This window comes from Mycoplasma simbae ATCC 49888 (genome assembly GCF_000702705.1).
Lineage (GTDB): Bacteria > Bacillota_I > Bacilli_A > Mycoplasmatales > Metamycoplasmataceae > Mycoplasmopsis > Mycoplasmopsis simbae.
On the sequence record NZ_JNJG01000005.1, the window covers coordinates 115,344 to 157,578 of the forward strand.

The window sequence follows — 42,235 nt, forward strand, 5'->3', positions numbered from 1 at the left end:
TATCAGAAACCATAGATGTTGTTATAGTTGATCCTCCTCGATCAGGCATGAGTGAAGACTTTATTCAATCGGTAGTTAAGTTGAGTCCTCAAAAAATAGGGTACATTTCATGCAACGTGCACACAATGTGTAGAGATATAGATTATTTGCAAAATAATGGATACAAATTAAGATTTCTACAGCCTTGTGATATGTTTGCACAAACACACCATATTGAAGCAGTTGGTGTGCTTGAGAAAAATGTTTAGAAAAATCAACGCTCTAACGTTGATTTTTTACTTACTGTCTTTATTATCTAAAAAATAATCTAGTGTTTTACCAAGACCGCCCTTTTTATAACTAAAAGGACTGATGTGAGTTGCCAGCTTTTTGAATTCTCTGGTTGAGTTTTTCATTGCAATTACATGCTTTACCTTATTAACAGTTGAAGCATCATTCATCGTGTCACCAATGTGCAAACATTGGCTTGGATCTATGTTATCTAAAGAAGCGTATGTAAGTTCCGCTTGACCTTTTGATGAATCCTTATGTGTTACCTCTATAAATTCGCTGTAGTGTCTTGCTCCCACTATATTTAATTGATTGCCTGCTATGGCCTCTAATTCTTGTCTAAAACCGTTAAGTTTATGTTTGTTTGAGGTAAAAAATATAAATTTATATACTGGATAATCAATATTTAAAGCGGAAATTTTATTCAATTTAGCTCTTTTAAATCACAAAAATATTCTTAAAAAAAAGTTATTTGTGTATGTTTTATTTCTAAAATCAGAATTAATAATTGTACTTATTTTGTGTTTTTTTGCTAATTCTTGAATACTTTTTGCAGTGTCAAAACTAATAGGCGAAGAAAACACTTCTAGTCCGTTGTGTAAAATTTTTGAACCATTTCATGCAATCACATTTCCTGTTGACTTAAGCTGCTGCAAAACTTTTTGTGTTTTCGCGTTGATGCCCCTACCAGTAGACACAACAAATTTAATACCTTTTTGCTTTCATTTTTCAATAATTTCTAAGTTTTTTCTACTCAAAAGTTTTCTTTTGTAATCTAAACTTGTTCCATCTAGATCAATGAATACAATTTTTACATTCTGCAATTTCATACATTAATTATAAAAACTTTCACGAATACATGAAAGTTTTATTTATGCAAAATTAAATCATATTTTTGTGTGAAAATATCATCACCATTACTTACCACAAATTTTAACTCTAGATGTTTATTGTTTATAAATTTATAATCAAAATTGAACTTATTTATACTTGTTTGTAGATTGCTTGCAACATATTTGGTAGCTGCATAAACTATGTTTTTATCAAAATGGTAATCAACTCCGTCAAAACGAGCATATTTATAAAATTCTTCAACTGAAAGAGCGGGAAACACATTTTCAGAATCTATATTTTGCTTGATTTCAACAATTTTTTGGTCATTTTTCTTTGATGCCGAAACAACAGCGATAGGGATTGCGATGGCGGATACAACACCAATAGCCCCTAAACTAATTAGAATCTTTTTTCTCATCTATTACCTTTTTATATGTTTCAAAATAATTTATATCTTGTGTAGAACTCTTCAAGAACTTGTCCACTTCATCTTGATTCATTTGATATTTCAGTTCCTTGTTTTCAAAAAATGTATTGTTTATTTTCATTTTGACTTCACCGTCATAAGGATCTAAAATTCTATTAGCAACCTTTTGCATATGATTTATGCTAATATCAAAGATATCTTTTGCTGCGTTGCTATTTTTAAATTGATAGTTGTATATTGTGTTTAGATCACCTTTGAAGTTATATGGTACAAATAGCCCCTTTTTGGAATAATCTTCACCGTTAACTAATACATTAGTTTGAAAATCATATTCAATAGGCTCTTCGAAAATATACTCAGATTTTTCTATACCGTTGCTATATATTGAACTTTGAATCTGCTCCCTAATATTTGTTTTGTTATTTACGTTTGCAAGGTGTTTACCTGATATTTCAACGATGCCATGTTTTGATAATGATTGATTTTTTGTGAATGAATATTGATAATTCTTATTTAAGTAGTATGGATAGAATCCTTCAAGAGGAAACATAGCTTTTTGGAGTTTTCTCCTGTCGTCTTCCACATATATTTTTGCAGATGCTATCTTATTTTGATGCAAATAATTTAATTTATTAAATGTTATTTCAGTATTTAAATAGCGTTTGCTTACTGATAAAACATCGTTATGTAGTTCACCAAAGTCAAATTGATACTTATCGGGAATAGATATAATAGCTTTATCATCTGATGCTAGAAGAAAATATTTGCGATTTGTTGTTGCTATTTTTTTAACTTCTAAAACATCTTTTGTATAACTATCTTGAAAAATCACGGAATTAAGTTCTGAAAATTTCAATCCTAGGTCTTGTGATTTAATTACAATATTATAAATGTCAATAGAGTCTGTAGGCTTAGTGACGAATGAAGAAAGACTATAGTCTAGAAGTGAGTCTAATTTGTTACCTTTCAACCCTATTTCATAATTGCCTTTCGCAATTTTCAACACATTGTTATCTAAAACCTTGTTGTTTACCGTGATTACTGCATTATTTAGATTATAACTTAATCCGCCCCTATGTTTTGATCAATTTGGCGTTGTAATGGTAATTGCTAAAATAAACTGATCTTCATTAAAAATGCGTCTTAATTCTATTCGACCTCTAATTAGGTCTTGACCATGTTTTGCTCTCCGCATTGTTTCATGATCAAATAAATTTAATGTAAACTTGTTTAAACCTGGAGTTGGGTCGAGTTTTGAAACTCGTTTTGCAATCATTTGGTATGGCTCTAAAATTAACCTGTTAACCTGCTGAACAGGTTGAGGTTGGGCTGGGTTATTGATTAAGGTAAAAATACAAAAACTCCTCTATTGCTTTTTTGCGATTTTTATAATAAGTTGTTTTTGAAAAATGTTTGTCATACCAATCCTTTGTGTTTTTATTATTAAATTCATTTTCAATGATCATTGAACTTATTGGGGTTAACATTGCCATTGTTTGAGCAAAACGAGACCTATATTTTGGAATAATTTTTCCCTTGTATTGTTTAAAACCTAATTCGTTATTGGCTTTATCTAGTTGTGCTAGTGATTTAACAACGTTGTATCTTTGCTGGGCGCTGAATGAATTAGCGTTCTGGGCAATATTTATCATTGTCATTTTTTCTCCTTTCGTTTTTATATTCTCCAAAGGTTCACAATTTTCACCAAAAAGGAAAAAATTGTTATTTTTATTGAAAAAGTTCAACAAAAAAAGTGCCTGCGCACTTATTTGTAGTCTTTAATTTGTTTTCAATTTAGAGGTCAGTTTTTAGGAGACTTGCTTGTTTTTTTAATAACAACTATAGTTGACTTTTCGTCCAAAATGTTCGTGTATTCGATTGTTTGCACGTTATTTTTTTGATCAGGGAAAGATTTTAAAAATTCGTTTATTTCTTGTTGAAAACCTCTACCTTTTGGCAGGTATAAATAACCGCCAACCTTTAACAGATGGTGAGTTAATAAAAACATTGTTTTAACGTTTGCTACTGCTCTGGCAGTAATTACGTCAAAATATTCACGTAGTTCAGAAGTATCTTCAGAGCGCTTATTAACAATAGTTAATTTATCAAGATTAAGCTCTTGTTTTACGCTTTGTAAAAATTCGCATCTGCTGGCCATACCCTCAATAATAGTTAGATCAAAAGAGTAATTGTGAATGAGGTATGGAACTGAGGGAAAGCCCGCCCCAGCTCCTATATCGGCTATTTTTAGGTTAGTAAAATCTAATCCTATATTTTGAGCAACTTCCATTGCTTTAATAGAATCGTTTATACCTAAATTTCTTAATTCTTCAACGGTCTTGAAGCCTGTAATGTTTTTATTTTGATTATATTTGTAGATTAAGTCAATATATTTTTCTAAATTAGTGTTCATTATCTGAAATATCTTTAGCAATTTGATCGTATAAATCACTTACAGATGTACCAGTAATTGATGCTTGAATAACACCTGCTAGGAATGTATCTAAACTAATAACGTGTAATTTGTCGTATTTAGCTTCTAGTTCTGTATTATCGATTGAGTCAGTAACAATAACTTTATCAACATTTGGGTTGTTTTGGAAGATTTCAAATCCTTTAGTGAAGATACCATGAGTTGCAGCAATAACAATTTTTTTAGCACCGTGTGCTTTTAGAGTATCTACAGCTTTTAGGATTGTTCCACCTGTGTCAATAATATCATCAATAATTACTGTGTTTTCGCCCTCTACATTACCAATTAGACCCATAACTTCAGTTTGGTTTGTACCAATTCTACGTTTGTCAATAATGCTGATTTTAATTGAGTGGCTAATTAGTTCAGCTAATTTACGAGCTCTAATTGTTCCACCATGATCTGGCGAAACAACTGTGAAAGGTTCATTAAAGCTTTTAACTGCTTGTGCAATTGGGTAAGCTCCTCTTAAATCATCAATCGGAATGTTGAAAAATCCTTGAATTGCAGGATTGTGTAAATCAACAGCAATAATTTTTGTTGCTCCTGCAGTTTGAATTAAGTCTGCAACAAGTTTAGCTCCAATTGGTTGACGTCCACTGGCTTTACGGTCTTGACGAGCATAGCTATAGTAACTTAGAGCAATTGTAATTGAACGAGCACTTGCTCTTTTTAATGAGTCAATAAATAATAATAGATCCATCAAGTTATCGTTAACTGGTCTAGATGTTGAAGCAACAACATATACATCCTTGCTTCTTACTGTTTCGCCACTAACTAGCATTCTTTCGCCGTCAGCAAAAACGGTTTTTTCAATTGGTGAAACATGAATACCAAGTTTTTTAGCAATTTTTTCAGTTAAAGGTTGGCAATTTGGCATACCAAATAAAAGTGTGTTATTTAATTTCATTTGCTTTTCTCCTAAAAAATATATAACATCATAATTATAATATGCACGCATTGAATAACATTGATTTTATTACGCTTTTTGGCAAAATATTGAGTGTATTAGAGTTATTTTATAAATTGGAATCAAAATTTTAAAAAAAATTATCCTAATATTAAAATTGTATTATAATAGTATTGCAAATTTGATACTGGATTTGCACTTGGAGGGGTAGCGAAGCGGCCAAACGCGGGTGGCTGTAACCCACTTCCTCACGGTTCGGGGGTTCGAATCCCTCCCCCTCCACCATTATTGCCCCTTCGCCAAGCGGTAAGGCATTGGTTTTTGGTACCAACATGCGTTAGTTCGAATCTAACAGGGGCAGCCATATCACCGGAAGGTGATTTTTTATTTACTTTGTGATATGATATTGAGTATGAATACATACAAAACAATAAATACTAAAGCAAAAGAAGCGAACAAAATCATTTCTGGATCAATACTTAGTTTTGCTATCAATTTAATTTTGGCGATTCTAGGCGGTATAGCATTTTTACTGTTTACAAAAACTACAAATGGAACTTATAAGTTTGAGCCAATTTCATTTATGATTGCAACAGTATTGTCAATTATTTTGATTTTCACGGTGATGATGTGAGGGCCAAAAATGAAAGTTTGAGTCCTAGCGCCATTGACAACTGCATCAATGTTGTTGATTGGATACACAATTCTAGGTATAGTGTTTTTAACCTATGAAATTGACGGCAATATTTGAAAATTAATGACATTATTCTTTATTCCAACTGCAGGAATGTTAATTGCTGGAACATTGGCGTTTTTCAATAAAATTAATATTGGAAAAATTTCAACAGTAGCAATCTTTGGATCAATATTTTTATTCATTTTTGCTATTGTTTCTTGATTTGTCACAAGCAGAATTTTATTCACATTAATATCTACATTGGGTATTGCACTTGTATTTTTATACATGATGATTGATTGATATATTATTCTTAAATTTAACAAACATTTTAATACCTTGGAACCAGAATCTCAATCCAAATCAGAAGTTGCAAAATGATCACTATACTTTGGCTACAGGCTTTCATATGATTTTGTAATTGCTATTAGTTACTTAAATAATCTATTATCAAGATAAAATGGTTTAGGCCATTTTTTTATTGAATTTTATTGAAAAAAGTATAAAAAAATGGCGATCACGAGAGGATTCGAACCTCTGACAACAAGCTTAGAAGGCTTGTGCTCTATCCTGCTGAGCTACGCGACCACGTGAATATATTGTATAACTTTTTCGCACTTTTGATAATAAAAAAATAATTTTAAGCTGGATTTAAAAACCAAATACAAATATGAAAGCGTAAAATATTAAAATTTAGTAAAATTTGAATATTAATTTATTTATTAACGGAGGAAAAATGGAGAAATATACAGAACAAGAACAAGTTCGGCGTGATAAATTAAATGCGTATAATGAAAGCAATATTGAAGCATATAAAAAAGCTTATAACTTAGGTGAGTTAAGCTATAGTGATGATTTAGCGAAAGAATTTGCTAACTTTACTAAAGATGAATTACACGATAAAAAAATCATTAGAAATATTGCTGGTAGACTAATCGGAAGAAGAGGACCTTTTTTAGTAATTAAGGATTATCACGGAAATATTCAATCTTATTTCAATAAAAAAGAAAATTTAGAGTATGCAGATTTAGTCTCAACATTAGATTTAGGCGACATAGTTTGAATTAGCGGTGAAGTTATGAAGACCATGACTGATGCAGTTGTTGTGCGTGCTGATAAAATTCAACTTTTATCAAAATCACTTAAACCCTTACCTGAAAAATACCATGGTTTAGTAGATGCTGAGGAAAGATACAGAAAACGTTATGTTGATTTAATCGTTAACGAAGAAAGTAAAGAAAAATTCATTAAAAGAATTAAAATTACTCAATGAATTAAAGAATTTTTCAACAATTTAGGCTACCTAGATGTTGAAACACCTTTTTTACACGACTATATTTCAGGTGCTGCTGCTAAACCATTTGTCACACACCATAACTCACTAAATCAAGAATTTGTTCTTCGTATTGCTACAGAAATTCCTCTTAAAAAATTAGTTATTGGGGGATTTGATAGAGTTTATGAGCTAGGTCGTATCTTTAGAAATGAAGGTTATGACACAACTCACAACCCTGAATTTACAACAATTGAATTTTATGAAGCCTATTCAAATGTTGAGGGGATGATGAATCGTACAGAAGCTTTGTTTAAAGAATTATGTGCAAAATTAGGCAAAACAACCTTCATTAACAACGGTGTGGAAATTGATTTATCTAAACCGTTCAAGCGTGTTAATATGGTTGATGCAGTTAACGAAAAAACAGGTGCAGATTTTAGAAATATCTCACTTGAAGATGCAGTAGCTATTGCTAAAAAACATGGAGCCAAACTTCAAAAATTCTATACAGTTGGACACATTATTAACTCATTATATGAAGAATTAGTAGAAAGTGAACTGATTCAACCTACATTTGTTTATGGCCACCCAATTGAAGTTTCGCCTCTTTCAGCTAAAGGTGATGACCCTAGATTTACCGAGCGTGCAGAGTTATTTATCAACACAAAAGAATATGCCAACATGTACACAGAGCTTTCAGACCCAATTGATCAATTAGACAGATTTAAAAAACAAATTGAAGAGAAAAATGCTGGAAATGATGAAGCCAGCGACATTGATTGAGACTTTGTTGAAGCACTTGAGTACGGTATGCCACCAACAGGTGGTTGCGGAATTGGAATTGACCGTTTAGTTATGCTTTTAACAGAAACAAGTTCAATTCGTGATGTATTGTTATTCCCAACACTTAGAAGAGTAAAAAAATAATTTCAAAAACATCTATACGGCGTGTATAGATGTTTTTATATTTTGAAAATATTTGAAGTTTCTTCAATTTTGTTGATTAATGAGTTAGCTTTGTGAGCATCATTTTTTAGTCAACGGTGGTTAACATAGTAATCTTTAAGCATACTTAAACTTAAAGAAGAGAAAAGGACCGTAAATTTATTGCCAATAATTCTAGATGAGATGATATCTGACAAAATATCGAATAAAAATCATGAGTTCGCTTGTTCATTGCCTAATTCGTCAACAATCAAAACATCGACTTGTCTTAAAATTGTGACAATATCAGCATTTGAATTGCCGGGTAAGCCAAAACCTGATTTCATTTGCTTAAATAAAGCAGAAGTTTTTAGGTAAACAGTATTAATTTTTGCACGAGCAAATTCTAACGCACATGCTTGAGCTAATTTTGAATTGTGAATTGCTTTGTGACCGTAGGCATAAACGTTTTCAAATTGAACTTTGTTGCCAGCTTTCATGTTTCGTTTAGCTAAAATAACCCTTGATTCAACTTCTATTTGCCCTTGTGAAATTACTGGCAATTTATTGATATAAAGCGTTGCATCAACAGGTGTTATATCACTTAATCATAGATGATTTTGAATATTCATCATTCGTGTCATCTCGTTTTCAGTGCTTATTTTAATGAATTTTAATTCGTTGTTTTCATCACGCTCAATAGTTGTTAAATATGGGTAGCGATCTTGGTGTGTTCAGTTGTCTTTTCAATCCAAAAAATCAGGTAAATTATCGATTAATTCGTCTCAAGTTACCTGTAATTTTTTCAAAATTTTTTGTAATGGCTTAGATTTATCAACTATCCCCTTGACTAAAAGCTTTAATTCTTCTCTAGATTTAGCAATAACTTCGTCTAATTCTGCATCTTTTTTATTCATATTAATACGACCCATCCAATAATTTATCTTCACGATTTAAGCCAGCTAAATAAGTAGCTTTGTACAAGTCTTTACGTGAAACAACTACATCATTACGAGATCTTATAAGCTTATCAATATAGTTTTCAAGCGGTTCAAATAAGAAAATTTCTTTTTTAATTAAATCTCTAATGATTTGATTTACATAGTTGAAATTGATCTTACCATTTACTTCGTTAGCGTAAAACAAAATTAAATTAATACAAGGATCACTAAATCCTGCTAAACGTGAGTTTTTAATCAATTCAATAATGTTATTAGTAGGTATTTGACCTTGAATTTGACCAAAGAATTCTCTTGAATCGGTTTTAAGAATTGCTTCATAAATGTTTGGATATTCAAATGTGTTTAAGTCAATTTTTTCTTGCACTAAAACATTCAATTCTTGAGTATTTACGTTTAAATCTTCATCATGATTATTGTCATCTAGCAATGAAAAATCTTCACCAGTGTCAAAAACATCTTCATAACGAGCTGAACTATCATATAAATTAATAGCACGTGCTAATGAACGATTTTTTGGCCGCCCAACTAAACGCTCAAAGTTTTGCTTACCAACTATATTTAATAATTTGTTAGCTAAAATTAAATTCATTTTAAAGCCCTTGCCATCCAAAGGTTTTTCAACCACAAAAAAGGTTTTACGATTCATTTCATCAATATATGTTGAAAGTAAAGAAACAGCTTCCAGCATAATTCTCGCATCATTAAGCTCTTTAATTGACAGTTTTAACATATAAGTCATGCTGTCATAATCATGAAAAGCCATTTCTGAGCCTTCATTGATAGCTAAATCACGTAAATATTCATATAAAATGATGGCATTTGGGCCTAAAATAGGCGCGTAAAATTTACGCAAGTTTTTTAAATCTTCACCAGAAATAATGGTTGAATTTTCAACTGTGAAATATGGATAATTAATACTTTTAATCATCTTACGCACCTCCTAAAAATGTAGCTGTTTTTGCTTAGCTTAAATCATTTTAATTTAATTAATTTAGCAGGCTTAAAATTTTTTTATTTTGGTCAGTACTTTCGAAATTATCTCCATACATTTCCACAATTAGCTTTTTGCCAAAAAGTGATTTTATAGCCTTTTTTGTGTCGTTTTTTTTATCTAATTGCTTCAAAGTAGCTTTATCCACATTACGTTTTTGAAGATTTTTGACCCTAATTTCATCACTTGTGGACAAGCATAAAACGCCAGAAATCAAAGGTAAAAAATTAACATTTTTATTTACTAAAACAGGCATTTCAGCAAGCTTATATTCGTTGCTTTTTAAGTGCTCGTAAATTATTGGATAAATTAATTTTTCCAATTTCAATATATTCTCAGTATTTTGGGATAATCAAGCTAAAATTTTTGGTTTTGATACGCCATTTTCATCAATTAAAAATTCACCTATTTTTTGCTTAATAGGTTCATAAAAAAGTCCATTTTTTTCATAGTTTTGAGCTACAAAAACATCGGCAAAAAAGATTTGTTCTAGCTCAATGCCACAATTTTTTAAAAAAGTTGTCTTACCAACTCCAATTTTCCCAATGATTGCTATCATATTATGATTCCTTAAATTCACTTAATGCTAAGTTAGCACTCTTTATATATGCTCTAACTAAGCCTCCAGCCCCAAGTTTAATGCCGCCAAAATATCTGATGACAAAAATAGCATAGTTATTTGAGTTTGTTTTAATTAATAAGTCTCTAATTGGCCTTCCAGCTGTGCCGTGTGGTTCGCCGTTATCATCAAAACCAGCATTAATCACGCCATTATTAATAAATGTATATCCATAACAAATGTGAGTGGCTTTTTTATGGTCTTTTCAAAGTTGTTCATTTATTAATTTCACGTCCTCTTTAGAAGTGATTGGAACACACACACTGTAAAAACGTGATTTCTTGATTTCATATTCAACTAAATTCATGCTATGTAATTATTATATTAATATTGGCTTATTATCAAAAAAAGTATAAAAAAAATGGGGCGAATGAAGGGATTCGAACCCTCGAATGACGGGACCACAACCCGCTGTGTTAGACCGCTTCACCACAATCGCCATATTTTCACTAATATTATAAGGTAAAAAAAATATTTTCAAAACATTTTAATAATTTTGTTTATCACGTCATAATCTCACTGAATTTAACAACTAATTACTGAAAAAAGACTGATGATACACTGAAAAAGTAATCATTTTCCTTTTATTTTATCGATTTAATCTCCAATTTCAAGTGCACTGCCGAATTTTAACACTTTTCAGTCTTTTTTCAGTAATGGCTGAGTAAATTCTCTTTAAAATTCCTATATAAATACTTTTATATTAATATTTTTATGTATAATAGAGCATATTTATATACGAAAGGAAAAATATGTCTACAGGTATCTTAAAATTCTTCATTTCTGAAGAAAAAGGAAAAGATGTACAAAAACTTACACTTGAAAATGCTGCAACAGGTGAAAAAACAAGTTTTGAAACATTAAAAGAAATTTATTCAGCTTTACATGCTGCTGTGTCACAAAATGAAACAAGAATTTGAATTTTTGACAATGGTGTGGCAGTTGGAAGCTTATCATTAGAACAATTTAAACAAGTTTTAGAGCAAAGCGAAAAAGATGGTGTTAAGGATGAAGATGTTTTCAAACATTTAATTACAAATGAATTGTTAGATAAAAATCATGAAATAGCTTTCGTTGATCCAAGAAGAAAAAAAGTTTTAATTCTATTTCTAGTTGCTGCAAACTTATTGGCAATTGCTGTGACTTTAATTGTTTTAATCTTTACAAAACTAGTATAAATCGGAGGAACAATGACACAAAAATCAAAATTAAATAGATTTTATCTTTCAGAAACTTTTGACGAAAACAGAAACGTTTCATTTAACCTAAAAAGAGCTAATATCAAAGAGTTAAAAAACTTTAAAACATTTAGAGAAGGTGTTGAAGAATTCAATCGTGTAGCGGCTACACTTGAAGGCGATTCTAAAGTTTGATTCCACCAAAACGGTGCATTTAGAGGATCAGCTTCACCAGAGAAAACAATTACAATGCTTGAAAGAGTTGTTCAAGAAAACGTTAAAGATGAAGAAGCAATTGAATTCATTAACAGAGAAAAACTAGTTGATGTTTCACCAGCTAAAGCTAAAAAACAAGAAAAAGTTGAAGAAACAGAAGAAGTTGTTGAACAAGAACCTACAGTTGAAGTTGAAACAACACAAGAAGTAGTTGAAGAGCAACCAGCACTACAAAACACAGTAAATCTTGACGAAGAAGTGAAAAAATTAGTTGTTTATGTTCAAAACGGCGAGGAAAAATTAGCTCGTGAAGTTGTATTATCAGATGTTAAAGCACACTCAGAATATGAATTTGTAGCTACATCATTAAGATGAGAAGATGAGGCAGTTGTAGTTAAATACTTATTGCGTCACGATGGTAAAGAATCTGTTGAAGTAACAAAAGTTATTAAAGGATTTAAAGCTCAACCGCTACCAGCTAGAACAATTACTAAACACTTTGTTCAAAGAACAGAATGATCAAAATTAACATATTGATTGCTAGGTATTGTAAGTGTTGTAGCATTAATTTGCATCATTATCTTAGTACTACACGTATACGGATACTTTAGTTTATATTGATAATCAAGATAAATTGCAGTTTTATCTGCATTTTTCTTTAAAAGTTGTGTAAAAATACTCATTTTTGAGTATTGAGCAAAATTTAATATAATTATAAATATTATTTGGAGGGTTGTATGAAGACAATGTTAGATGTTGTATCAGAAATTGCCTCAGTTGAGTGCAAGAACGGTACATATGTAGAATTTAATTTACTTTTTGATAAGGTTGAAGAAGAACTAAGATCAAAATGATTTAATGAAGCAGAAGAAAAAGGTAAAGAATACGATGCAATTCGTGTTAATAAATTAGGAGAGTTATATCGTTTATTAACTGTAGATTCAAATTTTGTTAGAAACGCAAAAGGTCAATGATCAATTAGACCAGGGTTTGGAGAATAATAAAATTATGTTAGTGAATGCAAGAGAAATGGTGGCAAAAGCATACCAAAATAAATACGCAGTTCCTCACATAAATATTAATAATCTTGAGTGAACTAAATCAATTCTTGAGGTTGCCCAAGAACTAAATTCACCTATTATTTTAGGTGTGAGCGAAGGCGCTATCAAATATATGGGGGGCTACAATGTGGTCTCTAACTTAGTTAAATCTCTAGTTAAAGATTTACAAATTAGTGTTCCCGTTGCTTTGCACTTAGACCATGGTACTGAAGCAGGATGTTTAAAAGCTATTGAAACAGGTTTTAGTTCAATAATGTTTGATGGTTCATCATTCCCATTTGAGCAACATTACGCCACAACTAAAAAACTAGTTGAATTAGCGTCACAAAAAGGTATTAGTGTTGAAGCCGAAGTTGGTGCTATTGGTGGTGAAGAAGATGGTGTTTCAAGTGATGGTGAACTTGCAGATCCAGCCCAAGCAAAATTAATGGCTGAATTAGGTATTGACATGCTAGCTGCAGGTGTTGGCAATATCCACGGAAAATATCCGGCTGAGTGGAAATCATTGAATTTTGACAGACTTGAGTTATTATCACACTCATGCAAAATTGGTATGGTCTTACACGGTGGATCAGGTATCCCTAAAGATCAAACTCAAAAAGCAATTAGTTTAGGTATTGCTAAAATCAATGTTAATACTGAATTGCAACAAGTATTCCATAAAGCAACCAGAGAATTTATTTTAGCTGGCAAGGATTTAGAAGGTAAAAACTTTGACCCACGTAAATTATTAGCAAGTGGAGTTAAAGCAATTAAAGATATTGTTCGTGAAAAAATTTACGAATTTGGTTCAAATAATCAAGCATAACAAAACGCGAGTGTTGACTCGCGTTTTTTAAATGAATAAATTATTAATAATTAAGAATAAGTATGCCAAAACACATAAAAAACTAATACTGTCAAGGCGATCTAATAATCCACCGTGACCTTTTAGTAATTTTGAATAATCTTTAATTCCATTAATGCGTTTAATATATGAAAAGTATAAATCACCTACAACGGCAATAAACGGAGCGGTGAAAGAAAATAGGATTTTTAATGCGATATTATTAAATAAATCTAAGCTAAACACAAGTGTAAGAGCAATAGCACTTCCCATAATAATTGAACCTATAAAACCTTCCCATGTTTTTTTAGGCGAAATATTAGGGGTGAAAGGAGCGATGATTCATTTTTTACCAAAAGCTGAACCAAATACATAACCAAATGTATCAGCAAATGAAGCTACCAAAATAATAGTTAGTCAATATTTCCACATGCCTTGATACACAATGAAGCCATGGTATATTTTGGCGAAAATACACAAAATATAGATGCTTATGCAACATAATAAAATGCGTGCTAATCTATCAATTAAACGTGTAGCAGTTCTTGTGAATAATTCAATAATTCCAAAAGCAATTGCGATTGATTTTGATAAGACAATGATATAAGGATCGGAAGCTAGCAATAAAGCATATTTAGTAATTTGTCAGTCTGCGCCAAAATTTACTGTGTCTGCAAGATTTGGATTTGATACTTTGCCTGCTTTTGTTAACCAAGGAATTGTAATTTCTTCAACTGGGAAAATGGTTGCCAGGCAATACAATAATGCTAAGGTTATTGCTCAGTATCATCTTAATCTTTGAGCTTTAAAAAATTCGTAAAAAGAGATTATTGCTAATGCTCAAATAAAAATAAATGAAAAAATCCGCGAAATTTGACTTTCGTGTGAGTAAATTGATAGAGGAATTAAACTCCCAAGCATGATTATTGCAAAAATAACCGCTGGAATTATTCTTTTATACAATGTTTTTTTCATTTTTGCATTTTAATTATACTATCTAATACTCAATATAAGATTACATAATACTTTATACAGAAGAAAAATAATTTTTTCCAAATCGACAGTTTAAAAAATATTTCGCGTATTGAACTATAAAATGAGTATATTTGACAAAATATACATAATAATCTAATGATTTAATTGTTTTGAAATCAACAAAATTAATATAATATATTAAATTAAAAGAAAGGTTTCAGGTATGAATTTTAAAAGAATTTTAGTTAAGTTATCTGGCGAGGGGCTTGCCAACAAAAACAAAAAATTAGCAATCGATTATGTTTTAGTGGAAAACATTGCTCGTCAATTAAAGAAAATTGTGGAAAAAGGAATCCAAGTTAGCGTTGTTATAGGAGGTGGAAACTTTTGAAGAGGTGCTAGTGCCGAAAAAAATGGTATTCCAAGAAACAGAGCTGACTATATTGGGATGATAGCTACAATCATGAATGGTTTAGCATTGCAAAGTGGATTTGAAAAAGTCGGCTTAAAGGCTAGAGTACAGTCTTCATTAAACATTGATGAAAGAGTTGCGGGTTACTACATCAATGAAAAAACTATTAAATACCTTGAAAGAGGTGAGGTTGTAATTTTTGCAGGCGGAACTGGTCGTCCATTCTTCACAACTGATACAGCTGCTACTTTATACGCTTCAGAGATAGGCGCAGATGTGATTTTAATGGGTAAAAATGGAGTTAAAGGTATTTATGATTCAGATCCTAAAACTAACCCAAATGCGGTAAAATTTGACAAGATAACTTACGATGAAATACTTGAAAGAAAATTACAAGTCATGGACCTAACAGCCACAGCAATGGCTAGAGATAATAACATTGGCTTAATAGTGTTTGATATTCAAGAAGAAGACGCTATTTTAAGAGCTATCGAAGGAACAATTGAATTTACGGAGGTAACAAAATAATGGAATTAGACTTATATTTATTAGATTTTGATGAAGCGGCAACTAAATCAATTCATCACTACGGATTTGAATTATCAAAAATTTCAACTGGTAGAGCTAACCCTCAATTAATTAAAGGAATTAAAATTGACTATTACGGCACAGCTACTCCACTTGAAGAATTAGCAAATATCTCAGTGCCTGAGCCTGCACAATTATTGATTAAACCTTTTGATGTTTCATCAGTTAAAGATATTGCTAAAGCAATTATGGCGGCAAATTTAGGTGTAAACCCTGTTGACGAAGGTAACCAAGTAAGATTGACTTTCCCTGCTTTAACTTCTGAGCGTCGTAAAGAATTGGTTAAAAGTTTAGCTAAATACACTGAACAAGCTAAAGTTGGTGTTAGAAATGCTCGTCAAGATGTTCTTAAAGCTATCAAAAATGATGAAGAATTAAGCGAAGATGATCAAAAAAGATACCAAGATGCAGTTCAAAAAGCAGTAGATGCTAAAATTGAATTAGTCAACAAAATGACAGCTGAAAAAGAAAAAGAATTAACATCATTATAGTGTGCTTGCACACTTTTTTATATGAATAAAATTAAAATAAGTTTCTATATTTTGCTATCTTTTTCAGTGTTTTTCTTCCTTTCATCAATGTCTTTATTTATCGCACTGACGGTTTTGGGACATGTTTATAAGAGCCCGCAACCTACATTAGCCTATACGCTAATTGCGCTAATTTTTGTTTCTATTATTCTGTCAGTTCTGTTGCACTTTATCTGTATTCCGCTAGCATTACACTATTATAAAGATCGCTACATTAATCACAATGATCGCAATTTAACGCTATTCCACATTTTCTTTTTGATTATTGCTATTATTGTTGTTCCACGTTGAGAGCGCGAAGTTAAGGATAAAACAACATTGGAATTGCTGCGCTCACAAAATGAGCAAAATGAACAAAACCAGAACTAAAAAATCACGACGCAATCGTGATTTTTTGTTTAAATTAAAGTTTTAAATTTTCTAACTTTTAATGGTTCAAGTCCAAAAGATTCAATTTTGGTTAAAAAGTCTTTGTACTCGGGTAATTTAGTGAATTTTAAAAAGCTTTCTTCACTGCTTCAACGTTCAAAAATGCTAAAACGATCACCAAATCAATAGCCATCAATTGATAGGTTTAATTCTTGCTGTTTTGAAGTGTAAATTCATTCTTTAATGAACTCATTAAATTCGTCCTTGTTTTCTTTTTTAACCTTAATTTCTTTTAAAACTACACAGATCATTTTCCCCTCTCTTCTATTTTAATCTTGCAAAAAACATAAATTTATCTGCTGGTACTATGTTGTCAAACTTATTAAAATCATTGATTTTATCTAACTCAAAAGATTCTACATTTAATGCTTGAGCAACCTCTTTAATTTTTTGAGGCATACTGATTTGCAATGCTCACGAAACAGCATATATACCATTCAATAATCTATTTAAAATTAAGTTTAATTCTTCAAGATTATCGCTTAGTTTTCATGGCATGGTTTCATCAATATATTTGTTTAATTTTGAAGATAATTCAATAATTTTTCTATAACCTTTATCGATTTTGAATTTGTCCATCTCAGAACTAAACTCGTCAACAAAAGATTTAATTGCTTGCTCAATATCTTGATGAATTTGTTGATTTGATTCTACATATTTCGTGCCGCTTGTAAATGAATTTGAAATCATTTTTAAAGTTCTTGACACTAAGTTTCCGTAGTTGTTTACTAAATCAGCATTAATTACTTCTTTCAGTTTATCTTCACTAAAGTTACCGTCTTCACCGAAAATAAATTGCGAAGCAAAGTAATATTTAACCATTTCTGGATGGTAATTATCATATAAATATTCAATTTCTACAGCATTTCCTAAAGATTTAGACATTTTTCTGCCGTCTTTATCCCTTAATAAACCGTGACTATAAATGTTTGTAGGTAATTTTAACCCTAAAGCCTGTAAAAACATTGGCCAGTAAATAAAGTGGAATCTAGAAATTTCTTTGCCCAAAATATGCACAATTTCATCACCGTTTTGTCAGTATTTAATGTAATCTTGGCCTGGGTCATTGATATTGTATTTTAATGCCGTTACATAATTAAATAACGCATCTAATCATACGTATAAAGTGTGACGAGCATCTTCGTGAATTGGAATTGCTCAGTTTAGATTAGTTCTAGTTACAGACAAATCTTCTAGACCTTGAGCAACAAAGTTAGTTTGAATTTCGTTAATTGTTTTATCTGGTTGTAAAAATTCAGGGTGAGTGGCAACATATTCACTTCATCATTGTTGCATTGCTGAGATTTTGAAGAAATAGCTCTCTTCTGACATTTGCACTAGTTCATGTTTTGAACTTGGGTGAAAGTATTTGCCATCAATTTCTAACGCTTGAGCCTTAGTTAAAAATTCCTCATCTTCGATTGAGTATAAGCCTTCGTATTTGCCTTTGTAAATGAATCCTTTTTCAAGAAATCAGCTAAAAATTTCTTGAACAGCACTTTCGTGGTGCTCAGCTGTGGTGCGTGAAAAGTAATCCACTGGCACATCTCATTTTTGTCATGTTTGCTTGTAGGTTTCAACTAAATTGTCAACAAATTCTTTAGGTGCCATGTTTGCTTTGATAGCTTTATTTTGAATTTTTTGACCATGTTCATCACTACCAGTCAAAAACTTAACGTCATAACCCATTGCTTGTTTGTAATTAGCTATGGTTCTGGCCATAATTGTTGAGTATAAGTGTCCAATGTGTAAAGGGCCAGAAACATAGTAAATTGGGGTTGTTATATAAAATGTTTTTTTCATTTTACTCCTATATTTTTATTGGTTTGTATAACTCTTTTATTTGTGGTAGGTATTCATGATCAACTTTATTGTTAGCATCATGTAGATACAGATTTGGTAAAAAGTGCACTCCTCAACCAGCTTGATATCTTGCTTCAATCAGCACAAGTTTAGGTTTATCATCTACTCGTGGAATGATGAATTGTACACGCTTGGGTTCAAATTTATACTCGCGCATATATTCAAAACAATCAACGATTCTTTCAACCGGGATAACTAAAGATAAATATCCTTTTTGTTCAATAATTTTTGAACACCCCAGAATTAGTGTTTTTAAATCAAGCTCTATCTCATGTGTGGCAATCAACATTTCTTGTGAAACATTCTTGCTCACCTTCATATTTTCAGGCGGATAAAATGGAGGATTGACTACGATTGATTGATATTTTGGTAATAATGCTGCTGTATGGTCTTTATAAAAGTCTTTAAAATCTGCATGAATAACATTGATTTGATCTTGCTTATTATTCATTTCAACATTAAGCTTGGCTAATTCAGCAGCTTTGTGCTGAATTTCGATAGCATCGATTTTTAAATTTTTACTCCGCTCGCTAATAAAAATAGATAAAGCACCATTATTTGTACCAATTTCTAGCATTTTGGTAACTTTATTGTTCAAAAACACAAAATTTCCAAGCATTATTGTATCGACCGAATAATTGAACATGTCTTTGTCTTGATAAACGTATAAATTTGAGTCAAAACCTAGTGAATTTTTAACTAATTTTCTATTTTGCATGCGTTTTGTTTGGGCGAGTAGCTATATTTTTTTTGATATTTTTGTAATAGTCTTCATAGTTTTTAACTAAGCAAGCATCAACTTTACCGTTAATTGAGTCTGCGTTTAAAATAACAACCGCAACTTTATCACCTAAACGATATTTATTTTTGCTGTTTTTACCTATAAGTACAGTAGATTCAGCATTTGGCTCATATTCATCATCGCTTAGAGTTGACACGTGAACCAATGCATTGGTTTTGTTTTCAAATTCAACAAACATACCAAATTTTAAGATACTTACAATTTGGCAATTAAAACTTTGACCAATCTTATTCTTGAAATATTCCGCGTATAACAAATCATTGGTGTCACGTTCAACTTGCAATGCACTTTGCTCAGAGTCGCTGTTTTGCTTTGCAATTAAAGGCAAGATTTTGTTCATATGTTCAATCTTTGTTCTGTCATTATTGATTAAAACATCTCTAATAGCACGATGAACAATTAAGTCAGGATATCTACGAATTGGGCTGGTGAAGTGGCAATAAAATTTGCTTGCTAAACCAAAGTGACCAATATTATCAGGGCTATAAACCGCTTTAGACATAGTTCTTAAAAACATTACTTGTAAAAAGCTGTCAAAACGTTGTTTTTTAACTTTTTCAATTGTTTGTTGGAACGATTGTGGAGATAAGTTTAACGAATCAAGTTCAACTTTAATGTTCAATGTATTCATAACTTGCTTGAAGTTAAGTATTTTTTCTTCGCTAGGAACATCATGCACACGATATAGCAATGGAATTTTGTTTTTGGTTAAAATTTTTGCCACTTCTTCATTGGCTCTAACCATGAAATCTTCAATCATTCTTTCGCTCACACCACTTTTGTCAACAACAACGTCAGCAACGTTGTTGTTTTCGTCAAGAACAACTTTAGGTTCTTCAATTTCTAAATCAATATAACCTTCCGCATTTTTAACCTTGCGAATTTTTTGTGTAAGTTCGTAAGCAGCATTCAGCATTTTGTTTAACTCTTTGTCATCAAAGCGTTTTTTGTTGTCAATGAACTCATTTACTCTGGTGTAAGTTAATCTGTATTTAGAATTAATAATTCCTTCTACAAGCTTAGCCTCCACAGTTTTACCATATTGATCTATTTTCATAATGATGCTCATTGTAAATCTATCTTCATTAGGGTTCAATGAACAAATTCCGTTAGAAAGTTTTTCGGGTAGCATTGGAATAACTTGGTTAGCTAAATAGGTTGATGTACCTCTTTTTAAGGCTTCTTTGTCTATTTCGCTATTCTCTTGAACATAATAACTCACGTCTGCAATGTGAACTGCTAATTCGTAAAATTGATTATCGATTTTTTTGACGCTAATAGCATCATCAAAATCCTTTGTAGACTCACCATCAATGGTTACCACCAATTCATTTCTAAAGTCAACACGTTTTTTAAAGAACTTAGGATCAACTTTGTCAGGTATTAAATCAGCCTCTTGTTGAACATCCTTGCTAAATCCTTTTGGTAATTCTCTTTCTGAAAGCAGTGCTTTAACATAGCAAAGAGGGTCAGAAGTGCTTGAAACTTTCTCCACAATATCGATGTGTAACTGTTTGTTTTTTCACTCAGTGATTTCAGCCATTACTAAATCATCTAGTCTTGCGTCCACTTTAAAAGAATCAATTATGAATTGAATATTGGCAAAATCCTTTTTAATTGGTTTAAAAACGATGTTATCTTTGTCAAGTTCTAAAATTCCTGAGATTTTTGAATCATTTCTCTTCTCAATTTTGACAACCGAAGCAAATGTTTTAACTTCTTTTAGATCGTTGTATCTGTAAACCATTGCCTTAACATAATCACCTGAAAGAGCATTGTTGAAATTAGCTGAAGGCACAAAATAAGAAATTTTGTCACCGTTTTCATCGGTATTTTCTAAATCGATAAAGCCAAATTTTCCGTCTTTAGCATATTTTAAAACACCTTCAATTTCAAATAATTCTTCAATAATAATGTATGTTTTATCCCTTAAAAACATTAATTTGTTATTGTCTACCATCTTTTTAAGAGCAAAGGTTAGCTCTTTATTTTTGTTATAAGGAATTTGCATTCCTTTAGCGATAGAAACAAAATTACACTTAGGTTTTGCTTTTACATAGTTATAAATTTTTTCAAATGTTATCATGTATTAATTTACGAAGATTTTAATTAGTAGAGCCAAAAAGATCACCACGATACCGCTAGTGAACATTGACCACTTCATAAATTTCTTCACACCCCTTTCTTTGTTTGCTTTAAATAATTCTAAGTCTCCTGATCCAACTAGTGCTCCTGAAAACCCGTTTGAATCTGGAGACATCATTAGTGAAACAATGACAATAAAAATTGCTACTGTTACTAGCACGATAGAGATTATTAGACCTGTCATGTTGCCTCCTTTTTAATATAAATATTAAAAATATATTAAATTATATCTTAAGTGTAAAATTTTAATCTTAAATAATGATTTTGAGTTTGTTGTCAAATAAATCCATGTTTCAAAAATATCTATAAAATGAGTAAATAAGACAAAATATTGAAGAGTTCAATAATTTTAAATAATTTGTCAACAAGCAAATATATGTATAAATATTAATATTAGTATATAATAAAAAAACTATGAATATTGATATGAAAAAGAAAAAACCGATAATTATTTTTGTAGGTCCTAGTGGAGTTGGCAAGGGAACTATTGAGCAAATTTTGTTTAAAAATGAAGATTTAAAGCTTAAACTTTCAGTCTCAGCTACAACCAGATCTCCACGTAGCGGAGAAATTGACGGTCAGCATTACTTTTTCATCACTAAACAAGATTTTCAAGAACGTATTGATAGAAATGAATTGCTAGAATACAATTTTCATTTCGATAATTTCTATGGAACCTTAACCACAGAAATTGACAGGATTCACAATTCTGGCTATGTTCCTTTCCTTGAAATTGAAACAAAAGGTGCTAAAAAAATACTGCAAAATAAAGACGCAACCAGTAAATATAACATTATTACTGTCTTTATTTTGCCGCCTTCTTTTGAAGAGTTAAAATCAAGAATTATTGGACGCAACACTGAAACCGAGGAGTCTATAGCGAAAAGAATGCAAAAAGCAGAAGAAGAAATTGCTGAAAAAGATATTTTCAAATATCATGTTGTAAATGATGATGCTATAAGAGCTTCTGAAGAAATTAAGCAATTATTAATGAAAGAGTTGTATGAGTAGCTTTGGTGAATTAAGCGTTGTTGGTAATGTAAGAACGGAAAATCAAGACAAGGTTGGTCATTTTGCTAAATCTAGCACACGAATGATCATTTTGTGCGACGGCATGGGCGGCCATTTTGGTGGAGCTTATGCTTCAAAAATTACGGTAAACGTGTTTAATAATGAATTTTATTCATCGATGCCACTTGAGAAAAAAGATATAACTTCTTATGCTAATTGATTCAAAAAATGCATCGAGCAAGCTAGAAGCGAAATGAAAAAAATGGGCCAAAACGATGAAGCTAAATTAGACATGGGAACAACAGTAACAGCAGCTATCTTTGATAATGTTGATAACTTTCTATATATTTTCAATATTGGCGACTCAAGAACCTACGTTTTGACTGCTGCGGGTGATTTAAAGCAAATTACAATTGATCATAATTTATTGAACCGTTTGATTCGTGAAGACGGAATGAGTGAAGCAGAGGCTAAAAAGATTCGCTATAACAGTGCTTTAACATCTGCTCTTGGCCCTCAGAAAAAAACTAAAATAGAAATATTTGATTTAAGCCAGGAACTGCACAAAGTTCATGGTATTTTGTCTACTTCTGATGGAGTTCACAATTTTATTGACAAAGCCACAATTGAACAAATACTTAAAAAAGAAAGCAGTGAACAAAAAGCTGTCGAAAGCCTCGTAAGGCATGCTCTTGATAATAAATCCACAGACAATGCATCAGCAGTGTATGTAACGGTCAAAGACAATGCGGAATGGAGTAAGTAATGCCACCAAGAAAAGAAAGTAAAGTATACGAAAAATATAGAATTATCAGTAATATTGGCAAAGGCGGATTCAGCGATGTGTATAAAGTTGAATCACTTGCTGAGCCAGGTAAATTTTATGCCTTAAAATATTTTGTAATTAAGGGCGATACTGATAAAGAAAATACTATTAAACGTTTTCATCAAGAAATTAAGCTATATAAATCAATAAATTCGCAAAGAATTGCCAAATACGTTGATTCATATACCGATGAGGAAGAACAATTTTTAGTTATGGAATTTGTTGATGGTGAAAGTTTAAAAACGCAAATAAGCAAAAGTGGAAAACTTTTAGCACGTACTGCTGTTAATTATGCAATGCAAATTGCTGAAGGCATGGGTGAGCTTCATAATAACAAAATTATTCACCGTGATATTAAGAGCAACAACATTATGATTACTAAAGATCGCAATGTTAAAATTATTGATTTTGGCCTGGCTTTAGGCGAGGATAGTCAGCGATATACACAAGACCAAAAGGTGATAGGGTCAGTTTATTATATGGCTCCAGAATTGTGTGTAGCTTCAAATAAACCAACAATTAAATCTGATATTTACGCTCTAGGTATTTTGCTTTATGAAATGCTAACAGGCACATATCCATTTAAAGGTGCTTCAGCTGCTGAAACATTGCAAAAGCAAAAAAAAGCTGAATTACCTAACATTTTAAAAGTGATTGAAATACCGCAAAGTTTGGCCAATGTTATTTATAAAGCAACTAACAAAGATCCAAACAAAAGACACGCAAGCATGTGAGAATTGCGTGAAGACTTGCAAACTTCAACGCATCAAAGTCGCTATTATGAAAAACCTTATGATGCAAAAAGAGATAAACCAAAAAGAACACTGCAAGATGTAATTAACTCAAAAGTATTTTTATATTCTTCAATAATTACAATCACTTTACTGCTAATAATTGGGATAATTTTAGCAGTTGTATTGATATAAGGAGCTATGTGCAAGGAAAAATTTATTCATTAACGGGTGGTCGTTACCACATTAAAGATAAAGAAGGTAAAATGCATTTTGTGCCAGCCGCCGGAGTGTTTAGACACAAAAATATTGAACCGGTCGTGGGTGATAATGTTGAGATTGAAAATGATCAATATATTAGTGCAGTTTTACCGCGTAAAAATGTTTTTGTCAGACCAAAAGTTGCCAATATTGATGCAATTATTGTGGTGATGAGTGTGATTGAACCCTCGTTTCAACCTTATTTAGTTGACAAATATTTAGCTTTTATTGAAGCGAATAATATTGAGCCAATTTTGTTTATCACTAAGGTTGATTTAGCTTTAAGTGAGTGAAGACAAAAGTATTTAGCGATGGGTTATAACGTATTCAATATTGACTATAAAGACCCAGATTTAAAGCAAAAACTTGAGCCTTTCTTTAAGGGTAAAGTTGTTTCATTAATGGGTCAGTCAGGAGTTGGTAAAACCACATTCATAAATACAATTGCCGGCACAAATTTTGAAACACAAGCTATCTCAAAATTTGCTAACCGGGGAAAACACACCACTAGAGTTGTGCAAATCATTGAAACTCTAGGTGGCGAGCTTATTGACACACCTGGTTTTTCTAGTTTTGACATAAATTTAACACCTAGCCAACTAGCTCGCTCATTCAAGCAGTTCCAAGAGCTGGCACAAATGTGTAAATTTAAGTCGTGCTTACATTTGAATGAACCTGAAGGTTATTGCAATGTGAAGTTAAATGTGCAACAAGGCATTATTCCAGAATTTAGATATTTAAATTATTTAAAAATGATGAAAGAGGCTAAAAATGAATAAAAAAAATGTAACACCTTCTCTATTGAACGTTGAACAAGGTCAAAGATGAAAAATGGCTCAAACATTAATTGATAGTGGCATCAAATGAATCCATTATGACGTAATGGACGCTAAATTCGTGCCCAATAAAGCCATTGAATTAGACGAAATTAAATCAATCAAAGAGCAAACATCTTCACACTTTATGGATGCACATTTAATGGTTGAAAATCCACTTGATTATCTTGATGAATACAAAGATGTGGTTGATATCACCACAATACATTTTGAAGCGATTAAACCAGCAGAATTATTAAAATTTTTAAAAGCTAAACACCATGATTATAGAATTGGTTTGGCAATCAAGCCAAATACCACAGTGGATGAAATAGTTAAGTTTTTACCTTATGTTGCTCTTGTGTTAGTGATGTCAGTTGAACCTGGAGCTGGCGGTCAAAAATTTATTCCTAATGCTCTAGATAAAATTAGCCAGCTTAAAGATTTACGTAACAAACATCAATATCAATACTTAATTCAAGTTGACGGTGGAATTAATGACGAAACTGGGCCTTTATGCTTTAAGGCTGGTGCGGATGCGTGTGTTGCTGGAACATTTTTAGTTAAAGAACCAACTAAAGAACGTATTGAATCGATTTTGAAATAATTAATCTAGCAAAAGCTAGATTTTTTATTGACAAAATACACAAAAAGCAAACAAAATATACAAATTTATAATATACAAAAAATCAACACCCTTTTAAGATGTTAATTTTTTGTATAGGATTATGATTCAATTATTGATATTCTAAACCGCTATAAAATTCTACTTTAAAACCTGCTGATTCTAGTTGCGCTTTTAGTTCGCTAGCATTAGGATCTACGGCGACCTCACCGCTAAAACCATTACCATTGTTAGCGAACATAGCAAAAGTTCTTAAGTTTCTTATGGCATCAGTAGATCAAGGTTTAGTATCTACGATTCTAAATTTTTGAGTAGTATTGCCGTTATCAAATAAGATTTTACCTTTTTCCATCGGGCCATTAACAATGTTTTCAAGACCTGCGTTTGTTAGATCATTTTCGCTGACTGTAAAGTATTCATCATCATTGTGGAAAGTGACTTTAACAATTTTACGAGGTTTATTTGATGGTTTTTGTGTGTCGTGAAAAATTAAATTTTTTAGCGATTTAATTAAAGGTACACGGCTAAAATCTAGTCCAGTTGGATAACTATTGTCCCCTTCGTTATTGTCAGGATTTAATCCCGGTCCAAATCCGCCTTGGAAAATTCCTTCATTATTTCGCGCATAATATGCCATTCTTAGACCTAAATTAATTCGTCTATAAGGATCTTGTGCGTTAGGATCAAAATCCTCTTTATCAAAAGCAAGTGTATTGAAAGTGATTCTAGTTGCAATGTCAGCACCCTGTTTGTAGTCTCAGCTAACGTTGTAATCGTTTGTATTAACTCATTTGGTGCGTTTTAATGCTCAAGGATTGAATGATCACTCGTCAAGCAAGGAATTACCCAAAGTATAGAGCGAAAGCTCTTTAATTGTTTTGTTTTCTAAGGCAATTAAAGAACCAGTATTTGTAGCACGATCAAAGAAAAATAATTCAACTTGACTAATTTCATCAGGTAATTCATACAAAATTTCCTTAAATGCTTGAGCACTATCATTTTTACCCATATTTTTTATGCGGTAAGAAACAACGTTCATGCTTGGATTCTTTTTAATGTCCTGCAATAATTTTTTAGTTTTAGCATAACCCGCTATGTTGGCAGCGTCAATCTCCACAACAAAACCTTCATTTAGCTGTTTAGGATCATTAACTTTTTCATCGCGCGTCATTTTAATAATATTAATGCCATCACTTGTTGAAACGTTTAAGTGACTAAATTCTGGACTGTTTGTAACATCTTCACGACATCAGCCCGAATAAATTCCGTTGCGCACTTCGTCTGGATAACGTTTACGATAATCTCGGTAACTAAAAGTTCTTCTTTCTCAGTTATCGCGTGCCATTCTAGTAGTTACACTATTAAAGCCATCAGGCAATGAGGCTGAATATGAATCGATAGTTCCATCCTCGCGAATGTATGCATTATCAGGGCTAATTGTATATCCTTTGGCTAATAAATCTTCAGCTGATTTAGAAAGCTTTGTAAATTTAGAAAAATCTAAATTGTTATAAATTCATAAAAATCTATGACTTTTGCTCTCTCAACGCATTGTTTCGAATTCAGCAACCTTATCTGGTTTTAAAAAGTTTTTAACATTCTTTGAGTTAAAAAATGTTTGTCATTTAGAAAATAAGTTGCTTCAAAAACCGCTTGAATTACTACTTTCTACAATTGATGCAATATCTTCGGGTTTAGCTTCTTCCAGCAACGATGAAACTAAGCCTTTTAAGTATCTTGCATTAATTCCATCGTTGTTTGAACCATCACCTACTGCTTTTTCAAGAGTTTTTCTTCTTAATTCTTCAGTGACTTCGACAGAAATAATTTTATCGACGCTGTCATTAATATAAGGATCTAAATTGGAAATTTGATTATCCTTGTCGTATTGATTAACTACACGTCCTGGATTTTTTTGCACTATCGCATTAACGCTAACTCCGTTTATCACGATAACAGTTTTATCATTTCTAGGGGCTGTGTTAATTGGGGTAACAGGCTTAGGAGCGATTGGTTGGGGTTTAGGCTTAGGTGGCTCTGGTTTAGGCTTAGGTGGCTCAGGCTTAGGTTCAGGTTTAGGTTGAGGGGCTGGCTCTGGCTTAGGTTTAGGTGGCTCAGGTTTGGGTTTGGGTTCTGGAACATCTATTTTGTGAACTTCAGGCTTAGGCTCAGGTTTGGGTTCAACTTTAGGTTCAGGCTTAGGCTCAGGCTTTGGAATTTCTTTTAAGTTTGAATCAGAGTTGGCAGCTTGAGCATTTAAATCCAAATTATCTTTGGCAATAAAATTTGGTTTAGAAGATACAGATGTACTGTATTTTATTGAGTTTTCTGAAGAAGAAGTTGACGCATAAATAACAGATCCGGCCAAAACCGAAACAGATGTTATTGATCCTAACGAAGTAAGGATAATTCTTGTTTTTTTATTTCTTCACAAACTCATTTTTACTTCCTTATTATAATCCTAGTTCTTTGTCTGTAGGTATTTCTAGTGCTGATCCTACATATGAAAAGATTTCAGGGCTTTGTTTAATGTATTCACCATTTAAAATTTTTCAAACACTTTTGACAGTGTCCTCTAATTTAACGTATTGACCAGGTGATTTAGTAAAGTGTTCGGTCATGAAAAAGTTTTGAGTAAAAAAGTTTTCCAATTGTAAGGCTTTTTTAACAATAGTTTTATTTTCATCATCAAGTTCATCAAAACCAAGAATTAAAATAACATCTTCAAGATCTTTGTACGTTTTTAAAATACGTTTGGTTTCAATGATTGCATTTAGGTGATCTTTTCCAATAATAGCTTCATTTACTGAGTTAGATTGTGAAGCTAATGGGTCAAAAGCAGGGAAAATGTTTTTAGCTGTTTGTGCACGTGAAAGTACCAAACTTCCATCTAAGTGGTTGAACACAGCCACAGCCGATGGGTCTGAAAGATCGTCCATAGGTAAAAACATTGTTTGGAATGATGTAATGGCACCATTTTGGTTTTTGAACATACGGTGTTCGATGTTAGCAACATCACTTTCTAGTGTTGATTGATATCCACCAACACTAGGTTTTTTACCAAGTGAAGAAGAAACCTCATTTTCAGCTTGAACAAAACGGTAAATGTTGTCGATGAATAATAATACATCTTCTTTTTCTTTGTCTCTTAAATATTCAGCGGCAGTGATGCCAATAGGAACTATTGACATTCTGGCCCCAGGTGATTCATTCATTTTTGATACAAACATTATTGAATTTTTCAATAAATTTGAATCTTTTAGCTCATTGTAAAGTTCAATACCTTCACGTGAACGTTCACCTGAACCAATGAAAATGTTTGATGTTTCTTTTTCGTTGTGGTTGTTTACGTTGAAAATGATTTCTTTCATTAAAACGGTTTTACCAACCCCAGCACCACCAAAAATACCCATTTTATAGCCTTTAACAATTGGGATGAAAAAGTCTATAGCTTTAATACCTGTTTCAATGATTTCAATCTTGTTGTCAATAAATTTATCTTTATTAATTGTTGAGTTCATTTCAACATATTCAGGCATAATGTAGCTTTGCAATAATGGCTTACCTTCAAAGCTGTAAATGTTGTTTTTTGAGTTTTTTCCTACCGGCACCATAAAGCTTTTTTGTGTGTTAAACACACTATCGCTTAGTGCGATTGGCTGAGCTGTATAAATCACAATTGCACGCACAGTTGTATCATCTAAAACTCTTTTAACAAGTAGATATGTACGACCATCGTGCATTGTCAATAGGTTATTTACTTTAGGTAAGCTAGTTGAAGGGAATTTGATTTCAATAACATCAGAGTTAAATTTTACAATTTTACCATTCATTATTTATCTCCTAACTCTTGAGCTAATTGTTCAAGATAACTGTGTTCTAATTCTAAGAATTTGTGATCAACTTTTAAGTTTCAACCTAAATTTAAATAATCCGAGTATTGCTGTAAAGCGAAGGCAAAGAAGTTTTTAGTGATGTTATCATCATAGGCTTCACCACTTGCGATGATGTCGTAAGTGTGTTTAGCCTCGGCATTAGTGTCAATAAGTTTATTTAAAAAGTTCATTGCTTTTTGTTCGTCTTTAACGCCTTTAAATAAGTTTCAAGCAATAATTTTTGAAGTTAGCAAGATAAAACGATCTGAATATAATGAATATCCACGCTGAGTGAACATTTTGTCAATCATTTTACCTTTTGAAAGTAAAGCTGAAGTTTCAGCATTAAATTCGTAGTCAAGTGTAGCTAATTTCAAGTGACGTTTGTATTTACGGAAAATTTTACCGATTTCACCAGCTACCTTAGTAATGGTACGATTTTGTACGCTTGATCCAGTACGTGAAACTGATAAATCAATGTTAATAGCAGGTAATTTACCAGCTGCAAATAAGTCGGCACTAGTTACGATTTGACCATCTGTAATTGAAATAATGTTTGATGAGATTAATGAAGTAATATCGCCATCAATTGTTTGAAGAATTGGAAGTGCTGTAATAGTTTTACGTCCTTTAAAGCTACCTGATCTTTCAAGTAGTTGTGAGTGTGCAAAGAAAATATCTCCTGGCATAGCTTCTTTACCAACTGGTGCATCTGAAAGCAACGCCATTTCTCTAATTACGTTAGCATGTTTAGTTAAATCATCAAAAACAATTAAAACATCATCTGTTTGTGAAATGTTTTCAGCATGTGCCATTCCTACATAAGGAGCTAGATATTGATCGTATGTCGAAGTGGCGAAAGCATCAATAATGATTGTATTTTTCAAAGCGTTATGTTTTTCAAGAGTTGCGTAAATTGATGCAATTTGTTCTCTTTTTTGACCAATAGCTACATAAATACACTTAACATTTTTGTTTGCTTGATTAATTATAGTGTTTAAAGCGATGTGAGTTTTACCGGTTTGACGATCACCAATAATTAACTCACGTTGCCCCTTACCGATTGGAATTAGTAAGTCAATTGCACTAATCCCTGTGTAAAGTTGCTGGTTAAGTGTTTGTACACTCATTAAATCGTGTGCTAGTTTAAAAATAGGTGTTGAAGATTGATAAGAACTAAATCTTGGTTTTGGACTTGCTTGTGGCAAGATAATGTTTCCTGCAACATCAATAACTTTTCCAAAATATGTTTGATCTGTAAACACATTAAAGTTTGTATCTAGCAATTCAATTTCATCGCCAACAGCTAATTCGTTATCTTGGTCGCTTGAAAGCAGTATAGCTTTATCTTTGTCAGCGCTGATTAAAATAAATTTGATGTGTGGTTTATTTTTGGCAATAAACATTTGTTTTTGCGAATAATTAAACTCACCAGTAACTTCAACCATGTAATCAAAAATTGACGTTATTACTGGAGTTTGTGTAATAAATTTATACATAGTAATCCTTTCCTAAAGCAATAGCAATGTGATTCCAGCAATGACAAATACTAGTCCAATAGCTAAAAACACTGCATAAAGCGTTCTTAATTTTCTTTGTTTAATAGTTTTAAAGTTCAAGATTATTAAAGCAATAAATAATGTTAGTACAAGTGCTCCAATAACAACCATCGCTATACCAAAATTTGATTGGAATGAACGAACTTTTTGAGATTGTTTTTTGTTTTCCTTAACAGCACTTTGATAATCATTATCATATTGTTTAAAGTTATCAGCAGTTACTGGTTTTGCGTCTGCTAAAGTACGTAAGATTTGAAATTGTTTACTTACTCCTTCTAAAGCAGACACATATTTGTCGAATCATGACGCCATATTTAATGTTTCATGACTTGATAATGCTTTCAACTTGTACACATCTTTTTGAATTGTGTCAACAAATTTATCAATTGTTTGTGCACTATATTTTGTATTGTTTTTCAATTCTTTGCCAAAACTATCGTTCATAGCCTTGATATTAGCTAAAATTATGTCTTTGTTAAACCTAAATACATCCGCTTTGTATTCATCGATAAAGGTGTCATATACAAGAGCCACAGCTGATCAAGTTGGTAAATCATTAAATGTTGAAGTTGAAACAGCTGTTAGAAAAGTTTGAGCTGAATCATTTCTTGCTTGTGCTAAAACCTTTTTACTACTATTATTTTTGTATTTATTTGCTCAAAACTTAGTTGAGTTAGCTTGATAAATAACATAATTTTGTGAATAAATAGTCTTAATAAATTGATCTACCATTCCAAAAACGGTGTTGATTAAATTAGTATTTGCTAATGTTTGGTATTCAAGATTTTCATCTAGTCCTAAAGCCTTATAAAATTTCAAAACCGTTTCGTTAATACCTTGAAATTGTTCATATAACACTTTTTGTCATGCAACATTTCGCTGACTTTCTATATCGAAACCAATTGTGTATACACGTTTTAAATTAGGTTTGCTCTTTTCAGCAATGGACACTTTTGCTCTTCCACTTTCAACACTTTCAACCTTGTAAAGGTATCTTGTGTTTACTGGGTTGTTGAAGAAAAATACATCTTGGGTATTGGCTTGAGCTAAGTTATTTAAATCTTCAATTGTTGAATCTCCTGCGTACTCAGCGCGTACTAATGGGCTAAGTGTAGGCAAAGCCTCAATTACTGTTTCAGGAGGTTGGCCTATTGGTGGTTTACCAGGGATTATTGGTTGAATTGTTGGCGGAGTCTTTGGCTGGTTAGGTTGAACTTCCTCAGGGACAAACTCTTGGTTTTGTTTTAAATCAAATTCTACAAAGCGAGCAGTTGTTTTTGAAACAATGTATTCATCCCAACTTTTGTAGTTTTTAGGATTAGAAACACTAAATCCACTTACCTGCTTGTCACCATCAGCGATTCTTTTATGATTAAGGCTAAAGCCATTTTCCTTATCATCGATTAGTAAAAAGTCTTTTTCATCTAATACGATTGATTTAATTTGTTCACCTAAAGATTTAACATATTTAGCTATGGTTTTGTCAAAATGGCTATTTTCAACAAAGTTATCTTCTTCACCTGTTTTTTTAATATCTTTAGCATCAATAACGCGATCATATTTGGTCATTTTATCGCTTCCTTGACCAAAAATAACGTTGTCATATTTAGTTCCATTGAATTCAACATCACCGCGAGCATATTTTCTTTCACGTGCAAGAGCGTATGGGAATGTTACGTAAAATCCAAATTTATCAGGATCTTGACTAATTGCAGTCTTATTTTTTTCAAAAAAATCTTGCAAAATATGTAAATATATTTGTCTTGATAGATTTTTTTTGTATTCCATTTTTTCATCTAATTTTAACTTGGCAATTTCATCTTTAAAATAGCCTATCAAAACATCGATGCTTTTTTCAATAGCGTCAGCTATTTGTTTATTGGCTTTATTTTTAAATGTATCAAACTGTGGATCAATTGTTTTAGGAGCACTATTAGGTTGGCTTCCTTGCGGATTAGTTGAAGGAGTGCTGCCAGGGTTTGATGTGCCAGCACCAGGGTTATTTTGATTATTGGTGCCTTCTTCGCCTTCCAATCTTGCTGAATATGCAACAAGAGGTAAAGAGGCAGAAGTTATAGCGCCCAATGAATAAATTAATTTAATTTTTTTACTCATCAAAATCTCCTTCATACTCAACCAAGAATAGTTTTTGTTTCATTTTTAACTCAAACTGCTGTCTTTTTAATACATTCAATCTTGTAGCTTCATCAATACGCAAGCCAATGCTCTGGGAAGCTGTTAAAAAACTTATTTCAGCGTTAATATCTTTAAGAATATCTTTGCTACTTTGTTTTGCGAAAAATTCTTTATTTTGTTCATAAAGAACAACCCTTGAAAAAGTATTTATAGTAGCTTTATTATCCTTAATTACTATATTTGTGTTGGTTAAAAACACATAAAATTCCTTATTATCGTTTAAATTTTGAATCTTAATAATTGTTTTGTCAAAGCTGGACAGGCTTTGTGTATTAACTAGTTTGAAATCATTTTCAGCGTCAATATTGAAATATAAATTAGCGTTTTTAAAAGTCAAGGGCACACTGGCTAATGAGTTAATTTCGATTTCTAGTCCTCTATTGCTCATTTGTTTTACCTGCTTTTTCTTTATTTTTTCTAAAAAACATTACAATGTCTTCAATTTCTTTTTCACGCTTGAATTTAATTATTTTTTTGTTTAATTTCAATATTTCTTCGTCTAATTGCTTAATTATTTGGTTGGTACTAATTAAATTATTCTTAGCGTTATAAAAGTATGATTCAATAATCAATGAGTGGATTGCATTTGACAAGAAAATGTTAATCTCGTTATCAATAAATTGCTCTAAATCTGGATAAATTTCATATTCACGAATATTTGTTTGTTCAATCTTTTCTGCTAAGTTAGTTAGCTTGTTGACATCAAAACTTTCAAGAGGCAAAATTGTAAACCCGTTTCTAAAATTTTTATTTGTACTAATTACAAAATGCACACTTTCATACAATTCATCAACATATAAAAACTTAATTAAAAAGGTTAACTCATCGGCTAAGCCCGGGGTTTTTTGCTCTTCGCTAAAACTTTTGATAATGTTTAGATTATGGCTAGCAGCAAATTCTTGAGCACGAGAACCAATAACTATAAAATCAGACTTAGTTTTGCTTGTTTTTTCCAAAATCATTTTTTCATATCTGGTATATGAATCAGTTGAGTGTTTTTGCTCTTCAGTTAAATAAATTCAAAGTTGTTTACGTTTGGTGAAAAACTTTACAAATTTTTGGCCAATTTTTGTATCTTTTAGGCCTTTATTATTGATAAAGTTATTTTTAACGTTGTATTCTTTTTTAAGGCCCAAAATAAGGTTTTTGCTTGTTAAAGCGTTATTTACATAGAATTGAAGCTTTTTATTTAGCTTCATAATATTGATTAATAGAATATTTTTATCGTTATTAACACGCATAAAAATATTTGCGAGACTGTCTTTTTTTTGTTCTATTTTCTTAAAGTGCATATTTTATTTTTCAATGCGAGCTAGTAATTCTTTACCGAATAATAGCTTCAATTTATCTGTTTGCTCTGATTTATAAAAGACAGAATGCGGAATAATTTCAATTAAATTATTGTTTGCTAATAGTTCGTTAATTTTGCTATTAAGTTTAATTAAAAACTCATCTAGTTGTGTAGATTGGGCATTAGCTAAATTAACCGAGTCGCTGGCTGATTGCTCACTCTCAAGTATAATTGGCACTAAAATGGTGTCACTAAATTTGCTAATGATATCAAAGCCTACTACGAAATCTTTGAATACAAGATTCCATTTATTTTCAACACCTTTTGTTAAAAGATCTTTATAAGTTGTAAATGTAACTGATTCAAAACCTAAGCCCATTGAAAGAAGAACTGATGCATTCAACTGCTCAAAACTAATAAAGTTAGGTTGTTTAATCTTAGCTTCATATGCTTGATATAAGTCAAAAAGTCTAAGCTCATTTACACGCTTTAATTGATTAATTTCTTTTTTAGACAATTGTTTAGACATTATTTACCTCTCTTTGACGGGCTTTTTTAGAACTTGTTAATTTGTACAAAACTATTCACATTTGAATTAAGGCTCCGGCTAAAAATCCTATAGCAATGCATACTTGAACAGTTGCAAAAATTTGAATTAAACTTAAATCAGAATTAATGTAGTTAAAACCTTCATTACCTTGTGAAAGCATAACTTGATCTAAGCCTAAAATTACTAGCATTATAGAAGCTGAAATAGCTAATAAATTGACAAAAATTAGTGTTAAACGCGATAAAGTAAAGTTTTTACGTAAGTATAAAACTAACATTAATAATGAAGTGATTACATGTACAAACATTAAAACTAAATTGATTTTGGAATGTTAAAACCATAAAAAAGATTCAACTAAGTGCGTTCAATGCACTAAATGTTATAGTGTTGACTAAAACACTTTTAGATTTTAACTTAGTAACAAATGAAATTACATAATAGAAGCTCGTAATTGCTAAAGGAGCTAATATAAATGCTAAAAAGGCATATGGCTGTGAATATGTAATTGAAGAATCAACATAGCTTTGTTTATTTGAGGTTATGAAAAAGACTCTTATAATTCAAAACATCACAGCACTTAAAAAGATAAATGTTAAAAGCAATTTATTTTTAAAAAAACCTAAATTATATTGATTTGATAACATCAAGCTAATTTTGTCTCACAAAGCAAAGAAGATAATTAAAGCAAAAGCAATAAATAAAGCAATAATTATCAATAAGTTTTGTGGTTTTTTAACTTCGAATAGATCTCTAAATCAATCACTAAAGTAGTTTAAGCTCAATAATCTATAATTGTTTTCAACAGAGCTAGCAGCTCAACCGAAAAAGATTCCTAAAATTAATAAAACTAAAACACCTTTAAATACTTGTGAAATGATTAATGTTTTGGTATACCTAGACCTAATGGGTCACTTTTGCGTTTTGATTGGTATGCAAAAATTGCATAAGATAAATCGATTGCAAAAAGCGGAATAAATGCATAGAAGATTTTAATAATTTCTTTTGTGTTTTGATTTGTGTAAGTAAAGAACAAAATAAACGCACTTATCGATGTTAATAGATAAACACTAAATCAAGGTCAATATAAGTGTACTTTCTCTTTATTAATGTATAAATCTGAGTAAATTTTACTAATAGGATATACAAATATAAAAATTAATAAAGCCATTCTAAGCAACACAGCAAAGTTTAATTCCTTTAGTTGTGAGCTTGAAAAATTAAAGAAATATACAATTGTTTTTTGTGGCATGATATCTGCCGACATTAATGTTTTTTGCGCAAAAATAAAGATTAACAAACTGGCAACAAAAAATCAACTTGCTGAAATAATTTGGTAAATTCTAGCAGCTCAATTTCTTTTTTGTTTATTAACTAAAGATTCATAATCGTCATAAATACGCTTGCTTTCTAGTTGTGTATCCATTACACCTCCTTAGTTATTTGTTGTATTAGTGGTTGTTGTATCTTTATTTAAGATATCGCCTGTAAATTTAAATTCATCAGGAACATTATTTTTAGAAGCTCCGTTTTTAAATAGGTATGTATGGATTTTATTGTCACCGTATTTTTTGATTAAAGCTTCCAAATATGATGACTTTTGATCTTTACCACCACCATAGATTAGGTCATATTGCGGTAAGTTATATGATCCATAAGCACCGCGGTAATCATATCCCTCAGATCTAAAAGCGGCAACAAAATCAGTTTGTGCACTCTTAATAATTGTTGAGTGAACCCCAACTAATTCATTTTTTTGGTTTCTAACACTTGATCCTGATGAACCGCCAATTGGCACAAAGTGTCTTAACATGTATTGCAAACCAGTATTAAAGTATTGTTTTAGTGTTTTTTTATCATCGGCAAAAGTATCATAAAGTTCTTTACCTCTTATTGGCGACACAATGAATCCATCGTTTAAACCTGGTTTATCGATAAATGAACGATATCCGATGTTGTATGAAAGAAAGTTTCCTTTATCAAGTTTATTTTTTGGAATATTTGACTGTCCACCTTCAGAAACTGTGTTTGCACCATAAAATCTATAATCTGAGTTTACTCAAAGACTTCTAGTTCCTTCTTTTCTTTTGATCTGATCATCGTCAATATACATACGTAAGAAGAAATCTTCAGTTGCGGTTGGATATCCTAACGCAAAAAGTTCGTCCGTTTCCACTTGTTTAGGGTCATTTTTGTTAACACGTAAAGGATAATCGATTTTTGAGTAGTCTTTCAAGTATGATGTTGATAAGAATTTAACTTTTTTGTCTTCAGTTCTTGAATAGTAGTTATTAGTTACCGTTCTTGCAAGAGCTTCAGCAGTTTTATCTACGTTGTTAATTTCTCTATCTTGTTTAATTGCACTAAATTGAATAGTTGGTGCATTTTCTACGTATTTTGTAAAGTCAATTTCAATAACTGCAAAATCAATCATTTCTTCAACATCTTTGTATTTAGCTTTTTGCGCTTCAGTTAAGTATTGGATAGGTGAAGTTGATAAATAATCAGTTGCATCATAAATACGAGTAACCACTTTTTGAATGTCTTTACCTGAAAAGTTATATCTAGTAAAGTTAGGGTCTAAAGCGGCAATTTTCATTTTTGACATAACACCAATATTTTCATTGTCAAGGAAAGTTAAAGCCATTGCGTGCAGTGAATCTCTAGCCATTAAACGTGCAACGTGTGAGTTTGTACCAAAGTATCATTTAGTTGGGTATTTACCATTTTGTGGAATCTCATAGTCCATAATTTACATGGTTCCACCAGAACCTCTAAACATATTTCCGGCTTTAATTTGAGTTTCATAACCTTTAATTTCATCTTCGTATAGTTTGATAACGTTATCGTATGTATATGCTTCAATTTCTTTGATTTTTTCGTTGACACCATCAATTTTAGTTTGTCATCTTCTTCTTGTTGATTCTTTGTCAGCTTCAAAATCACGTTCTACTTCAAGATCTCTTTCGTATTCGTATTGTTTAATTAAGCGTCTTTGGATATCAATAGAAGCATCTTTATATTCTTTTAATCTTTGCTCAGCTACAGATGAATCTTTTCATTCTTTTAATTTTTTAATAGCGTCTTGAGCTTCTTTAATTTCTTTTTCGTATCTTTCATCTCAAGTAAAATCAACAGCTATTGTTTCTAATGAAATCTGTTTGTATCTTTCATTAGGTAATATTCTTGCTACACCAATTGATTGGTAAGGATTTCTATTGCCTAAAAAATCAACTGCTGAGTAATTTGTAGGAACTGAATGAGGGTGAATTGAAAGACCTTCAAAAGTGCCGTTTTCTCCTAATTTAGGTAAAGTGAAACCTTTTAAAATAGAGCTTTCATAATCAGGAACATGAGCTAGTTTTGCTTTTTCGTTGAATGCTTGTGCTCGTTGTGATGAATAATTTAGTTCAGGACGTGCAGTTTCGACGGTTGCACCACTGAATTGGTATTGTTGTTGCAATTCTTTGTAATATTTATCATTATCAATTTTTCATCTTTCAAGTTGACTAGCTTTATCGTATGCATCAAAATCGTCAACAGTGTTTCTGTTGTTACGAATGGTGCCATCATCATCAATACCATTGTTAGTGTTAAAATCGCCTAAAGAATAAGTTCTAATAACTTTATCTGTTGGGTCTGTTTTGTTAGTGAATTGAACAATAAAATCAACAATACCTGAGCCATTTTGCCCGTCTTTAGCTTTAGCGGAAATTAATAAAGTCGAAAATTGATTTTTATATTTATCTTTTAAAACTAAATCTACTATTTCTTGATATCTTTTTTCAATAGTTTGAGGAGTAAAATCACGTTTAGTTCTATTTTTTTCCTCGCCCTCACCCAGTTTTAATGTGAATAGATCATCAAAACTGGTAGGTATATTCATTTTTGTTGACGTTGAGGGTGCACCAGTTCCAGGAGTAGAACTACCTTGACCTGGTTTTGTGGTGTCTTGGTCTTTTTTCTTGTCAGGATCTTTTGTGCTGTCACTGCTGCTGTTTTCATCGTTCACGCAAGAAACGGCAAAAAGCACAGGCGCAATAGCAAAACCTGATATAGAAGCTAATGATAAGATTAGTTTTTTATTTCTCATAATTACTTCTCCTTTTTAATATATATTTTCAATTATTGGTATTCGTATCCAGAATCTTCTTCAACGCTAAATCCAGCGTTTTGAAGTTTTGATTTAAGTGCATCATTTCCAGCATCAACAACCACTTTACCTGAGAAGGCAGGGTTGCCATTACGAACTAATTCTGTTAATTTAACTAAATTAGCTATAGCTGAACTTGACAAGTCGCTACCCTTAATTTTAAATTTGTTAGTTGTAGCACCGTTACTAAAGAACACTTTTGGTTTTTCGTTCATGATTGGTTTTGCGAAGTGTTCTCAACCAGCTCTAGCTAAATCACGATCTGTTAGTTCATATTGCTCTTGATCATTAAAGAATGTTGCTCTTCAAATCTTACGAGCTTTATTAGATGGTTTAACAAAGTCATGGAAGATTAAACCACGCAATGTTTTCACTGTGGCCACTCTACTAAAGTCAAGGCCTGTTGGGTATGAGTTGTCGCCTTCATTGTGGTCAGGGTTTAAACCACCACCAAAACGACCTTGGAAGAATGGTTCATTGTTACGTGCATAATAAGCCATTCTTAGCCCATCGTTAATACGTTTAAATTCAGCTTCTTCATAACTAGCATTAACATTGTGGTCTTCTTTATCAAAACTCAATGTATCAAAAGTAATTCTGGTTGCCACAATAACGTTTGGTGAATATTCACGACTTACGTTGTAATCATTTGTGTTAATTCATTCTGTTTTACGAACTGATAATGGGTTTACATTTCATTCGTCTTGCAATGAGTTTCCGAGTGTGTATAGTGCTAATTCTTTAATGTGTTTGTTTTCCAATTCGATTAATGAACCTGTATTTGTTGCTTTGGCACTAAAGTAAAGTTCAAGTTGTAAAATTTCATCTGGTAATTCACGCATAATAGGTCTAAATGCTTGAGCTGAATCGGCTTGACCCATATTTTTGATACGATATGAAACAACGTTCAATTTTTCAGATTTAACTTTTTTAATAAGTGCGATTGTTTTATCGTATCCAGCTTTGTTGGCAGCATCAATTTCAAGAACTAATCCTTCATTAATTTGTTTAGGATCTTGTGAAGGGGTTTCTCTAGTCATTTTTGTTATTCTAATGCCATCGTTTTGTTTAACTATGTTCCTAAATGCTTCGTGAGTGTATGTAACATCTTCTTTTCTTCAACCTGGATAATTTCCGTTTCTAATGTCTTCAGGACTACGATTTCACTCAGTGTTATAACTAAATACTCTTCGTGTTGAGTTATCGCGACGTAATCTTGATGTTACAGTATTAAACTCATCAGGTGGAGATCAAGTATAGCCATTCAGTTGTCCATTTTCATCCAAATATGTGTTTCTTGGATCAAGCACATAGCCTTCTGCTAAGAATTTAGAAGCTGTACTTGATAACTTATTAATTTTGCTTTTGTCTAAGTTCTTGAACAATCAAATGTATCTGTGTGCTTTACTTGTGAAGGTGTGTTTTATACGTAAATATTCCTCTGCTTTGCCAGGAAGAAGCATTTTTAAAAGTTGAGGTTCATTTTCAAATAATCTTCATCATCTATCAAATTGACTTTCTCATCAACTTTGATTTTGTCTTACGTAACTGTCAATTTCTTCAGTCTTAATTTGATCTATAACTTCGTTAACCGAATCATTAATTCATTTACTGTTAACGCCTATTGGATTTTCTAAAGCATCTTTAACTACTGAGGCAATTAATTCATCAGTTACTTCGATGCTGTGTAATTTACCTGTACTGTTATTTGTATAAGGGTTAATGTTGGTTAGATTATTGATTTTGTCATAATTTGCAATTTCTCTAGGTTTAGCAGGAGTTACATCAGCTGCAACTTCGATACCATTGATAATAACTGTACGTTTATTATCGTCTTTATTTTTTTTAGGTGGTTTAGGTGGCTCTGGTACCGGAACTGGTTTAGGTTTAGGTGGCTCAGGTTTAGGCTCAGGTTTAGGCTCAGGTTTAGGTGTGTCTGGCTTGATTATTTCAGGTTTGGGCTCTGGCTTTGGTTCCTCTTTAGGTAATGGCTTTGGCTTTGGAATTTCTTTTAGGTTTGAATCATTATTAGATACGACTGTGTTGGTTAAATCTAAATTATCTTTAGGCACAAAATTTACCTTCGCATTTGCAGAAGATCTAAAAGTTAATGAATTTTGAGCATCAGCTGTTGCAACATAAACGGCAGCACCGATTAATGCTGCGGACGTAATTGAAGCTCCTAACGAAAGCAAAATAAATTTGTGTTTACGATTTTTAAAAAGTTTCATGGTTAACCTCCCAAGAGCTATTTAGTTTATATTGGTCAATAAATATATAAAAATTATACCTTTTTTAACTATAAAAAAGTGCTTGCAACTGCAAGCCCCCCCCTATTGTTTTGAAAAATGGACTGCAAATTTGCAAAAAATGTGGAACGTTTACCACATTTAAAAAATGTTGTTTATTAAAATTACGCAAAAATACGCCAATTTTTGTCAAAAACGAAAAAAATTAACATTTTTGCCACAAAAATTCAATATTTAAAAAATTGCGCTCTAAATAGCAAAAAAAATTTGAATTAATCTATATTTTTGCCGTAAATACTCGTTTTATAAGCTTTAACGAAAAAAATTTTTTTGAGTTTTGTTAAAAATGCACAACTTTTTTAGTTGCGCATCCTATAATGAAGGTTCAAGTGCAACACTTACTTTTATTATATTACAACGTGCAAACTCTTGGTTGAGCACGTTGTTTTTTTATTTATTTTAATTGGAAAAATCTCGGTTTGTAAAACCGACATAAATTTGTGCAACAAATTTTCTTAGTGTGCTTACACACTAACAGAAGAATAACGTTGAAAAACTTCTTTAGATGTTTTTCAACCTAAAATTTCTCTTGGCATATTGTTTATTGAATCGATGTACTCGTTAAGCTCTTCTTCAGACAATAGATTAAAGTCAAATCCTTTCTTATATTTTCTTCTGATTAATCCATTGAAATGCTCGTTGCTACCAC

At 31.6% G+C, this 42,235-nt stretch carries 44 protein-coding genes, 4 tRNA genes and 1 pseudogene (1 of these 49 running past the window's edge); 17 read left to right on the forward strand and 32 right to left on the reverse strand.

Going from position 1 to position 42,235, the window contains the following annotated elements; all coding sequences use genetic code 4:
* On the forward strand, positions 1-248 hold the 3' portion of the coding sequence (rlmD, locus tag T329_RS0101405; protein ID WP_029608664.1) for a 23S rRNA (uracil(1939)-C(5))-methyltransferase RlmD. It extends 1,072 nt beyond the left edge of the window; the window shows 248 of its 1,320 coding nt (coding positions 1,073-1,320); the start codon falls outside the window, past its left edge; it ends in the stop codon at positions 246-248.
* A gap of 27 nt (positions 249-275) precedes the next feature.
* On the opposite strand, the gene T329_RS0101410 is transcribed toward rlmD, so the two are convergent.
* From T329_RS0101410 to T329_RS0101435, 6 genes are all read right to left on the reverse strand, one after another.
* The gene (locus tag T329_RS0101410; RefSeq protein ID WP_029608665.1) at positions 276-1,100 is read right to left on the reverse strand and encodes an HAD-IIB family hydrolase; all 825 of its coding nucleotides are present in this window, start codon (positions 1,098-1,100) and stop codon (positions 276-278) included.
* Positions 1,101-1,138: 38 nt separating this feature from the next.
* Positions 1,139-1,522, reverse strand: a complete 384-nt coding sequence (locus T329_RS0101415; RefSeq protein ID WP_051630121.1) for an MHO_1590 family protein — start codon at positions 1,520-1,522, stop codon at positions 1,139-1,141.
* Positions 1,500-2,807, reverse strand: coding sequence for an MHO_1580 family protein (locus T329_RS0101420; protein ID WP_029608667.1), 1,308 nt, complete (start codon positions 2,805-2,807; stop codon positions 1,500-1,502). The genes T329_RS0101415 and T329_RS0101420 overlap by 23 nt, the downstream gene beginning before the upstream one ends.
* 58 nt (positions 2,808-2,865) lie before the next feature.
* Entirely contained in the window at positions 2,866-3,189 is a 324-nt protein-coding gene (locus T329_RS0101425) for an MG284/MPN403 family protein (RefSeq protein ID WP_029608668.1), read from the reverse strand.
* 107 nt (positions 3,190-3,296) lie between these two features.
* Positions 3,297-3,944 carry a 16S rRNA (guanine(527)-N(7))-methyltransferase RsmG gene (rsmG, locus tag T329_RS0101430; protein ID WP_245595521.1) on the reverse strand — a complete coding sequence of 216 codons (648 nt, stop codon included), beginning with the start codon at positions 3,942-3,944 and terminating at the stop codon, positions 3,297-3,299.
* Positions 3,934-4,914: a ribose-phosphate pyrophosphokinase gene (locus T329_RS0101435; RefSeq protein ID WP_029608670.1), complete on the reverse strand. Its 981-nt coding sequence runs from the start codon at positions 4,912-4,914 to the stop codon at positions 3,934-3,936. The genes rsmG and T329_RS0101435 overlap by 11 nt, the downstream gene beginning before the upstream one ends.
* A 201-nt stretch (positions 4,915-5,115) precedes the next feature.
* Between T329_RS0101435 and T329_RS0101440 the strand changes: the two genes are divergently transcribed.
* The 3 genes from T329_RS0101440 (at position 5,116) to T329_RS03745 (ending at position 6,049) form a co-directional block, all read left to right on the forward strand.
* A tRNA-Tyr gene (locus T329_RS0101440) sits at positions 5,116-5,199 on the forward strand.
* Between the two features lie 4 nt (positions 5,200-5,203).
* Positions 5,204-5,278: transfer RNA gene (locus T329_RS0101445), tRNA-Gln, on the forward strand.
* Between the two features lie 48 nt (positions 5,279-5,326).
* A complete protein-coding gene (locus tag T329_RS03745) occupies positions 5,327-6,049 on the forward strand; it encodes an MAG0110 family membrane protein (protein WP_029608671.1) in 723 nt (240 codons plus the stop codon).
* 52 nt (positions 6,050-6,101) lie between these two features.
* On the opposite strand, the gene T329_RS0101455 is transcribed toward T329_RS03745, so the two are convergent.
* Positions 6,102-6,178, reverse strand: a tRNA-Arg gene (locus T329_RS0101455).
* A gap of 148 nt (positions 6,179-6,326) precedes the next feature.
* Here T329_RS0101455 and lysS point away from each other — a divergent pair.
* Positions 6,327-7,793: a lysine--tRNA ligase gene (lysS, locus tag T329_RS0101460; RefSeq protein WP_029608672.1), complete on the forward strand. Its 1,467-nt coding sequence runs from the start codon at positions 6,327-6,329 to the stop codon at positions 7,791-7,793.
* A gap of 35 nt (positions 7,794-7,828) precedes the next feature.
* Here lysS and T329_RS0101465 read toward each other — a convergent pair whose 3' ends face one another.
* The 5 genes from T329_RS0101465 to T329_RS0101485 form a co-directional block, all read right to left on the reverse strand.
* Complete coding sequence (locus tag T329_RS0101465; RefSeq protein WP_036461366.1) at positions 7,829-8,707, reverse strand: ATP-binding protein; 879 nt, start codon at positions 8,705-8,707, stop codon at positions 7,829-7,831.
* A gap of 1 nt (position 8,708) precedes the next feature.
* The gene (locus T329_RS0101470) at positions 8,709-9,680 is read right to left on the reverse strand and encodes a DnaD domain protein (RefSeq protein ID WP_029608674.1); all 972 of its coding nucleotides are present in this window, start codon (positions 9,678-9,680) and stop codon (positions 8,709-8,711) included.
* 58 nt (positions 9,681-9,738) lie between these two features.
* Positions 9,739-10,302 carry a dephospho-CoA kinase gene (coaE, locus tag T329_RS0101475; RefSeq protein ID WP_029608675.1) on the reverse strand — a complete coding sequence of 188 codons (564 nt, stop codon included), beginning with the start codon at positions 10,300-10,302 and terminating at the stop codon, positions 9,739-9,741.
* A gap of 1 nt (position 10,303) precedes the next feature.
* Positions 10,304-10,669 carry a YigZ family protein gene (locus T329_RS0101480; RefSeq protein ID WP_036461369.1) on the reverse strand — a complete coding sequence of 122 codons (366 nt, stop codon included), beginning with the start codon at positions 10,667-10,669 and terminating at the stop codon, positions 10,304-10,306.
* Positions 10,670-10,724: 55 nt separating this feature from the next.
* A tRNA-His gene (locus T329_RS0101485) sits at positions 10,725-10,801 on the reverse strand.
* A gap of 313 nt (positions 10,802-11,114) precedes the next feature.
* Here T329_RS0101485 and T329_RS0101490 point away from each other — a divergent pair.
* From T329_RS0101490 to fba, 4 genes are all read left to right on the forward strand, one after another.
* Positions 11,115-11,540, forward strand: coding sequence for a hypothetical protein (locus tag T329_RS0101490; RefSeq protein WP_029608677.1), 426 nt, complete (start codon positions 11,115-11,117; stop codon positions 11,538-11,540).
* Positions 11,541-11,552: 12 nt separating this feature from the next.
* Positions 11,553-12,380: a protein-tyrosine phosphatase family protein gene (locus T329_RS03750; protein ID WP_051630122.1), complete on the forward strand. Its 828-nt coding sequence runs from the start codon at positions 11,553-11,555 to the stop codon at positions 12,378-12,380.
* A 113-nt stretch (positions 12,381-12,493) separates the two neighbouring features.
* Complete coding sequence (rpoE, locus tag T329_RS0101500; protein WP_029608679.1) at positions 12,494-12,757, forward strand: DNA-directed RNA polymerase subunit delta; 264 nt, start codon at positions 12,494-12,496, stop codon at positions 12,755-12,757.
* A gap of 7 nt (positions 12,758-12,764) precedes the next feature.
* Complete coding sequence (gene fba, locus T329_RS0101505) at positions 12,765-13,625, forward strand: class II fructose-1,6-bisphosphate aldolase (protein WP_084273864.1); 861 nt, start codon at positions 12,765-12,767, stop codon at positions 13,623-13,625.
* A gap of 27 nt (positions 13,626-13,652) precedes the next feature.
* On the opposite strand, the gene T329_RS03755 is transcribed toward fba, so the two are convergent.
* On the reverse strand, positions 13,653-14,618 hold the full coding sequence (locus T329_RS03755) for a phosphatidate cytidylyltransferase (protein ID WP_051630123.1): 966 nt from the start codon (positions 14,616-14,618) through the stop codon (positions 13,653-13,655).
* 223 nt (positions 14,619-14,841) lie between these two features.
* Here T329_RS03755 and pyrH point away from each other — a divergent pair, with 223 nt between their 5' ends.
* From pyrH to T329_RS0101525, 3 genes are read left to right on the forward strand one after another with little or no spacing between them, the layout of a single operon-like run.
* On the forward strand, positions 14,842-15,558 hold the full coding sequence (pyrH, locus tag T329_RS0101515) for a UMP kinase (RefSeq protein WP_029608682.1): 717 nt from the start codon (positions 14,842-14,844) through the stop codon (positions 15,556-15,558).
* A complete protein-coding gene (gene frr, locus T329_RS0101520) occupies positions 15,558-16,109 on the forward strand; it encodes a ribosome recycling factor (protein WP_029608683.1) in 552 nt (183 codons plus the stop codon). The genes pyrH and frr overlap by 1 nt, the downstream gene beginning before the upstream one ends.
* A gap of 21 nt (positions 16,110-16,130) precedes the next feature.
* Positions 16,131-16,517: a hypothetical protein gene (locus T329_RS0101525; protein WP_156933776.1), complete on the forward strand. Its 387-nt coding sequence runs from the start codon at positions 16,131-16,133 to the stop codon at positions 16,515-16,517.
* 29 nt (positions 16,518-16,546) lie between these two features.
* Here the strand turns inward: T329_RS0101525 and T329_RS0101530 are convergent, their stop codons facing one another.
* Genes T329_RS0101530 through secG form a run of 5 tightly spaced genes read right to left on the reverse strand, consistent with a single transcriptional unit; the run spans position 16,547 to position 21,571 of the window.
* Positions 16,547-16,828, reverse strand: coding sequence for a putative quinol monooxygenase (locus tag T329_RS0101530; RefSeq protein ID WP_051630124.1), 282 nt, complete (start codon positions 16,826-16,828; stop codon positions 16,547-16,549).
* 13 nt (positions 16,829-16,841) lie between these two features.
* The gene (gene metG / locus T329_RS0101535; protein WP_029608686.1) at positions 16,842-18,380 is read right to left on the reverse strand and encodes a methionine--tRNA ligase; all 1,539 of its coding nucleotides are present in this window, start codon (positions 18,378-18,380) and stop codon (positions 16,842-16,844) included.
* A 7-nt stretch (positions 18,381-18,387) separates the two neighbouring features.
* The gene (locus tag T329_RS0101540; protein WP_029608687.1) at positions 18,388-19,158 is read right to left on the reverse strand and encodes a tRNA1(Val) (adenine(37)-N6)-methyltransferase; all 771 of its coding nucleotides are present in this window, start codon (positions 19,156-19,158) and stop codon (positions 18,388-18,390) included.
* Complete coding sequence (rnr, locus tag T329_RS0101545; protein WP_029608688.1) at positions 19,148-21,328, reverse strand: ribonuclease R; 2,181 nt, start codon at positions 21,326-21,328, stop codon at positions 19,148-19,150. The genes T329_RS0101540 and rnr overlap by 11 nt, the downstream gene beginning before the upstream one ends.
* Before the next feature lie 3 nt (positions 21,329-21,331).
* Entirely contained in the window at positions 21,332-21,571 is a 240-nt protein-coding gene (secG, locus tag T329_RS0101550; protein WP_029608689.1) for a preprotein translocase subunit SecG, read from the reverse strand.
* Positions 21,572-21,813: 242 nt separating this feature from the next.
* Between secG and gmk the strand changes: the two genes are divergently transcribed.
* From gmk to T329_RS0101575, 5 genes are read left to right on the forward strand one after another with little or no spacing between them, the layout of a single operon-like run.
* Positions 21,814-22,398: a guanylate kinase gene (gene gmk, locus T329_RS0101555; protein ID WP_036461373.1), complete on the forward strand. Its 585-nt coding sequence runs from the start codon at positions 21,814-21,816 to the stop codon at positions 22,396-22,398.
* The gene (locus T329_RS0101560) at positions 22,391-23,164 is read left to right on the forward strand and encodes a PP2C family protein-serine/threonine phosphatase (RefSeq protein WP_029608691.1); all 774 of its coding nucleotides are present in this window, start codon (positions 22,391-22,393) and stop codon (positions 23,162-23,164) included. The genes gmk and T329_RS0101560 overlap by 8 nt, the downstream gene beginning before the upstream one ends.
* A complete protein-coding gene (locus tag T329_RS0101565) occupies positions 23,164-24,150 on the forward strand; it encodes a serine/threonine-protein kinase (protein WP_029608692.1) in 987 nt (328 codons plus the stop codon). Before T329_RS0101560 ends, T329_RS0101565 begins: the two co-directional genes overlap by 1 nt.
* A gap of 8 nt (positions 24,151-24,158) precedes the next feature.
* Complete coding sequence (rsgA, locus tag T329_RS0101570) at positions 24,159-24,995, forward strand: ribosome small subunit-dependent GTPase A (protein WP_029608693.1); 837 nt, start codon at positions 24,159-24,161, stop codon at positions 24,993-24,995.
* Positions 24,988-25,638: a ribulose-phosphate 3-epimerase gene (locus T329_RS0101575; protein WP_029608694.1), complete on the forward strand. Its 651-nt coding sequence runs from the start codon at positions 24,988-24,990 to the stop codon at positions 25,636-25,638. Before rsgA ends, T329_RS0101575 begins: the two co-directional genes overlap by 8 nt.
* Before the next feature lie 130 nt (positions 25,639-25,768).
* Here the strand turns inward: T329_RS0101575 and T329_RS0101580 are convergent, their stop codons facing one another.
* The 14 genes and pseudogenes from T329_RS0101580 to T329_RS03895 all read right to left on the reverse strand — a co-directional run.
* Positions 25,769-28,096, reverse strand: a complete 2,328-nt coding sequence (locus T329_RS0101580; protein ID WP_029608695.1) for a putative immunoglobulin-blocking virulence protein — start codon at positions 28,094-28,096, stop codon at positions 25,769-25,771.
* A 13-nt stretch (positions 28,097-28,109) separates the two neighbouring features.
* A complete protein-coding gene (locus T329_RS0101585) occupies positions 28,110-29,489 on the reverse strand; it encodes an MSC_0618 family F1-like ATPase beta subunit (protein ID WP_029608696.1) in 1,380 nt (459 codons plus the stop codon).
* Positions 29,489-31,030, reverse strand: a complete 1,542-nt coding sequence (locus tag T329_RS0101590; protein ID WP_029608697.1) for an MSC_0619 family F1-like ATPase alpha subunit — start codon at positions 31,028-31,030, stop codon at positions 29,489-29,491. Before T329_RS0101590 ends, T329_RS0101585 begins: the two co-directional genes overlap by 1 nt.
* A gap of 12 nt (positions 31,031-31,042) precedes the next feature.
* Entirely contained in the window at positions 31,043-33,205 is a 2,163-nt protein-coding gene (locus tag T329_RS0101595) for an MSC_0620 family F1-like ATPase-associated subunit (protein ID WP_029608698.1), read from the reverse strand.
* Positions 33,198-33,674: an MSC_0621 family F1-like ATPase epsilon subunit gene (locus T329_RS0101600; protein WP_029608699.1), complete on the reverse strand. Its 477-nt coding sequence runs from the start codon at positions 33,672-33,674 to the stop codon at positions 33,198-33,200. The genes T329_RS0101595 and T329_RS0101600 overlap by 8 nt, the downstream gene beginning before the upstream one ends.
* Entirely contained in the window at positions 33,664-34,578 is a 915-nt protein-coding gene (locus T329_RS0101605) for an MSC_0622 family F1-like ATPase gamma subunit (RefSeq protein ID WP_029608700.1), read from the reverse strand. The genes T329_RS0101600 and T329_RS0101605 overlap by 11 nt, the downstream gene beginning before the upstream one ends.
* A gap of 3 nt (positions 34,579-34,581) precedes the next feature.
* Complete coding sequence (locus tag T329_RS0101610; RefSeq protein WP_029608701.1) at positions 34,582-35,106, reverse strand: MSC_0623 family F1-like ATPase-associated protein; 525 nt, start codon at positions 35,104-35,106, stop codon at positions 34,582-34,584.
* A complete protein-coding gene (locus tag T329_RS0101615; protein ID WP_029608702.1) occupies positions 35,099-35,404 on the reverse strand; it encodes a hypothetical protein in 306 nt (101 codons plus the stop codon). Before T329_RS0101615 ends, T329_RS0101610 begins: the two co-directional genes overlap by 8 nt.
* A complete protein-coding gene (locus T329_RS0101620) occupies positions 35,382-35,909 on the reverse strand; it encodes an MSC_0624 family F1-like ATPase-associated membrane protein (protein WP_029608703.1) in 528 nt (175 codons plus the stop codon). The genes T329_RS0101615 and T329_RS0101620 overlap by 23 nt, the downstream gene beginning before the upstream one ends.
* A gap of 95 nt (positions 35,910-36,004) precedes the next feature.
* Positions 36,005-36,550, reverse strand: a complete 546-nt coding sequence (locus T329_RS0101625) for an MSC_0624 family F1-like ATPase-associated membrane protein (RefSeq protein ID WP_029608704.1) — start codon at positions 36,548-36,550, stop codon at positions 36,005-36,007.
* A gap of 9 nt (positions 36,551-36,559) precedes the next feature.
* Positions 36,560-37,873, reverse strand: coding sequence for an Ig-specific serine endopeptidase MIP (mip, locus tag T329_RS03655; RefSeq protein ID WP_051630125.1), 1,314 nt, complete (start codon positions 37,871-37,873; stop codon positions 36,560-36,562).
* A gap of 3 nt (positions 37,874-37,876) precedes the next feature.
* A complete protein-coding gene (locus T329_RS03760) occupies positions 37,877-39,217 on the reverse strand; it encodes a hypothetical protein (protein ID WP_051630126.1) in 1,341 nt (446 codons plus the stop codon).
* A gap of 32 nt (positions 39,218-39,249) precedes the next feature.
* Positions 39,250-41,508 (reverse strand): putative immunoglobulin-blocking virulence protein, encoded by a 2,259-nt coding sequence (locus T329_RS0101635; RefSeq protein ID WP_029608705.1) that lies wholly within the window; start codon positions 41,506-41,508, stop codon positions 39,250-39,252.
* Positions 41,509-42,050: 542 nt separating this feature from the next.
* A pseudogene (locus T329_RS03895) lies at positions 42,051-42,235 on the reverse strand (IS30 family transposase); the annotation flags it as partial.